At 40.3% G+C, this 57,671-nt stretch carries 62 protein-coding genes and 1 pseudogene (2 of these 63 running past the window's edge); 38 read left to right on the top strand and 25 right to left on the bottom strand.

Annotation, left to right across the window (positions count from 1 at the left end; translation table 11 throughout):
* Window positions 1-441 carry the beginning of a Dyp-type peroxidase gene (locus AC1EU0_RS04015; protein ID WP_480300641.1) on the bottom strand. It extends 501 nt beyond the left edge of the window, so the window shows 441 of its 942 coding nt (coding positions 1-441); its start codon is at window positions 439-441; its stop codon lies off the left edge, out of view.
* A 150-nt stretch (window positions 442-591) separates the two neighbouring features.
* On the opposite strand from AC1EU0_RS04015, the gene AC1EU0_RS04020 reads away from it, so the two are divergent.
* Both AC1EU0_RS04020 and AC1EU0_RS04025 read left to right on the top strand, forming a co-directional pair.
* Window positions 592-2,676: a M13 family metallopeptidase gene (locus AC1EU0_RS04020; protein ID WP_480300642.1), complete on the top strand. Its 2,085-nt coding sequence runs from the start codon at window positions 592-594 to the stop codon at window positions 2,674-2,676.
* Between the two features lie 163 nt (window positions 2,677-2,839).
* A complete protein-coding gene (locus AC1EU0_RS04025) occupies window positions 2,840-3,238 on the top strand; it encodes an SMI1/KNR4 family protein (protein ID WP_480300643.1) in 399 nt (132 codons plus the stop codon).
* Between the two features lie 268 nt (window positions 3,239-3,506).
* Here the strand turns inward: AC1EU0_RS04025 and AC1EU0_RS04030 are convergent, their stop codons facing one another.
* The 4 genes from AC1EU0_RS04030 to AC1EU0_RS04045 all read right to left on the bottom strand — a co-directional run bounded on the left by AC1EU0_RS04030 (window position 3,507) and on the right by AC1EU0_RS04045 (window position 8,125).
* Complete coding sequence (locus AC1EU0_RS04030) at window positions 3,507-3,935, bottom strand: hypothetical protein (RefSeq protein ID WP_480300644.1); 429 nt, start codon at window positions 3,933-3,935, stop codon at window positions 3,507-3,509.
* A 1-nt stretch (window position 3,936) separates the two neighbouring features.
* Window positions 3,937-4,602, bottom strand: coding sequence for a hypothetical protein (locus AC1EU0_RS04035; RefSeq protein ID WP_480300645.1), 666 nt, complete (start codon window positions 4,600-4,602; stop codon window positions 3,937-3,939).
* A 110-nt stretch (window positions 4,603-4,712) separates the two neighbouring features.
* The gene (locus AC1EU0_RS04040; protein WP_480300646.1) at window positions 4,713-6,533 is read right to left on the bottom strand and encodes an alkaline phosphatase family protein; all 1,821 of its coding nucleotides are present in this window, start codon (window positions 6,531-6,533) and stop codon (window positions 4,713-4,715) included.
* Window positions 6,534-6,547: 14 nt separating this feature from the next.
* Window positions 6,548-8,125 carry an alkaline phosphatase gene (locus AC1EU0_RS04045; RefSeq protein ID WP_480300647.1) on the bottom strand — a complete coding sequence of 526 codons (1,578 nt, stop codon included), beginning with the start codon at window positions 8,123-8,125 and terminating at the stop codon, window positions 6,548-6,550.
* Between the two features lie 224 nt (window positions 8,126-8,349).
* Between AC1EU0_RS04045 and AC1EU0_RS04050 the strand changes: the two genes are divergently transcribed.
* The gene (locus AC1EU0_RS04050; protein ID WP_480300648.1) at window positions 8,350-8,775 is read left to right on the top strand and encodes a hypothetical protein; all 426 of its coding nucleotides are present in this window, start codon (window positions 8,350-8,352) and stop codon (window positions 8,773-8,775) included.
* 87 nt (window positions 8,776-8,862) lie between these two features.
* On the top strand, window positions 8,863-9,363 hold the full coding sequence (locus AC1EU0_RS04055; protein WP_480300649.1) for a DUF4447 family protein: 501 nt from the start codon (window positions 8,863-8,865) through the stop codon (window positions 9,361-9,363).
* 26 nt (window positions 9,364-9,389) lie between these two features.
* Here the strand turns inward: AC1EU0_RS04055 and AC1EU0_RS04060 are convergent, their stop codons facing one another.
* Complete coding sequence (locus tag AC1EU0_RS04060) at window positions 9,390-10,016, bottom strand: glutathione S-transferase family protein (protein WP_480300650.1); 627 nt, start codon at window positions 10,014-10,016, stop codon at window positions 9,390-9,392.
* 10 nt (window positions 10,017-10,026) lie between these two features.
* On the opposite strand from AC1EU0_RS04060, the gene rsuA reads away from it, so the two are divergent.
* Entirely contained in the window at window positions 10,027-10,761 is a 735-nt protein-coding gene (gene rsuA / locus AC1EU0_RS04065) for a 16S rRNA pseudouridine(516) synthase RsuA (RefSeq protein ID WP_480300651.1), read from the top strand.
* 170 nt (window positions 10,762-10,931) lie between these two features.
* Here the strand turns inward: rsuA and AC1EU0_RS04070 are convergent, their stop codons facing one another.
* The 7 genes from AC1EU0_RS04070 to AC1EU0_RS04100 form a co-directional block, all read right to left on the bottom strand.
* Entirely contained in the window at window positions 10,932-11,876 is a 945-nt protein-coding gene (locus AC1EU0_RS04070; RefSeq protein WP_480300652.1) for a DUF4097 family beta strand repeat-containing protein, read from the bottom strand.
* A gap of 12 nt (window positions 11,877-11,888) precedes the next feature.
* Entirely contained in the window at window positions 11,889-12,407 is a 519-nt protein-coding gene (locus AC1EU0_RS04075; protein WP_480300653.1) for a hypothetical protein, read from the bottom strand.
* On the bottom strand, window positions 12,404-12,937 hold the full coding sequence (locus tag AC1EU0_RS04080) for an RNA polymerase sigma factor (protein WP_480300654.1): 534 nt from the start codon (window positions 12,935-12,937) through the stop codon (window positions 12,404-12,406). Before AC1EU0_RS04080 ends, AC1EU0_RS04075 begins: the two co-directional genes overlap by 4 nt.
* Window positions 12,938-12,997: 60 nt before the next feature.
* A complete protein-coding gene (gene lhpI / locus AC1EU0_RS04085) occupies window positions 12,998-13,939 on the bottom strand; it encodes a bifunctional Delta(1)-pyrroline-2-carboxylate/Delta(1)-piperideine-2-carboxylate reductase (protein ID WP_480300655.1) in 942 nt (313 codons plus the stop codon).
* A gap of 70 nt (window positions 13,940-14,009) precedes the next feature.
* Complete coding sequence (locus tag AC1EU0_RS04090) at window positions 14,010-14,228, bottom strand: YgjV family protein (protein ID WP_480300951.1); 219 nt, start codon at window positions 14,226-14,228, stop codon at window positions 14,010-14,012.
* A 98-nt stretch (window positions 14,229-14,326) separates the two neighbouring features.
* Window positions 14,327-14,929 carry a glutathione S-transferase family protein gene (locus tag AC1EU0_RS04095; protein WP_480300656.1) on the bottom strand — a complete coding sequence of 201 codons (603 nt, stop codon included), beginning with the start codon at window positions 14,927-14,929 and terminating at the stop codon, window positions 14,327-14,329.
* An 11-nt stretch (window positions 14,930-14,940) separates the two neighbouring features.
* Window positions 14,941-15,690: a ferredoxin--NADP reductase gene (locus tag AC1EU0_RS04100; RefSeq protein ID WP_480300657.1), complete on the bottom strand. Its 750-nt coding sequence runs from the start codon at window positions 15,688-15,690 to the stop codon at window positions 14,941-14,943.
* A 415-nt stretch (window positions 15,691-16,105) separates the two neighbouring features.
* Here AC1EU0_RS04100 and AC1EU0_RS04105 point away from each other — a divergent pair, with 415 nt between their 5' ends.
* The 9 genes from AC1EU0_RS04105 to AC1EU0_RS04145 all read left to right on the top strand — a co-directional run bounded on the left by AC1EU0_RS04105 (window position 16,106) and on the right by AC1EU0_RS04145 (window position 25,413).
* Entirely contained in the window at window positions 16,106-17,596 is a 1,491-nt protein-coding gene (locus AC1EU0_RS04105) for an FMN-binding glutamate synthase family protein (RefSeq protein ID WP_480300952.1), read from the top strand.
* 146 nt (window positions 17,597-17,742) lie between these two features.
* Window positions 17,743-17,982 carry a hypothetical protein gene (locus AC1EU0_RS04110; protein WP_480300658.1) on the top strand — a complete coding sequence of 80 codons (240 nt, stop codon included), beginning with the start codon at window positions 17,743-17,745 and terminating at the stop codon, window positions 17,980-17,982.
* Between the two features lie 218 nt (window positions 17,983-18,200).
* Entirely contained in the window at window positions 18,201-22,205 is a 4,005-nt protein-coding gene (locus AC1EU0_RS04115; RefSeq protein WP_480300659.1) for a hypothetical protein, read from the top strand.
* A 209-nt stretch (window positions 22,206-22,414) separates the two neighbouring features.
* Window positions 22,415-22,771, top strand: coding sequence for a hypothetical protein (locus AC1EU0_RS04120; RefSeq protein ID WP_480300660.1), 357 nt, complete (start codon window positions 22,415-22,417; stop codon window positions 22,769-22,771).
* Window positions 22,772-22,844: 73 nt separating this feature from the next.
* Window positions 22,845-23,030, top strand: a complete 186-nt coding sequence (locus AC1EU0_RS04125) for a hypothetical protein (RefSeq protein WP_480300661.1) — start codon at window positions 22,845-22,847, stop codon at window positions 23,028-23,030.
* 42 nt (window positions 23,031-23,072) lie between these two features.
* On the top strand, window positions 23,073-23,336 hold the full coding sequence (locus tag AC1EU0_RS04130; protein ID WP_480300662.1) for a hypothetical protein: 264 nt from the start codon (window positions 23,073-23,075) through the stop codon (window positions 23,334-23,336).
* Window positions 23,337-23,421: 85 nt separating this feature from the next.
* Complete coding sequence (locus tag AC1EU0_RS04135) at window positions 23,422-24,171, top strand: hypothetical protein (protein ID WP_480300663.1); 750 nt, start codon at window positions 23,422-23,424, stop codon at window positions 24,169-24,171.
* A gap of 275 nt (window positions 24,172-24,446) precedes the next feature.
* Entirely contained in the window at window positions 24,447-24,944 is a 498-nt protein-coding gene (locus tag AC1EU0_RS04140) for a hypothetical protein (RefSeq protein WP_480300664.1), read from the top strand.
* 52 nt (window positions 24,945-24,996) lie between these two features.
* Complete coding sequence (locus AC1EU0_RS04145; protein WP_480300665.1) at window positions 24,997-25,413, top strand: hypothetical protein; 417 nt, start codon at window positions 24,997-24,999, stop codon at window positions 25,411-25,413.
* A gap of 77 nt (window positions 25,414-25,490) precedes the next feature.
* Here AC1EU0_RS04145 and AC1EU0_RS04150 read toward each other — a convergent pair whose 3' ends face one another.
* From AC1EU0_RS04150 to AC1EU0_RS04165, 4 genes and pseudogenes are all read right to left on the bottom strand, one after another.
* Window positions 25,491-25,637, bottom strand: a complete 147-nt coding sequence (locus AC1EU0_RS04150) for a helix-turn-helix domain-containing protein (protein ID WP_480300954.1) — start codon at window positions 25,635-25,637, stop codon at window positions 25,491-25,493.
* A pseudogene (locus AC1EU0_RS04155) lies at window positions 25,635-25,841 on the bottom strand (recombinase family protein); the annotation flags it as partial. The pseudogene AC1EU0_RS04155 and the gene AC1EU0_RS04150, both read right to left, overlap by 3 nt.
* Before the next feature lie 284 nt (window positions 25,842-26,125).
* Window positions 26,126-26,344: a hypothetical protein gene (locus tag AC1EU0_RS04160; protein WP_480300666.1), complete on the bottom strand. Its 219-nt coding sequence runs from the start codon at window positions 26,342-26,344 to the stop codon at window positions 26,126-26,128.
* 127 nt (window positions 26,345-26,471) lie between these two features.
* Window positions 26,472-26,957, bottom strand: a complete 486-nt coding sequence (locus AC1EU0_RS04165) for a YajQ family cyclic di-GMP-binding protein (RefSeq protein WP_480300667.1) — start codon at window positions 26,955-26,957, stop codon at window positions 26,472-26,474.
* A gap of 182 nt (window positions 26,958-27,139) precedes the next feature.
* Between AC1EU0_RS04165 and AC1EU0_RS04170 the strand changes: the two genes are divergently transcribed.
* From AC1EU0_RS04170 to AC1EU0_RS04235, 14 genes are all read left to right on the top strand, one after another.
* Complete coding sequence (locus AC1EU0_RS04170) at window positions 27,140-27,499, top strand: VanZ family protein (RefSeq protein WP_480300668.1); 360 nt, start codon at window positions 27,140-27,142, stop codon at window positions 27,497-27,499.
* A 4-nt stretch (window positions 27,500-27,503) separates the two neighbouring features.
* Window positions 27,504-28,415 (top strand): ketopantoate reductase family protein, encoded by a 912-nt coding sequence (locus tag AC1EU0_RS04175; RefSeq protein ID WP_480300669.1) that lies wholly within the window; start codon window positions 27,504-27,506, stop codon window positions 28,413-28,415.
* Between the two features lie 101 nt (window positions 28,416-28,516).
* A complete protein-coding gene (hemA, locus tag AC1EU0_RS04180; RefSeq protein ID WP_480300670.1) occupies window positions 28,517-29,767 on the top strand; it encodes a glutamyl-tRNA reductase in 1,251 nt (416 codons plus the stop codon).
* A 14-nt stretch (window positions 29,768-29,781) separates the two neighbouring features.
* Window positions 29,782-30,864 carry a peptide chain release factor 1 gene (gene prfA / locus AC1EU0_RS04185; protein ID WP_480300671.1) on the top strand — a complete coding sequence of 361 codons (1,083 nt, stop codon included), beginning with the start codon at window positions 29,782-29,784 and terminating at the stop codon, window positions 30,862-30,864.
* Complete coding sequence (gene prmC, locus AC1EU0_RS04190; RefSeq protein WP_480300672.1) at window positions 30,864-31,700, top strand: peptide chain release factor N(5)-glutamine methyltransferase; 837 nt, start codon at window positions 30,864-30,866, stop codon at window positions 31,698-31,700. Before prfA ends, prmC begins: the two co-directional genes overlap by 1 nt.
* 97 nt (window positions 31,701-31,797) lie before the next feature.
* Window positions 31,798-32,781: a DUF2608 domain-containing protein gene (locus AC1EU0_RS04195; RefSeq protein WP_480300673.1), complete on the top strand. Its 984-nt coding sequence runs from the start codon at window positions 31,798-31,800 to the stop codon at window positions 32,779-32,781.
* A gap of 116 nt (window positions 32,782-32,897) precedes the next feature.
* Window positions 32,898-33,899: a hypothetical protein gene (locus tag AC1EU0_RS04200; protein WP_480300674.1), complete on the top strand. Its 1,002-nt coding sequence runs from the start codon at window positions 32,898-32,900 to the stop codon at window positions 33,897-33,899.
* 54 nt (window positions 33,900-33,953) lie between these two features.
* On the top strand, window positions 33,954-35,372 hold the full coding sequence (locus tag AC1EU0_RS04205; protein WP_480300675.1) for a hypothetical protein: 1,419 nt from the start codon (window positions 33,954-33,956) through the stop codon (window positions 35,370-35,372).
* Window positions 35,373-35,455: 83 nt separating this feature from the next.
* Window positions 35,456-35,854 carry a SirB2 family protein gene (locus AC1EU0_RS04210; RefSeq protein WP_480300676.1) on the top strand — a complete coding sequence of 133 codons (399 nt, stop codon included), beginning with the start codon at window positions 35,456-35,458 and terminating at the stop codon, window positions 35,852-35,854.
* Window positions 35,851-36,639, top strand: a complete 789-nt coding sequence (locus tag AC1EU0_RS04215; protein ID WP_480300677.1) for a transglutaminase family protein — start codon at window positions 35,851-35,853, stop codon at window positions 36,637-36,639. The genes AC1EU0_RS04210 and AC1EU0_RS04215 overlap by 4 nt, the downstream gene beginning before the upstream one ends.
* 35 nt (window positions 36,640-36,674) lie before the next feature.
* On the top strand, window positions 36,675-37,523 hold the full coding sequence (gene kdsA / locus AC1EU0_RS04220) for a 3-deoxy-8-phosphooctulonate synthase (protein ID WP_480300678.1): 849 nt from the start codon (window positions 36,675-36,677) through the stop codon (window positions 37,521-37,523).
* A gap of 68 nt (window positions 37,524-37,591) precedes the next feature.
* Window positions 37,592-38,227 (top strand): lipoprotein insertase outer membrane protein LolB, encoded by a 636-nt coding sequence (lolB, locus tag AC1EU0_RS04225; RefSeq protein ID WP_480300679.1) that lies wholly within the window; start codon window positions 37,592-37,594, stop codon window positions 38,225-38,227.
* Window positions 38,227-39,078 carry a 4-(cytidine 5'-diphospho)-2-C-methyl-D-erythritol kinase gene (ispE, locus tag AC1EU0_RS04230; RefSeq protein WP_480300680.1) on the top strand — a complete coding sequence of 284 codons (852 nt, stop codon included), beginning with the start codon at window positions 38,227-38,229 and terminating at the stop codon, window positions 39,076-39,078. The genes lolB and ispE overlap by 1 nt, the downstream gene beginning before the upstream one ends.
* Window positions 39,079-39,155: 77 nt before the next feature.
* Entirely contained in the window at window positions 39,156-40,103 is a 948-nt protein-coding gene (locus AC1EU0_RS04235) for a ribose-phosphate pyrophosphokinase (protein WP_480300681.1), read from the top strand.
* Window positions 40,104-40,139: 36 nt separating this feature from the next.
* Here the strand turns inward: AC1EU0_RS04235 and AC1EU0_RS04240 are convergent, their stop codons facing one another.
* The gene (locus AC1EU0_RS04240) at window positions 40,140-41,663 is read right to left on the bottom strand and encodes a hypothetical protein (RefSeq protein WP_480300682.1); all 1,524 of its coding nucleotides are present in this window, start codon (window positions 41,661-41,663) and stop codon (window positions 40,140-40,142) included.
* A 206-nt stretch (window positions 41,664-41,869) separates the two neighbouring features.
* Here AC1EU0_RS04240 and serA point away from each other — a divergent pair, with 206 nt between their 5' ends.
* From serA to panC, 7 genes are all read left to right on the top strand, one after another.
* The gene (gene serA / locus AC1EU0_RS04245; protein ID WP_480300683.1) at window positions 41,870-43,102 is read left to right on the top strand and encodes a phosphoglycerate dehydrogenase; all 1,233 of its coding nucleotides are present in this window, start codon (window positions 41,870-41,872) and stop codon (window positions 43,100-43,102) included.
* Window positions 43,103-43,265: 163 nt separating this feature from the next.
* The gene (locus AC1EU0_RS04250) at window positions 43,266-43,826 is read left to right on the top strand and encodes a hypothetical protein (protein ID WP_480300684.1); all 561 of its coding nucleotides are present in this window, start codon (window positions 43,266-43,268) and stop codon (window positions 43,824-43,826) included.
* 157 nt (window positions 43,827-43,983) lie between these two features.
* Window positions 43,984-44,691, top strand: coding sequence for a hypothetical protein (locus AC1EU0_RS04255; protein WP_480300685.1), 708 nt, complete (start codon window positions 43,984-43,986; stop codon window positions 44,689-44,691).
* A gap of 70 nt (window positions 44,692-44,761) precedes the next feature.
* The gene (gene pcnB / locus AC1EU0_RS04260; RefSeq protein WP_480300956.1) at window positions 44,762-46,219 is read left to right on the top strand and encodes a polynucleotide adenylyltransferase PcnB; all 1,458 of its coding nucleotides are present in this window, start codon (window positions 44,762-44,764) and stop codon (window positions 46,217-46,219) included.
* Window positions 46,212-46,700, top strand: a complete 489-nt coding sequence (gene folK, locus AC1EU0_RS04265) for a 2-amino-4-hydroxy-6-hydroxymethyldihydropteridine diphosphokinase (RefSeq protein WP_480300686.1) — start codon at window positions 46,212-46,214, stop codon at window positions 46,698-46,700. The genes pcnB and folK overlap by 8 nt, the downstream gene beginning before the upstream one ends.
* A gap of 69 nt (window positions 46,701-46,769) precedes the next feature.
* On the top strand, window positions 46,770-47,564 hold the full coding sequence (gene panB, locus AC1EU0_RS04270) for a 3-methyl-2-oxobutanoate hydroxymethyltransferase (protein ID WP_480300687.1): 795 nt from the start codon (window positions 46,770-46,772) through the stop codon (window positions 47,562-47,564).
* 14 nt (window positions 47,565-47,578) lie between these two features.
* Entirely contained in the window at window positions 47,579-48,436 is an 858-nt protein-coding gene (panC, locus tag AC1EU0_RS04275; protein ID WP_480300688.1) for a pantoate--beta-alanine ligase, read from the top strand.
* Between the two features lie 276 nt (window positions 48,437-48,712).
* On the opposite strand, the gene AC1EU0_RS04280 is transcribed toward panC, so the two are convergent.
* Window positions 48,713-49,132: a hypothetical protein gene (locus AC1EU0_RS04280; RefSeq protein ID WP_480300689.1), complete on the bottom strand. Its 420-nt coding sequence runs from the start codon at window positions 49,130-49,132 to the stop codon at window positions 48,713-48,715.
* A gap of 178 nt (window positions 49,133-49,310) precedes the next feature.
* Between AC1EU0_RS04280 and AC1EU0_RS04285 the strand changes: the two genes are divergently transcribed.
* Window positions 49,311-49,811 (top strand): DUF4124 domain-containing protein, encoded by a 501-nt coding sequence (locus AC1EU0_RS04285; RefSeq protein WP_480300690.1) that lies wholly within the window; start codon window positions 49,311-49,313, stop codon window positions 49,809-49,811.
* On the opposite strand, the gene AC1EU0_RS04290 is transcribed toward AC1EU0_RS04285, so the two are convergent.
* The 4 genes from AC1EU0_RS04290 to metJ form a co-directional block, all read right to left on the bottom strand.
* Entirely contained in the window at window positions 49,801-50,295 is a 495-nt protein-coding gene (locus AC1EU0_RS04290) for a DTW domain-containing protein (protein WP_480300691.1), read from the bottom strand. The two genes, AC1EU0_RS04285 and AC1EU0_RS04290, sit on opposite strands and share 11 nt — an antisense overlap.
* Window positions 50,296-50,364: 69 nt before the next feature.
* Complete coding sequence (locus AC1EU0_RS04295) at window positions 50,365-50,694, bottom strand: hypothetical protein (protein ID WP_480300692.1); 330 nt, start codon at window positions 50,692-50,694, stop codon at window positions 50,365-50,367.
* 99 nt (window positions 50,695-50,793) lie between these two features.
* Window positions 50,794-51,291: a SprT family zinc-dependent metalloprotease gene (locus AC1EU0_RS04300; RefSeq protein ID WP_480300693.1), complete on the bottom strand. Its 498-nt coding sequence runs from the start codon at window positions 51,289-51,291 to the stop codon at window positions 50,794-50,796.
* The gene (gene metJ / locus AC1EU0_RS04305) at window positions 51,284-51,598 is read right to left on the bottom strand and encodes a met regulon transcriptional regulator MetJ (protein ID WP_480300694.1); all 315 of its coding nucleotides are present in this window, start codon (window positions 51,596-51,598) and stop codon (window positions 51,284-51,286) included. Before metJ ends, AC1EU0_RS04300 begins: the two co-directional genes overlap by 8 nt.
* Before the next feature lie 279 nt (window positions 51,599-51,877).
* Here metJ and AC1EU0_RS04310 point away from each other — a divergent pair, with 279 nt between their 5' ends.
* On the top strand, window positions 51,878-53,134 hold the full coding sequence (locus tag AC1EU0_RS04310; RefSeq protein WP_480300695.1) for a sensor histidine kinase: 1,257 nt from the start codon (window positions 51,878-51,880) through the stop codon (window positions 53,132-53,134).
* Window positions 53,127-53,651 (top strand): response regulator transcription factor, encoded by a 525-nt coding sequence (locus tag AC1EU0_RS04315; protein WP_480300696.1) that lies wholly within the window; start codon window positions 53,127-53,129, stop codon window positions 53,649-53,651. Before AC1EU0_RS04310 ends, AC1EU0_RS04315 begins: the two co-directional genes overlap by 8 nt.
* Before the next feature lie 589 nt (window positions 53,652-54,240).
* On the opposite strand, the gene AC1EU0_RS04320 is transcribed toward AC1EU0_RS04315, so the two are convergent.
* Together AC1EU0_RS04320 and AC1EU0_RS04325 are read right to left on the bottom strand one after the other, a co-directional pair.
* Entirely contained in the window at window positions 54,241-56,295 is a 2,055-nt protein-coding gene (locus AC1EU0_RS04320) for a TonB-dependent receptor plug domain-containing protein (protein ID WP_480300697.1), read from the bottom strand.
* A 103-nt stretch (window positions 56,296-56,398) separates the two neighbouring features.
* Window positions 56,399-57,671 carry the final stretch of a hypothetical protein gene (locus AC1EU0_RS04325; RefSeq protein WP_480300698.1) on the bottom strand. 1,739 nt of this gene lie beyond the right edge of the window, so the window shows 1,273 of its 3,012 coding nt (coding positions 1,740-3,012); the start codon falls outside the window, past its right edge; it ends in the stop codon at window positions 56,399-56,401.

Below are 57,671 nucleotides of genomic sequence, written 5' to 3' on the forward strand. Positions count from 1 at the left end.
TGTTAAGTCGCGACTATCCATATAACGGAAACCACGCTCTTCATCCACCAGCTCAACTAACCCTTCTAGCATTTGATTAATTTCATTGGCCACCAAATGTAAGACATCATAACGGTCACAACGAATATGGAAAAATAAATCGAACTCAATAGCTGGAGCATAAAGATCATGGTGTTGAACAGCAGGGAAAGGACGTAAAAGTGCCGGTCTTTCATTTGGATAAAGCGTATCCCAATAATTTGCACCTATGGCTAAAAACCCATTAAAAGCACTATCGGCATATTGATCAGTAAGCTCATATAAATACTGGGCAACCGACGCTAGGCATGGTCTAAGTTGAGCTTCTACATTATCTTCAGCGTTATACATCAAATAAACGCTGTGCAGATTTCCTTCAGCACAAATACCTAGTTGCTCCCTTGGCATTATATCTATTTCCATTCGTTGCTCTCCGATTCAGTCATGGTAAACAAATCTTTAAACTAGTTCACGATTTATCTACAAAAAATAGAAATTTAGGATCATTGTATGTTGTTTAAAAATTCGCTAGCGTAGCGAGTGCAATTTTAACCAGCTCTTAGGGATCACTCAATGAATAATCTCCTTCTAAGCAGCATTACCCTTTCGATTATATTAGGCCTAACGGCTTGTTCAAATGATAAGACGATAAACACTCAATCACCGTCTCCGTCATCTAATAACTTGCTCAACAATAAACAAGCCTTGACTTCTGGAATTGATTTCAAAAACTTCGATCGTAATGTGCGTCCTCAAGATAACTTCTATCAATATGTCAATGGAACTTGGCTTAACAATGCCAAGATCCCAAGTGACCGAACCAGCATAGGCGCCTTTTATGATTTAAGAGAACATGCCAGAGATGATGTAAAAGCCATCATAGAAAATACAGCCGAGCAACCAAACCTCAAACCCGGCTCTGATGAGAAAAAAATGGCAGACTTATATCGCTCCTTTATGGATACTCAGCGACTAAACGCCCTTGGCCTCAGTCCCGTTTATCCTGAATTTCATAGCGCTAATGCCATTAAGAGTAAAAATCAATTAGTGAACTATTTTGCCCAAAGCCAAATCCATGGTGGCAATAGTCCTATGGCATTTTACATTGATGTCGATGCCAAAAATTCCAGTCGTTACGCCACGCACATTTGGCAATCAGGTCTGAGCCTTCCAAATAGAGACTATTATCTCGATAAAACCCAACGCTTTGTTGAGCTACGTCATGCCTACCTCAAACACATTCAAACCATGTTTGAGCTAGCTAAACTGCCGAATCCACGCCACAGTGCTCAAACGGTATTATCGCTAGAAACAGCCATCGCTAAGTTGCAGTGGGATAAGGTAAAAACTCGTGACAGCTCCAAAACCTACAACCTGTATCAAACTAAAAACTTAACTGAGCTTGCGCCACAAATTCCATGGAAGCGTTACCTCAAAACATTGGGCGCTGATAAGCAGAAAGACATCATTATCAATCAACCGAGCTTTATTTCAGGCCTTGGAAAATTAATCCAATCTCGAAGCCTCAGTGATTGGAAAACTTATTTAACTTGGCATAGCCTATCAGATTCAGCCAACCTGTTATCTGAACCGTTTGTAAAAGAAAACTTTAACTTTTTCTCTAAAACCTTAAACGGTCAAGAAGCTCAGGAACCTCGCTGGAAACGTGGTGTTTCAGTGGTAAATGGCCTGTTAGGAGAGGTAGTAGGCAAAGTCTACGTCAAGCAACACTTTAAGCCTGCAGCCAAGGCAAGAATGAAGCAGCTTGTTGAAAATCTGCGAGATGCTTACGGTAGCAGTATTGATGATCTTACTTGGATGAGTGCTGCCACCAAGGCCGCCGCTCGTGAAAAGTTAGCTAAATTCACCCCTAAAATTGGTTATCCGAATAAGTGGAAAGACTACAGCAAACTTGTTATTAAACCGGACGACTTGGTTGGCAATGTTCGACGTTCAGCGGTGCTCCGTCACCAAAAATCCCTCGCTAAATTAAACAAGCCCGTCGATCCTAGTGAGTGGTTTATGACACCACAAACCGTCAATGCTTACTACAATCCCACCATGAACGAAATCGTCTTCCCTGCCGCGATTCTGCAGCCACCTTTTTTCAATATGGCCGCTGACGATGCGGTAAATTATGGCGGCATCGGCGCGGTTATCGGTCATGAAATGGGGCATGGATTTGATGATCAAGGCTCTAAGTACGATGGCGACGGTAACTTGAAAAACTGGTGGACACCGAACGATTTGAGTGAGTTTAATAAGCGCACTAAGGAACTGGTTGATCAATATAATGGCTACTATGTCTTTAAAGACTTGCATGTGAACGGCAAATTAACCTTAGGAGAAAACATCGGAGATTTATCAGGCATTACCATCGCTTATAAAGCCTACAAAAAATCGTTGAATGGCATGCCTGCGCCTATCATTGATGGACTTACTGGAGATCAACGTTTCTTTATTGGATTTACCCAAATATGGCGAGCCAAGTTTAAAGAAAAAGCCGCACGAAATCGTGTTGCTACCGATCCTCATTCTCCACCAGAATTCCGTTCATTAGGAGCACTATCCAACTCCCCTGCTTTCTATAAAGCCTTTAACGTGAAGCCGGGTGATAAGATGTATCTTCCACCAAATAAACGCGTGAAGATCTGGTAGGTTTCTGTATCAAAGCCGCATATATTGCGGCTTTTTTTGCTAAATCACCATTAGAATGATAATTTCACTGCAATTTTTCAAAACGAAATCGTATTAAAGACTGTTGGTATTTGGTGTTTATTTTAACCTTGGAAGATCAACACGTCCTAGTATTAGTGATCTTATGAATGATATTTTAGAAAAGCTGCAACAACGTAATCAACAAACCACCTTCCCTCTTGAACTGCCAACCTTTGAGCAGTTAGTGGAAATTGAAGAACAAATTTTAATTCCTCTGCCTCAAGATTTAAAAACCTACTTGCTTGAAGGAAGTGATGTGTTATTTGGTCATCTAGAGCCAGTAACCGCCGCCGATCCGTCTACTCATACGTACTTGCCTGAAGTCACCAGCTATGCGTGGTCTATCGGGTTACCAAGAGAAATGATTGCCATTTGTCAGCAAGGGGACGATTTTCACTGTATCGACCAAATGGGGCAAGTCCACTTTTGGAAAGATGGAAGAATGACAGCTCAATGGGAAACGCTGTGGGACTGGATTGAAGAAGTCTGGTTAGAGGAATAACATCCTTAACCCTAAAAACATCAGTTGGGCACGTTCTCAGGCTTAGATAAAATTACCGACAAACAAAGCTGTCGTACTCTGTTTGTTGATAACAAGGCGAAACTTGTAGCAAGTAATTGTGCTACTTGCAAAAGCCTCAACGCCGTTAGAGGCAATTTTAGCAAGCCTGTGGGCGTGAAGCGATTCACCTAATGGGTGAAGCAACAAAAAAAGAAATTTCTTTATCTTTTATCAGGTTAATACCTAGCTTAGCGTTCAACTGATGTTTTTAGGTTAACCTTTGATAGGCACCAATAGCATAACCGGTGCCTATCAATAAACAGATACCGCTGCTTGTTAACCAGAACAACAAACTATTATCTGGAAAGTAAGGCATTAACCAAACAAAACCTATCCCTCTAGCAATAAGAATGACGGCAATACCCGTTAGCACTGTAGTTTGAAAAGGTAGAGGCCTAAGTTTCCCAACCGCCGAGAGCCCATATATCCCCCAAAACATCAATACTAAAGCAATCGCTATCGTCACTATGTTTGGATAAAATAAACCTTGCTCCACCATCTGAGCCATAGGCTCGCCAGCACCAAGAAAGCGATAGCCATCTGCCCCCCAGAAAATCACAATAATATGAGTTAATGCCGCCAATAACAAAGCTATAGCGGCAAAGTATAAGGCATTACTTTTTACATTAAGAGGCAAACTAAAACCCTTGATTGATCATCTTTGATAAAAACTCATCAGATTCATTATCACCAACATCAGCATAATCTGTGGTTTTAAACTTATCACGTTGCTTAAATCGTTTTGTTACTTGCTCAGCATCAGCAATTAACTTAATCAATTTCCACTCATAAGTATTACTTTTTTGCCCTAAGGTAAATGATTTAGGTAACTGATAGTGTTCTAACCACTCAACCTGCTTAACAGTGTTCGGAATTTGGTAATAACTGACTCGCATACAAGTGTTTTGTCTAGAGGTCGACTTTTGATATTTGGCCAATCGCTCTGGGGTAAACACATGGTACAAGCGTTGCCAGTGTTGCTGTTTGTTTTTAGTTCTTATCTCTTTGCTTTGGTACTCAATACCACGTTTAAAGCCATCGAAGTAGCGCGTCAATTGCAAAAACTCTTTTGAGGCATTGGGTGTCTTATACCAATACTCAGCAATTTGAGTTTGTGGGTATTCGTATAAGACAGCGTTGTTATTTCGCCATACATTCACTTTTTTAGAGATCGACTTGCCATTTCTAACTTCCGTAACTTGATATTTGGCTCCGACGATTTCTTTATTTCCGCATCGCTCCACAGCTTGAGCAGAACTCATTGAAACACACCCAAACAACAACAGTGCTTGTATCTTATTCATTGTTTTTCTTCCATAAAAACGCCCACTTTAGTTTAATGCTAATCGTTTAAGCGAGAGGCATTACACATATCGTGGGCGTTAACATACTACCTGTAATACAACTTATCAATTTAAGGTTTCAATTTGGTTTCAGCCTTATTGATAAGATCGATAGCATGTTCCATCACATGGAAAATGCTGCTTTGCTCATTAGTCCCAGATACCAACTGCGCAGACGGGCCTTGTGCATAAATACCTACATCTTCACCAGCATGGGTTTCGCTGCTTCTTGGTACAGCCACCTCTTGGTGGAAACCAGGCTTGGTGGTATCGATATCCGTTAAATCTGCACGGCCTGCATTTATGTCTTGATCATATCCAGCATCAGCATTAGTTTCATCGCCTAAGTCCATAAAGCCACGACCATTGGTATAGCCTAAAGTAGTGTATGGCTTGTCATCAGATGCTTTTGAAGGTTCAGTTTTACCAATAGCAACCACTTTTCCTAAAATTGGATTACCACGCTTAGGGTAACCAGCGATGGTAAATACATGACTGTGATCTGCGGTAACAATGATCAACGTCTCTTCAGGATTAGTCATACGCACCGCTTTTTCAATCGCTTCAGAAAACTCGATGGTATCTTCTAATGCATTGTAAGCATTACCTGCGTGATGACCATGGTCGATACGGCCTGATTCAACCACCAGCATATAACCTTTGTCATTGTTATCTAACAGCTTGATGGCTTTTTCTGTCATATCTGTTAATGAAGGCTCACCAGCAACATCGTTCGAGCGATCGGCTTCATATTGCATGTGGCTTTCGTTGAACAAACCGAAAATACGCTCCGCAGTTTCAGGATTGATAGCGCGGAAGCCATCTTCTTCAAACACATAATCACCGTTTGGATATTTGGCTTTCCATTCGTTGACTAGGTTACGACCATCAGTTCGATCACCCTCAATATCACTGCGAGCATCAGTTGAGTTCGCAGCTGCATCCTTCGGTAAAAAGTGACGACGACCACCGCCCATAACCACTTCTAAACCATCAACATCTAAACCGTCATAGCGGGCTTCTAGGTTAGCTTCAAAGTTAACTAACTGATCTGCAATATCTTTACAGCCAGCTGTTTTAGCAGCATCTGGCATATCAGAAACATCTTCCCAGTTACGGTCAGCCGATTTTGCATAAGTGGCGGCTGGCGTAGCATGAGTGATACGTGCCGTTGAGATAACACCAGTAGAAAGACCTGCAATTTCAGCCAATTCAATTGCAGACACTAACTCGTTCCCAGAGACGGTTGAACAGTTTCCACGCTCAATGTCTTCGTCTACCCCAAGCACACCCACATCCGTTTTCACGCCAGAAACCATAGCCGTCATTGTGCCCGCGGAATCCGGTGTTTGTGCATCTACATTGTAGGTTTTAGCCAAACCAGCGAATGGGAATTTGTCAAAACTCAGGTTATTTTCTTCGCCTTTCATTCCCTTGTTTTGACCATCACGAATACGCGCAGCCGTCACCGTAGATACGCCCATGCCATCACCAACAAATAAGATGACATTTTTTGCTCCACCACGTTCGTTATTAGCATTCAGTGCCATTTGTTTCGCGTCTTCTACACTTTTCGCACTTTGCACATACCAAGTGTTATTGGTGTTGGTTAACAAATCACTCTGATTTAATGCGGCTTTTGCAGGCTTACATTGATGAGTGGTAGAGGTAATTTCACCAGTATCTAATTTGCCATTGCCATCTTTATCCAAACCCGAATCGATTTGAATACCACCATTAGCACATACAGCATGTCCTGGTTGCACAACTGTTTGCAGTACAAATGAACTTTGACCATTGTTGCCATCGGTTCCATTTTGACCATCATCGCCATTACACGCAGCCAAGGCTACAGAGGTCGCAAGAATGGATATTTTCGTTAATAATTTCATCTTGATATCCTCGATTATTTATCTAAGCCAAGCGCTTTGTTGATGATGTGATATACATCGCTTTGTTCAACCACACCTTGTACTAGCTGAGCACCCGGGCCAGTGGCGTGCAGAGTGATGTCTTCACCCGCGTGAGTCTCGCTGCTCTTTGGCACTGTTGCTTCTTGGTGGAACCCCGGTGTCGTTGTATCAATGTTAGAAAGATCAACACGTCCATCTTTATGAATGTCTTGTCCATAACCAGCGTCGGCATTGGTTTCTGTACCTAAATCCATAAAGCCTCGACCGTTTGCGTAACCTAATGTTGTGTAAGGTTTACCATCTGCAGCTTTTGTAGGTTCAGTTTTACCAACTGCAACCACTTTTCCTAAAATCGGATTACCACGCTTTGGATAACCAGCAATAGTGAATACATGGCTGTGGTCTGCTGTAACTAAGATAAGCGTTTCTTCTGGGTTAGTGGTGTCTACGGCTTTTTGAACCGCTTTAGCAAACTCAACGGTATCTTTAAGTGCGTTGTAGGCGTTACCTGCATGGTGGCCATGATCGATGCGACCAGACTCAACGACTAATAAGAAACCGTCTTTATCTTTTTTGAGGAAGTTAACAGCCGTTTCTGTCATTTCAGATAATGAAGGCTCACCGGCTTTATCGTTCTTGCGATCCGCTTCGTATTGCATATGGCTTTCGTTGAATAAGCCGAATACTTTGCTGGCTTTAGCTACATCAATAGCATCAAACCCTTTCTGATCCATTACATAAGTGCCTTGTGGGTATTTCTCTTGCCATTCCGTCACTAAGTTACGGTTATCGGTACGGTCACCTTCTACTTCACTTCGGGCATCGGCTGAGTTCGCTGCAGCATCTTTTGGTAAGAAGTGACGACGACCACCACCCATTACAAAATCGATACCATCGACATCAACGCCTAGGTATCGTTTTTCTAAATTCTTTTCAAAGTTAACCAGCTGAGAAGCAATGTCTTCACATTTATCTTTTGCAGTCTCATCTTTAATATCAGAAACATCTTCCCAGTTACGATCAACAGACTTTGCGTAAGTTGCCGCAGGTGTTGCGTGAGTGATACGAGCAGTAGAAATCACCCCTGTTGATAAGCCTTTAATTTCAGCCAGCTCTACGGCTGTCGCTACTTGGTTGCCTTTAATAGTGTCACATTGGCCACGAACCACATCTTCGTCGACACCAATCACACCTGCATCAGTCTTTAAGCCTGAAATCATTGCCGTCATAGTGCCAGCTGAATCTGGTGTTTGTGCATCGACGTTATAAGTTTTTACAAGCGCCGTGTATGGAAATTTTTCAAAGCTTAAGTAACCTTCTTCACCCGGCTTGTCATTCATTTGTCCTTCAAAAATGCGAGCCGCAGTAAGTGTCGAGACTCCCATACCGTCACCAACAAACAAGATCACATTTTTCGCTTTTAATCCTGTTTTTAAGTTCAACTTTTTAACCAATTGGTCTTGTCCATCTTTGTACCAACTGTTTTCCATTTGATGCTTTGGCAACACAACAGAATGTGCTGAAGCCGCTAAAGCCAATGCTGCGGGAACCATTACCCATTTCGCATTCATAATTTCATCCTATTATTGGTGAGTTTTGTGACGCTCAATAAATTAAGGAGATTGTGTTGCAGTTATGAGTAATAAATATGAGGTTTTGATAACAGAAATATGTACGAGTGCTTACACAAAAATGACAAGGCCAGAAATTAAAGTTGATGAACAATTCTTAACTGGTCAGTGTTTTTATTACAGGAGTAAAATTTGCTGATATTTATCAATTGATAGAGCTTATTATGGCGGCCCAAACGATAAACAGCACTCGACCTGCTCTTGATAACTTCGATGTAGAAAGTCAACATTTGAGGCATAATCAAGGCGCCCCAAAAGCAAACTATCAAAGTACTAATGGCGATAGTTATAGTGCCGATAAAGCTGAATCTCAACGAGTACCAAGTGGATTTTTTCATCGCTCTTCATCAACCCAAACTCCTGCTGTTAGAACCACCAATCAAAAACGGGCGCTCTGTGGTTTTTCGATTTGTTCGTTGGTAACTGGTACAGCGATAGGTGCAGTGAGTGGTGTTTGTGTGCAAATTTTTGCGCCCAAATCAGGTCTTAGCCAAGAAAAAGCAGATACTGTTGCAGCGATTATTTTATTAGTTGGCTTTCTTGTTGGAGCATGTTTTGCCGTCATTCTTTGCAAGGCACGGAATAATTAATCGCACTGGTGCTCGGACGGGTTGATCTTTCGTGCTTATTTTTTGGTACGAGTATATAATGCCCCGTCTTTTTAAGGGGTTATACCAATGGCAACATTCGCTACGTTAAATGCAATCGAAGTCCAAACACTACGTCAATCTTTAGGCTTATCTCAGCAGCAAGTGGCAGATTTAACCAAACAGTCTCTTGAACAAGTACAAGTTTGGGAGTCAGGTGATTCTGCTATCGATTCCAAAGCGGAAAAAATCTTGTTGGATATTGATGATGTGATTGAAATGCAAGTACTTAACACTTGCGATGGTATTGAAGCATTATTTACAAAAGAGCCTAAACGACGATTAGCTTTTGTGGTTTATCCAAACCAAGCGGTATATACCCAATACAATCCAGAATTTTTAAGTTCTTTGCCACTGACAGAGCTATACAATACTGCAGCTTGGCGCATTAAAAAAGAATGTAAATTGGTACTTGAGGTTGATGTAGCCTTAATTCCATTAGATGCTGAAGCTTATAAAGCGTACCGTGCCGATAACGGTTTATCGGAAAGCCGAGAAAGCCGCGCGAAATGGGCGGCAACTCAGCTGTAATTGTTGCTTAAATATTTAAGCCGAAATCATGCAGGTATACTGGCTTTAGCTTTTTCAATCGCTGAAGCCAAGCTTGGACGTTGCTGTATTCGTTCATAATAGGCCATCAGCTTTGGCGGCAATGTTTGCTCAAAAACCTGCGCCCATAACAAGGTTTGCGCCAGTAAAATATCGGCCACTGTTAATTCATCACCCAATAAATACATGCTATCTGATAGCTTATTTTCAGCAAGTTTGGCTGCTTTATTAAATTCCCAAACGGCCGTACTTTGCATTTCAGCAATTCGAACTTCTTCTGGCAAAGCAAAACGATGTTTACCCATACTCCATAATGGCTGTTCTAATTCGGTAATAATAAAGCTTACCCATTCGTGATGCTTAGCTGACTCCATGGTACCTAGTTTGGGCAAAAACTTGCCGTTGCCATACTTTTCAGCAAGATACATACAAATAGCCGCTGACTCAGTTACCACCAGATCTCCATCTTGCAGGACGGGCATTTTGCCACTTGGATTTAGCGCAAGAAATTCAGGAGAACGATTTGCTCCCTTTGAAAAGTCTAAATATGAAAACGTCCAATCAAGGTTTAATTCTTCAAGCAACCAAGAAACCCGTAACGCACGACTTTTTGGTGTTCCGTGTAATGTAATCAAAGCCAGCTCCATGTTAAAATGTGATAAATTCAGCCTACCTTATCGAATTACTGTGCGATTAGACAAATTTATCTGTGAAGCCACTGACCTTACACGCAGCCAAGCCAAGAAAGCCTTGAAGACGGGCGATATTACCGTTGACGATATGGTGGTAAAAGATCCAAGCTTTAAAGTCACTGAAGATATGGAGGTGTGCTTTGATGACAATCCTCTGACAGTGGTTGCCGTCCGTTATATCATGATGAACAAGCCAATGGACACGCTTTGCTCCAATGTTGATGAAGTATATCCGTCTGTATTAAATTACCTTGATGTACCAAAAATCGACAAACTGCATATCGCTGGTCGATTGGACGCCGACACCACAGGCTTAATTTTGGTCACCGACGATGGCCAGTGGTCTCATAAAATCACTTCACCTAAAAAAGACTGTGGCAAGCGCTATTGGGTAGAAGTCACCGACCCTTTATCCGAAAACTTAGTCAATACCTTTGCCAAAGGCGTAGAACTCAGAAACGAAGATGGGCTGACGAAACCTGCTCAGTTAGAAATTTTGGATGAAACGACCTGCTTACTGACGATCACCGAAGGTAAATATCATCAAGTAAAACGTATGTTTGCTGCGGTGGGTAATAAAGTCATAGCCCTGCACCGTGAAGCCATTGGACATATTGAATTAGATGAAGCATTAGAAGTCGGTGAATGGCGCTATTTGTCAGATGAAGAAATTGCTTCTGTGGTGTAATAATTCTTAATCAGTACAACTTTTTTATCTGAGTGCTTGAAGCTGTGTTCATTCTGCCAGAGACAATAGTGCAACCGCCAACAGAAGCGCACATCCTTGTGCTGACGACCGTGACATCCTGTCACGGACGGTTGTCTTATTGCACTATTGTCCCTATTTCTGCATCGACCTCATTTCTCACTCAGGCTCAAATCGCCACTGATAGTACTCATTCTCACACTGCCATCACCGCTTCCAGTGACGAATTCAATGGACTCAGAGTTGGTGTAACGACTGCGCTTTGGCTTATCATCGGTAAGGTGATTATAAATATTACCGCCAGGCCCACCATTAATGGAAAAGCTCAAGTTAGGCATAGCACCAAAATGCAAATCTATATCGCCACTTACGCTTTTTCCTCTTACTTTTTCTACCTTACCTGACAGATGGATGCTCGCATCACCACTAACCGTTTTTATGTCTAATTTGGTTACTTTAGGGAAATTGGCATCAATATCACCTGATACGGTTTGCACCTCAATCGCTTGACCTTGACTGTGCGCTTTTAAATTACCACTCACAAGGTTGTAAATAGTTTTAGCTTTGCTATCGGTATCTTTAATATCCCCTGATACTGAGTTTACCTTAGCTTTGCCTTGCAATCCCTTTAACTTCATCCCACCAGAGACACTGTTAATTTCAATGTCTCCCATTAATTTACTCGCATCAATATTGCCACTGACACTGCCAACACTAATGTCACCTTGCAAGCCGGTTACTTGATAATCTGCGCTAACACCTTCAGCATCTAGAGTTAATTTTGTAGGAACCATGATCACTAGCTGACTGCCATCTTTATCGCGTCCATTTAAGCGATCTGGGATCATGTCTTCTATCTGAATATGCTTACCATCTCGCTTAAAAATTAAGCCTTCACTTTTTTCATCCAGTGTTCCTTTCACCCTCACTTGGTTTTTATTCCAAGTATTAATTTCTACATTCCCTCGCTTCACATTGATATCAATATGAGGGCTAGCTGAGGTGTCCAAGGTTTTATTCACGACTTGTCCAGCAACAGCCGACAGCGGTGCTAAAATGGTCGTTAAGGTTAATATCCCTGCTTTTATCAGTTTCATAATTACAAATCCTTATATTGATTCAATCTGTTGTACTCGTTGCTCCTGACCGAGCAAATTTAATTCCTGCTGTTGCATCCATAACCATAAGTCCCACAGCTGCTTATCTTGTGGTTGCAACTTTAATTGGTTAATTACTTCTTTCATGGCTTGCCTTAATTCCCTTAAGCCTTTTTTGAAAGGTGAAAACTCAGGTGTTAGCTGCCATGTCACCGGCTTAATGGTTTGCTGTAATTGACTCACCTGTTGTTCATGGTTTTGTTCAACATTGTCAATCAAAGCAAGCATCGCAGTATTCGTGTTATGTTCTGGAACTGAAAGCAATGATTGATGATCAAATAACTTCCAGCTCAATACCGCCGTAAGTAACAAGCTGGCTACCAGTGTCAGTGGTACCCATTTTGATTTATTTGGCTTAGGTTGATGACTGATCTCACCTTGTAGTCTTTGCCATACATTCGGACTTACCGACATTTCTTCAGGTAAGCCGTTAATCAACTCATCTAATTGCTTGTCTGTCAGTTGGCTCATGCGAGTTTTTCCTTCAATAGTGCTCTGGCTCTGTGGTATTGCGCCTTGCTGGTTCCCTCAGAAATTTTCAACATTTCGGCAATTTCGTTATGTTGATAGCCCTCTACCGCATGCAGAACAAACACCCACCTTGCTCGTTCAGGTAAGGTTAAAATCACTTTATCTAGAGCTTGGTATTCATCAAAATAGCCTTGTTCAGGAGCCGACTCGATATTAAAAAATCGTGCCCATAAACTCTTTTGTGCTTTAAGCATATTTAAAGCTTGATTGACACAGAGTCGGTGCAGCCAAGTCGAAAACTGGCTATCACCTTTAAAGCTGGGCAACTTATGCCATAAACGCACAAAGCACTCTTGTGTGATCTCTTCCGCTTGACGAAGATCGCCAGAAAGTCGCACTGCCAGTGCCATGATTTTTTGATGATGGATCAAATACAATTGATGGAACGCCTGTTGATCACCCCGCTGTGCTAGGGCTATCCACTGGTTTTCTTTATCCAATAATTCGATGTCTTCTGGCAGTGCAAGCACTGGCGTTCCTTGAATGTGAGTTAATTTTGATAATTAGACAGGTACGAAACCATAAAAGGTTTAAATGGTTTTAAAATTTTTATAAATAAGATGAGCACAACTTAAATCGGCAATGGCAGTGCCAACTGATTTAAACATTGTGATGGCCGAGTCTGAAGTTCTGCCTTTTATTTCTTTTGTGCACAATTGGCTTAGCTCTCCTTTAACCTTTTTTAGATCAAACTTACCTTCGGCTACGGGCAACAGCAACTCCCCAGCTTCAGCAAAAGTGTTGATTTTAGCATCCACATAAACTTCAGAGCGAACAACACTTTCAGTGTCACACTCTCGTGCGGTTTTAAGATGATTCCCCACTAAATCGACATGCGTACCAGCACTGATCCAACTGCCATCAAAAAGTGGCTTAGGTGAGCGAGTGGCACAACTGATCACATCGGCCCAGCCGATAGAATTTTGGGTTAGATCTGAAACAGCAGATAGGGTTAAATCAGGTCGTTCCAATTGTATTTGATCGATGACTGATTGGATCTTATTAAAGTTTCGTCCCCATACTCTGACTTCTTTTATCGGGCGAACGCTAGCATGTGCCAATGCCATATAAGCCGCTAAATTTCCGGTGCCACATAACAAGAGTCGCTCAGCTTTGATTGGCGCTAAATAGTCAGCCGCCAGCGCTGACACCGCCGCGGTGCGCCAATAGGTGGCCTCAGTACCATCGACTACCGCCAGCGGCTCGCCCGTTGTTCGAGAAAACAATAAAATTTGTGCATAAATAGATTTCAAATGAGCAGGATTATCAGGCAAATAAGTAAATGACTTTACCCCCATCACTTCTTCATTCCATGCTGGCAGCACAGCAAAGGCGTCATGATTTTTATCAGATAACTCAAATACTTGTCGTTGCGGCATACCAAAGGAAGAAGAAAAGGTTTGTCTAAGCGCGCCAACGAGTTCAGGGAAAGTTAGCGCTTGTTTTACTTGAGAGGAATTGATGAGCTTCATTTGATGGCCTATTGGTTAATCTTTAGCCTTAGGTTAACCAGATAAACTCAAATTGTATACAATTAACCTATTAAGCTTCTTTATATAGCTTCACTAAATGATAGACATTAATGCAGCATACAAAAGCATTCATACCAGCCACTGGCCAAGCTTGAATTTCAATGCCGTAAATGACAAACAAAAGACACCCAATAAAATTTAAAATCCTCAGCCAGACAATGTTTTTCATCATCAGCGATACCGCCACCATGACTGAAGCAGAATAACCAATAAACTCAACTAATGACATTGAAGTGAGCAACTCCACATTTACCCCCTACGACAAATAAGATACGCAAACCATCACCCTCATCTATATTCAAAGAGTAGTTCAATGGTTCTTAATTTCTAACAAGGACGAGTTAGTTCAAAGCAAGCGAGATTTCGAATCGATTTAAACCATTTATCTAATTTTGGGCAATGGCTGACCCAATCTAAATCAGGAAAGCGGAATTCAATATAGTCTAGTGCAGTAATCAGTAATATTTGCTGAATGGTTAAGCTGTTACTTTGAGTAATAATCATGGATTCTTTTTCAATATAACTGGTTGTACGTAAGATGGCTTTTTCGAACCGTTCGGTCCAAAATGGAGAACGAACACCTTCATCTTCTCGCATCTGCTCTTGTCTTAGACCAACTGTACTGTCGATTAAGCCTTTAAGCATCGAAACCTGAGTATGTTGAGACCAATCACTCAATTGAGAAAATAACTGTTTGCCCCCATAAGTCGCATCCAAATAACGACAAATGACTTCACTGTCATAAATCCCCGTTTCGTCATCAAACACTAAACATGGGATCTTAGCCAAGGGATTGGCACAAATTAAAATATCTTGGTTCTCAAATGGATTAGAAATAACCGCTTGAATATCGGTAATATCAAAATGATTCAATAAAATTCGAGGTAAACGTGCATAAGGTGAAGCATTAGAGTACAAAAGAGTTGCCATGATTGTCTCCTCTACCAGTATTTTTCTACGGTAATATTCCCCGGTGCCCTACGCAAGTTCTTTTTTAAGCCTTTATCAAACAAATATTGCTGGGCATCTTTCACCATATCAGGGTTACCGCAAATCATCACTTGAGAATCTTGGGAAGAAAATTCAATTCCTGCTAATTGTTCTAACTCACCAGAAACAATCGCTTGAGGTATACGGCTCGAAATCGCACCGGCATATGTCTCACGCGTAACCGATAAAATGAGTTTGAATTGATCTGGGTATTTTGTTTGAAGCGATTTAAGTTGTTCTAAATAAGCCAAGTCTTCAACAGCTCTCACCCCATAAACGAGTACGACTTTTTCAAATCTCTGCCAAGGTTCATCTGTTTCCATCATAGAAATAAATGGCCCAACAGCGGTGCCCGTCGCTAAAAACCAAAGGTGTTTGCCTTGCAGTTCATCACTTGGGATTTCATTTAACACCATAAAGCCAGCAGCGGTAGCTGAAACTTCAATATCATCGCCCACTTTAAGGCTTTGCAATACTGGTGACAGCTGCCCTTCTTCCACCTCAACCGCTAACACTTCTAAGTAACGACCTTGAGGAGGATTGACCAAAGAGTAAGCTCTTGCTACTCGTTTTCCATCATGTATTTCACTTAGCTTAATAAATTGTCCTGCTGTGAATGGTGCCAGCTCTGCGTCAATTTTTAACGAGAACAACTTACTGTTCCAATCAGTTCTCTCAACCACCTTACCTGTTATCCACATAGGCTTCTCCTTATATACTCGTGATACTTGAAGATGCAACTTTCAGGGCTTATTCAGCGTTGCATTATTCGAGGCGTGAAAGTGCAAAACTAGTGAGCTAATTTAAGCTTTAACAACAAAGAAGAATCAACGCTGAAAAGCCCACGCAGTGCGAGTTTAATTGCCATTTATACTGCGTTACTTACCCTTGTAATAGAATAACTATTACTACAAGTAAGTGCCTTGTCTAAATGGCAATTAATTCTCGCTGAAATCCTGCATCTTCAGGTATCACGAGTATATCAGTAATACATAAAATAAAGTAAATAGTGCGAAAAATACACAAACTTCATTCCAAGGATTATAGTTAATGGATATTCTTTGACTCGAACTACCTCGAACTCATTCCAATATCTGCATTTTGGAGGCAAATATGATGGAACATGTTGATTGGATAACCCGTGGACTGGACTTTTTAGGAAGCTTGTTTTTACTCGCTGTCGGCCTAGGGGTTCTCGTTATTATTTACATGTACATTGTCGATAAAACTCAAACCACACACGCCATTCGCCGTAACTACCCTGTCATAGGTCGCTTTCGTTATCTTTTCGAGCGCCAAGGGGAGTTTTTCAGGCAATACTTTTTCTCCCAAGATCGTGAAGAAATGCCTTTTAATCGTGCTGAGCGCAGTTGGGTATATCGTGCCGCCAAAAAAGTGGATCGTTCATTGGCCTTTGGTTCTACAAGATTATTAGAATCCGAAGGCAGCATCATGTTCATGAACACGGCTTTTCCCACTTTGGAATCTGACTTAGCCACCAGCCAGCCCTTAACCATAGGTGAAGGATGCAGGCACCCATATACCACAGCTAAAATTTGCCACATATCAGGAATGAGTTTTGGTGCGTTATCTAAGCCAGCAGTATTAGCCCTTTCGAATGGTGCTGCGAAAGCTGGATGTTGGATGAATACAGGCGAAGGCGGTTTGTCGGATTATCACCTCGACGGAGGTTGCGACGTTGTCTTTCAAATTGGTACGGCCAAATATGGCGTGAGAAATATCGAAGGACACCTCGATGATGAGAAATTAGCAGGTGTTGCTGCTCACCATGAAGTAAAAATGTTTGAGATCAAACTTAGCCAAGGAGCTAAACCCGGCAAAGGCGGTATTTTACCCGGAAAAAAAGTAACTGAAGAAATTGCTCGCATTCGCGGTATCAAGGTCGGTGAAGATTCGATTAGCCCCAACGGCCACATAGAGTTTAAAAATGTGGGTGATATTTTAGATATGATCCAACATGTTCGAGAAGTTACTGGTAAACCTACAGGCGTAAAAGCAGTGATAGGTGATGTTAATTGGCTTACCGACTTTTGTGAAGAAATCATGCGTCGAGGCATTGATAGTGCTCCTGATTTTTTCACTGTGGATAGTGCCGATGGCGGAACAGGTGCAGCACCGCAACCTTTGATTGATTATGTGGGATTACCATTGAAAGAAGGGCTACCGATTTTGGTGGATACCCTCGATGAATATCAACTTCGTCCTCGTATAAAAGTGATTGCATCAGGTAAATTAATTATCCCATCAAAAGTGGCTTGGGCACTGGCCATAGGTGCGGATTTCATCGCTTCAGCTCGAGGGAATATGTTTGCCCTCGGTTGTATTCAAGCTTTGCACTGTAACAAAGATACATGCCCAACGGGGATCACCACTCACAACCCGAAACTTCAAGCTGGCCTTGATCCCAAAAATAAAGCTGAGCGAGTGGCTAATTACAATGACAACTTACACCATGACATCGAACTGATTGCACACTCCTGCGGAGTCTCAAGTCCAAGAGAGTTAAATAGAAAACACGTACGGGTTGTGATGGAAAACGGTTTATCGGTTCAACTGGATAAATACTATGCTGGTTTAAACCGCTAATATTTGAGACAACCTATAAATATTTAGTGAATCAACTTCATATCACCAACGCCTGATTTTTATAAGCAACTGAAAATCAGGCGTTTTTATTTTGGTATTAATATTGCTATGTTACTCGATGTATAAATCACTTATAAGGGAATATTATGGATATTAGCGAAATCAGTAACATTGTAATCATTGCCATCATCTTCTTCTCCATCTTTGGCGCAGATTTTTTTAAGTACCGTTTACGTATGAAACAACTCGAAGCCAAAATTGAAGCTAGCGATAAAATGAAATTGATAGACGAAGTGGAAAGCATTAAACACCGCTTAGTTGTGCTAGAGAAAATCATTACGGACAAAGGCTACGAAGTTAATGAAGAAATTGAAAAGCTAAAATAATATCGAATCAATGTATTGTAATGATAGGAGAGTGATAAAGCTTACTCTCCATCAACGCAATCATCATTAAATCTCATTTACTCTGTTAATGGCTATTACACTGGCCTTTAACCAACGTAACAATCTTGCAACATGTGAGAATAATGAAAAAATCTTAACTAATCTCTTGATATTTAATTGCTAAAATTCGATTCATTTAGAACCATTGAGATATTCAAATGGCTATACCACGGGGCGATAGGCAGACTTTAGAAACATTTAGAGATCAACTTTCAGCATGTAACATTCCTCAGGAAAAGAAAGGTTACCGAGCTCATCCCAAAAGAATTTTATGTGATCTAAAGCTAAATCAGCTATTAAGCCATCAATATACTATCGAAGTAAAACCTGATGGCATCTTACAAGTAGAGAGAACTTGCCATAACCCTTTACAATCAAGAAGAACCATTTCAGTAAATCTCGAACGGTGGAATGTTTGTACCGACGATAGTTTGTGTCATTTATTTACCACGCTACTTTCTGAATATTTACCAAGCCAAACAGTAGCGGCAAATCTGTTGTCAGCGCCAGCCAATGCGTACAAAATATTTCGTTCTCTTTCTCAGCAAACAAGGCTTAAAACTTTAGAGCACCTTGCTTCTCCCTTTGGTGTTGAGCTTTTAACGAAAATACCATTAGGTAATGCACGGTCACTAATTCAACTACTTAGTGATATAAATAGGCAGAAGTTGCTACAAATCATGTCTACTGAACAAAAAGAGCGCTACTGCCCCAATTACGCTCAATTTATGTTATTAGAAGTGGGATTCCCTCCTCAGTACAGCATGCATAGGGCTGCTGACCAAGACAGTCTTGAACATATCGAAGCCGATATACCTGAACAGCCACAAGCTAAAGTTCAACCTACTCAGTCTCCAGTGATTGAACTTTTAGCAGATATTAAATCCAAAGAATGTCAACCCGAAGCGGCTCAAGCGGTAAGAGCACACATAAAATCAATTGGTGTATCAACTGTCGCTCAATGGCTGTCAGCCGATTTAAGCAATGAGAGCATAAAAGTATTAGAAGCATTAGATGTACAAACGCGTACAGACGTTATGCTTCAACTCGAAAACCAAGAGGCCAATTATCTATTTCAAAAGCTCAAACCCCAAAAAGGGCTTAAGTGGCTTGCTGAAGATACAAGATGTGAAAGCCTAAAGCTATTCAATAGACTTAATGAAGACTTACAATTCTCATTGCTTGTGGGGTTGCAACCAGATAGAGCATACGAATTTCTAACGCTTGATCAGACGTATCCAGAACCCAAGGCGCTGAGATTTATTAAAAAACACAAAGATAATCCGAAAGCTTGGGAATTAATATGCAAAATAGAATTTTACAATCCAGATACGTTAATTGAGGTAATGGCAAGTTTACCCGGTTATCAACGTGTCCAAGCATTATCAGTTTTTCCGAAACAAACACAAAAGCGATTAATTAAAGCTGATGAAACACAGATGTTTTTTGAGAGCTCATTTGAAATTGTTGCTCAGCATCTAGATGCATTATCTGAAGAAAAGCTTGCTAGAGGTCTACTGTATCTCCACAAGACAAAGGGGAAAAGTGAGCAAATAAAGGTTTTAGTACTTCACATAACCTCACTTTCATCTTTTTCAATATCGAAAATTTTGAAATATAACACTGGTGATAATACATCCTTATTTTCATATATAATACGTGCTAAATCTTCTGATATTCCATTATTTAGAATCCTGCTTTCACTTCTATCAGAGTATGACCTCCGAGACCTACTAAGAGATGCTAAGGTTCACGTGAAAGCGCAAAAATCAGATATTTTAAAAGATTGTGCCTGGACAGATGCAATGGAAAAGGGAGTCATCCCCAAATTGCTTATGTTGCTATTAAATGAGGCCGATGCTGGTTTTTGGTTAGATGAAATTTTTACCTCATGGGATACCCGTTTATTGCAAAAATTCGTATTATTGCCAGTCGCTGACATTGAATCTATATTCACAACACAACATAGAACGAAAGTAACTGTCAGTATTGAACAGCAAATGACCGTTCTGAGATGTATGTCTGTGCATGCACCGCATTCTCTTCAGGAGTTATGGTTAAGGCTAATAAAACCCAACTCACCTCTGTATTTAAGACTGCTTAACCAACCAGCTTCAACCTTCAGCGATATAATTTTTAAATTGGATAGTGATACAGCAGTAACGTTTCTATCAGGCCTTAAGAAAATGCAGTGCAGCCAGCTACTCAACCGTTCTATAGTTACGCCTTCAGTTGCTATGATCGCCCATAAACTGGTGGTTTCTCAAGGTTTCGATGAACTCTTAGTACAATCGCTGGATGCTAATTTCCATAAAAATGTGCTTTTATCGCTGCCTGAACCTCAACTACAATCTGAATATTTCGCTAAGATCATAAAAACTAACCCAGAACTTGAACATCACCTTCTCGCTCAAGCCGAAGATCCAACAGAAAAATGTCAATTAATGCCTTTAGTTTCACAAGATTGTGCTAGTGCTGTAATAGCGACTTTACCTCTCGATCATCAAGCTCAAATACTAACGCATTGTATTGAAAATCATCATGATATTCTTTTTAAACAGTTACTGAGCGCAGTAGGAATTGACTCAATACAAGGTTTATTTTTGTCTTCTGATCAGGCGTTCCAAGTTGCATGGTTACCTATTCTTTGTAAAGCCGACGAAATATCATCGTCTCAATTTATTGCACAATATGTAGCTCCAAGTTCGTTCCCTATTCTACTCCAATTGATGAATAAAAATGGGGCTGAAGTAGTCACTTCATATTTGGTGAACCACAACACCGAATTTGAACAAAATGTGTTCAACGAATTGCCCTCTCAACAACTTGTTACTATTTTGAGAAGATTAAGTGCAGTTAAACAACTCGAAATCTTAAGTTCATTCACTGAAGCAAGAAGAAAAGAGGTGTTAAAGCTTTTTACACCAAACATGATCATAGAATGTGAGTTAGCAGCACTTAATCAACAAAGATCTCCGAAACTGCTGAATGAGATAGAGCTTGCTCAACAAAAAGCATTCATGTCGCACTTACTTTCTCAGTACAATGCCGCAACAGCACAAAGACTTTTAAATCGATATTGCCGTTTGGAATCACTCCACTTTATTGGATTAATACAAGAAGATACCAAGCTCCTTGCGAAAGCTTGTGCGCTTTACCCTGCTAGGGACACGTTACCAATACTCAAGCTTTTAGGTTTTGAAAGAATTGAAGATATTCAACATATTTTAATGCACTTCCCAGTCGATAAAGCTTTTGAAACGGTGTCTCTAGACACAAAACCTTTTACAAATACATTTGTTTTCTCATTAACAGAGCAAATACTCCAAACAAATACTTCTGTATTGAGTTGTGCAGAGTTACTCACCACAACTCTGCAACGTTTACCGGATAGTTTAAGAATAGAAGTCGTTATGCAATTTCAAGCTGAACCTTGGTTTAAAGTGTTACTCTCCAGCCTTTCGTATGAAGCGTTTATCGATCTATTTCCAAAAAAAGATTTTGAACATTTATTCGACCTGATTTGCAAAATTTGGTTTATAAGTGCTTATTATTTAGAGATATCCCCTAACGATGTTCCAGATAATTTCCATGACATTGCAAGCAAACCTAATTTTTTAACAGAATCAAGTATTAGCGACTATGACCGCCACCAATACCATAAAGCAGCATCAGACGGAGCTTGTCTTTTTCATGCATTAGCGGCATTTAAATCTCGAGAAAAAAGATTGCTTTCATGCCCTAAAACGGAACTGCCATTTATTTTGGATGCACTCGGTTGGAAGAAAAAAATCATAGCGTCTATAACGATTGGAGCCTGTCGTGCAGAAATTGCTGGTTTAGATATTGCCACTTTAAAAGGTGTGGCCAGATATAGCCATAAATCAGTCGGAGAGTACCTTTACGGAAAATGCATAGAAAGTGGAAAATTTGATTTATATCAAGGAAAAGGGCTGGCACCTGACGATGATATCTATCAACAGCATAAACAAGATTACGATAGACTTGCAGAATATATTGGCCACACATTGGTTGCAATGTTTCAAGAAGAAATGGGTTCTGGCAAGGAACAAGGCTACCTAGTGAAAGTCGGGGAAGAACACTTTAATTTACTTGCCCCTACAGATCACTTAAGCCACTTCTCGGGTTTATTGTTCTGGTAAATTTCAAGTAATTTTCTGAGTGGATAAACACAGATAAGGTATTTTAATTTTGAGTACGCTAAGGGGCGTTCTCAATTAAAGGCTATTTGAAATTATTAACAAAAAACGATACTTTAAATGTGTTTTCAAAATAAAAGCCATTGATTTCATTTACTGGTAGGAAACATACTTGAAGCAATTGCCACATTCCTGAAAGGAGTCTATAACAGGTGTTTGATAACTTAATGGATTTTTCTTTCAAGCGCAGTCCCGTTCAAGCTCTTGGATTTTTTCTTGCCTTTTTTGTTTTGGCTCTGCTTATGGGCGGTTTATTCGGTGGCATCGCGGGTATCTTTTCACAAGAAGGCTCTTACGAAGCAGGAAGCAAAGTAGGCATGATGTTTAGCGCTATTTATTGCCCATTCCTAAGTGGTTTTATCGCCTATAAGAAACAAAATCTAGCCTCATTCAAAAACATCGTATTAATGGTTGTCAGCGGCTTACTGGCTTTACTACTAGGCGCACTTGCTGGCCTAATTCCAGCAGCTTATATGAGCACTCAACCAAACGTTAACATCAAGGACTAAAGGGAAAATAGAAAATTACTGATCCAGTGTTTTATGAAATAAAGTGTTAAATCGTTTTATAAAGGAGTTTGAAATGTTTGCACAATTATCAATCATCGTTTTGGGTCTACTCTCCATTTTTATGGGAGTTAAAGATGGCGATTATGTAGCCGTATTACTTGGGCTCTTGGTGTTATCATCTGCCAGTATTATTCTTTATCAGCTTACTACAGGCAAAGCGAACATTAGCAATAAAATCCTCAATAAATTATTCATTTAATGAATAAAAACTGCTAACAATCAATTAAAAAGGAATATTTGAATGAAGCTAGTGGCATTATTCGTACAAGCACTTTTATGGCTATCAGTGGCCCTCTCACCGACACTATTGGGCGCGATCACAGGCCTTGTTTTAATGCTGAATTTAACAACACAATTCAGTGAATTCGCAGTTCCAGTATGCACTTCAATCGGTTTTATTCTGGGTGGACTTTGGGCTGAGCATATTCGTAAAACCATAGGACTATCGGCATTTTTAGGTCGCTTAATTGGACACCGTGATATTGATGGTTTGCCTAAAACCTAAAGTCAAAATGAATCTCGATTAACAATGCTTTTTATTTGAACATTAATTTGTTCAAATACAATTCCCAAAACTTATCGCATCAAATATGCAAGCATTAGTATCAAGATTTCCTCCGCCTTTTTTTGAAGATGCAGCCTTGTATCAACAACCTCTTACTCTTGTTGCTGGAGAGTATTACTATCAACTGAATAATGTAATGGTTCTTCCTCAATTAGAGAGCGATATATCCAGCTTTCATCAGCAGCCTCAATTCAACTCAACCATACCACTTCACCATTGTAACGAACCGTATTTGGGTTTTGCCTCCCAAACAGCAGAAACTGAGATTCCAGTTGCAATCAGCAGCGAACCGTATTTGGGTTTTGACTCCCAAACATTAGAAGCAGAAGCTGAGATTCCAGTTGCGATCAGCGACGAACAAGTATTAGCAGCAAAGCAGGCCTCCAGAAAGTTCAGGAACTTCTCAAGGACTCAGCAAGTTGTATTTATCTCTATTTTAGGCAAAAAACCCGACCAAAACATTGCTAGCGAATATAATATCAGTGATACAACCGTTGCCAATATTCGAACTACCCTTAATATCCCTGCCTATAAAAAACAAGGCAAAAAATTCAAAAGGGATCGTCAGTTGACCACCAAAGACAAAAGTGAGATTCAGGCACGCCTTGGCCAAGAGTCAGACCAAACCATTGCAAAAGACTATCATGTGGATAGGTCAACCATATCCACATTCAGACGAAGTATTGAACAAGAGTCATTCAGAACTTTAAAGAAGCGTTCAAAATGCTCAAATGAAATGAAATTGAAACACTTAAAGGCAGATTTTAATCTTTGAAGTTATTCAACTCGCGCATAGGTGATAACAAAATGGATATACCTATTCCATATCAATAGAACTAGGCATTTTGAGAATTGAGTGTCAAAAGTAAAAACCACCCTATTGACATGCAATTTAGGTGGTTTCGAAATGTGTCACAAGGGTATAGTCTTTTAACAATCAGACTCTTACTGGAATTCTGAATACTTTTTACTATCTGTGAAATACATCAATTACCTACCTTCAATAACCATTTATAATTCTCCAGTCTTTTAATCATTCTATCTCAAAAAATGCCTCTGAAAAAAATTACAAAATCATTTACCTACAAAACATCAATTCCGCCCCTCCCTGAATTACAAGATTTATATAGTGCAAAGTTTCTAACTTTAAAATGCGACTTACATATAAATACCGATTCAATAGCTTCTATCATTGAATTTGGACAGCTTATACAAACAGTTATGCGAGAATATTTATCTACAAGAATAAATAAAATCTACAGAGATGACCAAGAAATGATCTGTATACCTGCTAATCGTCATCAATTTAAAATGCTCTGCTCAAAGTGGGTTGAGTACGATACCAATCCTGATAAATTCAATGAGAATATAACAGAAGCTATTAATTACCTTGTAAGCATTGAAGAAGATGAGACCGTTATTGTTCATTTACGATACTGCGAAAGTCAACTGAAAATGAATTATGAAGATAACAAAGACTTTTTAGTTAGCCTTACAAATGGAGAGCAATTCATTTTGAGTGAAACAATAACTAGCCAACTTCTATAATCTCTCGCATTAATTGATAAACCACTATTTTTTAGTCTATAAAGAGTTACACATGAAAATAATTTTATTAGCACTGTCGTTATTATTATCCTTACCTGCATTTGCGGATGCTCCTTTCCAATTTAAATGGGGCGAACCATTAAAAGAGGTAAAGGTTTTAGGTAGTCACAAAGTGAAGGGGGCAAGAAAATTTTTTAACAGTCTGAGATTGGAACCAATTGAGGGGAAACTAGAAAGTATTCATGCCATTAGTGGACAAGGAATCTCCCTCAGATTGGCTCAAATGATTACAATGAATTTAACTAATCACCTACTTTCAAATGGTTACAAAAAAACAGCGACATACGGTGAATTTATAGTATTAGATGATAACGATGGAAGAGCAGTAATCGAGCTACAATGTATGGGAAACAGAGGCTGTTGGGTAAAAGCTGTTTTTGGTTCTAAGAAGTACATTAAATCACTTTAGCTTAAAGGATAACTACCCTATAGTTTTTAAAAAATTATAGGGTTTAAGTTTCTAACCTGTATTAGTTCAGACACAGTTTATCTACAAATTCTGTAAACACTCGAAAGACTGATATTCAATTTTTCAGCTATTTGCTTTTTTGAAAAGCCATCAGTACTCATAGATATTGCCTGTTCTTTCAATAGCACTGCTGTAGGCTTTCTCCCTTTGTACTTCCCTTTCAATTTAGCCTGAGCTATGCCCTCAGCCTGACGTTCCAGCAATAGTTCACGCTCAAAAGCTGCCACGGCACCGATCATGGTTAACATCAACCTCCCTGTTGGTGATGCGGTATCAATGCCAAGATTTAGCACCTGCAATGAAACCTTTTTGCTATCTAGCAACTCGACCACCTCAAGTAAATTCTTAGTGTTCTGAGCCAATCGACACTGTTTAGTAACCTACACAGTATCGCAACAATGAGAAGTCCAAACTTTAACCTAAAAACATCAGTTGAACGCTCAATAAGTTAATATCTATTTGAGTTAGCAATAATTTCAATGTCTTAATCATTCACCGAATGGATGAAACGCTCAACGCCCGCAAGCTTGCTAAAATGCCCGCTAGCTGTGTTGTAACTTTTGCAAGTAGAGCAACTACTTGCTGCAAGCTACGCCTTGCTAGCAATCATTTTTTCTACGCTTGAGAACGTAGCCAACTGATGTTTTTAGGTTTAACGCAACATCATTTTGGTCAACACAATACAGTAATTGATTCGATGCCCTTTAAGGCTACGATTCCCCTTGGCAAAGTTGTTATTCGATGTTGATGAAAAATACCGTAAGCGCAGCATGGACGCTGCGCTAGCTTTCGAGCTACATGGATGTAGCATCGAAAGCGTTAGGTATTTTTTATCATAAGGCGGATAACGTTTTACTTTGCGGGGCGGCATGGGTGATCCAAGAGGGGATTTGCTGCTGAATCCCCTTTTGGTCGGGTTTGGGGCGAAGCCCCAAGGTTTTATAAGTTTCGAAGAAACTCATTGGAAAGTGAAGAATGCCTTCGCCAGACAGCAGATATCAATCTCTAAAATTATTAAACTGAAACGGTTGCCCTAAATCAGACTCTTTTGCTAAACGCATAACCGCTTGTAAGTCATCGCGTTTTTTACCTGTCACTCGAAGGCTATCGCCTTGTATTTGCGCTTGAACTTTCAACTTAGAGGCTTTAATCAATTTCACTAATTTTTTAGCGATATCGGTTTCAATGCCCTCTTTAAAGCGCGCCTTTAATGAAAAGGTCTTACCCGAATGAACGGCGGTCTCATCAACATCCATAGCTGCTGGATCTAGATTGCGCTTACTCATTTGCATACGAAAAATATCGACCAATTGCCTGCATTGAAAGTCATCTTCTGCTGTCAAAGTCACGACAAAGTCATTCAATTCAATATTGGCTTCTTTGCCACGAAAATCAAAACGACTTGATAGCTCACGTTTAGCATTATCGACCGCATTACGAAGTTCTACTTTATCTACTTCCGATACAATATCCATTGATGGCATAATGGTTTCTCACTAAGAATATAATTGTTGAAAAGTATAAAAGCTTGCTGCTTGAGAATCGAGTATTTCCATTAAACAATCGTAATTTTGAAAGGATTTATTCACAATAAAAATCAATTCATTGCCTTTTGGCCGCTGCAAAATATAATGAATGCCGACACTTTCCTATATGAGAAACTTAGTTGAAGTATTCACTGATTTTTAAATGCTTACTTGTTATCTGTTTTGTGGTGATTAGCTATTTAGTTTTTTCGCGTCCAACATACAGTCAAAGCAGTTTTGAGCACATGGATAAAGTTGGACATTTCGGTAGCTTCTTTGCTTTAGCTTGGTTAGCCTATGGTGCATTTAAGCCAAAATGGTATTGGCTTGCCTCTGCATTGACCGCCTATGCTTTATTGATTGAAGTGATCCAAGGCTTTCTTCCCTACCGTAGCGCATCTTTTGCCGATTTCATTGCTGATTTAGCAGGTGTTGCCGCTTTTTATTTAGCGTTAATGAGTTACCATAAACTAAAATCTCAACTTGCTAGACAAGGCTGAACAGGTGACAGGAAGAAAACCAAAACTTGGTATTGTTGGAGCGGGTAATATTGGTCAGCTACTAACCTTTCAGCTAGTTGAAAAATTTGATATTTACTTGATCAGTCATCGTCACAGTGCACCTACAGAAATACAGATGTTACTCACCGGTCTGTCACAAGACATCCGCGAACAGACGTTTAAGATCCTACCATCAAATCATGCCGCAATATCGGAGTTAGATATAGTATTGGTTTGCGTAAAAGCTTACCAAGTTATCGAGGCGGTTGAGCCACTACTTCTGCACTTACCATTACATGCTCATTTGATTTTGATACACAATGGCATGGGACCTTATTTATCCATTATTCCTCGTTTAAAAGTAACTCAAGGTTTATCTTTAGCCACAACATCGCAAGGCGCATATCGCAACAGTCAATGGCATGTTACCCATTCAGGCAATGGGCTAACACAGATGGGTCATATAGATGGAACACCATTGCCTCCCCAAGCTAAACATCTGATTCTTCAATCCATTCCAAACAGTGAATGGATTGAAGAAATTTTACCTGCGCTCTGGCAAAAGTTAGCTGTTAATGCCGTTATAAACCCTCTCACCGCTTTGCATCAGTGTCTCAACGGTGACATAGCTTTACCCAAGTTTCAGCTCAAGGTTCAAGCCATTCTTACCGAGCTTTTTGATGTGGCTAAGGCCGAGGGAATTATACTCGACCAGACAGAAACCGAACGAAGAGTCTCCGAGGTGATAACGTTAACGGCAAGCAACCGCTCTTCAATGCTGCAAGATGTCAGTTCAGGACGTCAAACCGAGATTGAATATATTAACGGCTTTATTGAGAAACAAGCGAAAAAACATGGTATTGACTGCCCAGTAAACCATAGCTTGTGTGCCGAAATTACGGCTTTACATCAATAAAGGCACATAAAAAGTCGGGAATTCTGTTTTTAAGTACTATTTTTCAGTAGAATAGCGCTCCACAAATGAAACAACTTAATGATTATTTAGTACGAGTGTAGATGAGTCTTGTAGCCATAGGGATCAACCATAAAACCGCCTCAGTAGATTTGCGCGAGAAAGTCGCCTTTTCCCCTGATGTGATCCATACCGCCATGCAAGAGTTGGCTCAATGCGCTCCCGCTGGCGAAGCAGTGATCCTGTCAACGTGCAATAGAACCGAACTTTACTGTAATCATATCAGTGCAGAAGTTGCAATTGCTTGGTTACATCGCTTCCATGACATTCCTGAAGCGCAATTAACTGAACACAGTTACGCACTAGAGAACCAAGAAGCCATTAATCATTTAATGCGCGTATCAGCAGGCTTAGACTCGTTAGTTCTTGGTGAGCCACAAATCCTTGGGCAAGTAAAACAGTCATTTACCAAAGCCAAAGAAGCAGGAACGGTTGGCGCAACACTTGACCGTCTGTTTCAGACCACGTTTTCAGTAGCTAAACGCATTCGTACAGAAACTGAAATCGGCAGTGCTGCCGTTTCAGTGGCCTTTGCTGCCGTGAGTATGGCAAAGCACATTTTCTCATCCTTGAGTAATACCAATGTGTTGCTAATAGGCGCAGGTGAAACCATCGAATTAGTGGCCAGACACCTTAAAGATAATGGCGTAAAGTCAATTACTGTTGCCAATCGCACTCTGACACGTGCAGAATCCATGTGCGAAGAATTTGATGCTAAGGCTGTAACCTTAGAGCACATACCTGAGCACTTGCCCCATGCTGACATTGTGATTTCTTCTACCGCTAGCCCGTTACCGATTTTGGGTAAAGGTCTTGTGGAAACTGCGCTCAAACAACGTCGTCATCAACCTATGCTGTTGGTTGATATTGCCGTACCTCGTGATATTGAAGCCGAAGTAGGCGAGCTTGACGATGCGTTTTTGTATACAGTGGATGATCTGCAAAATATTATTGAGCAGAACATGGCCTCTCGCCAGCAGGCTGCCGAGCAAGCCGAGTTGATCGCCAATGAAGAGTCAGCTCAATTCAGCGCATTGTTGCGTTCTTTACGTAATGTCGATAGCATTCGCCAATATCGTGAGCAAAGCCTTGCCGTTAAAGATGAGCTGGTAGCGAAAGCGCTCAATAAAATGGAACAAGGCGGCGATCAACAACAAATTATTCTAGAATTAGCCAATAAGTTAACCAATCGGCTGATTCATGCCCCAACTCAAGCCTTAACGAGAGCCAGTCGTCAAGGCGATGTAAATACATTAGAAACGTTAAAGTCCATACTTGGGCTCGACAAACACTAAGGTCTACCATTCCCATGAAGGATTCCGTGATCCGCAAGCTTGAAGGCTTGCTAGAACGTAATGATGAAGTTACCGCGCTGTTAGGCGATCCCGACACCATCTCAGATCAAGACAAGTTTCGTGCACTTTCAAAAGAATTTGCGCAATTAGAAGAAGTGGTAAAAACCTTTAAAGCTTACCAGCAAGCACAAGGTGATCTCGAAACTGCCCAAGAAATGATGCAAGAAGATGATCCTGAGCTTAAAGAGATGGCTCAAGAAGAATTTTCAGCGGCCAAAGAGGCGATTGAAACCTTAGAGCACGATTTACAAATTCTACTGCTACCGAAAGATCCTAACGACGATACCAACGCCTTTGTTGAGATCCGTGCGGGTGCTGGTGGTGATGAAGCCGCCATTTTTGCTGGTGACTTGTTCCGTATGTACAGCCGCTTTGCAGAAGCCAATAAATGGCAAGTGGAAATTATGAGCCAGAACGAAGGTGAACACGGCGGCTTTAAAGAAATCATTTTGAAAATGAGCGGCGAAAGTGTTTACGGAAAAATGAAGTTTGAGTCAGGCGGTCACCGAGTTCAACGTGTACCTGAAACCGAATCTCAAGGTCGTGTTCATACCTCTGCGGTAACGGTTGTTGTTATGCACGAGGTGCCTGAAGCTGAAGCCATTGAAATCAATTCAGCCGATTTAAAAGTGGATACTTTCCGTGCCTCTGGTGCGGGTGGTCAGCACGTGAACAAAACCGATTCAGCGATTCGTATTACCCACATTCCGACTGGCTTAGTGGTTGAATGCCAAGACCAGCGCTCACAGCACAAAAACCGTGCCCAAGCCATGAGTGTTCTTTCTGCTCGTTTGCAATCGATGGAAGATGAAAAACGTCGCAGCGAAGAAGAGTCAACGCGTCGTAGCCTAGTAGCCAGTGGCGATCGCTCAGAACGTATTCGTACTTACAACTTCCCTCAAGGTCGTGTCAGTGATCATCGTATCAACCTGACGCTATATCGTTTGGGCGAAGTGATGGAAGGCGACTTAAATGCCATCCTAGATCCAATCATGCAAGAGTACCAAGCCGACCAACTGGCGGCCCTTGGCGAATAATGCTAACCATCGAACAAGCACTATCATGGGCAAGTCAGCAGCTTGCCCATTCTTCTGAGTCAGCATCACTGGATGCCGAAGTGTGCTTACAGCATGTTCTCAATAAAAATCGCACTTACATCTACACTTGGCCAGATAAAACACTAACAGCTCAAGAGCATGACAGCTTTTGTGAAATGATAGCCAAACGGCTGCAAGGCCACCCTGTTGCTCATATTGTTGGTGAGCGCGAATTTTGGTCATTGCCTTTATTGGTTAATGCCACCACGCTGATCCCAAGACCAGATACTGAAGTCCTTGTAGAAACAGCGCTTAATTTAACTTTACCCGAAAATGCCCAAGTACTCGATTTAGGCACAGGAACAGGCGCGATTGCACTCGCATTAGCCTCAGAAAAGCCACACTGGCAATTAACAGCGGTTGATAAAGTTGAACATGCCGTGCAACTCGCCAAAGAAAACCAAGCTCGTTTACAGCTGGATAATGTTTCCATTATGCAAAGTGATTGGTTTTCAGCAGTAGAAGATCAAAAATATGATCTAATCGTTTCCAACCCACCTTACATTGACGAAAAAGATGAACACCTAGACCAAGGTGACGTTCGTTTTGAACCTTTAAGTGCATTAACCGCACCTAATGAAGGGTTTGCCGACTTGTTTCATATTGCCGATATGGCGCGAAAGCACCTTAAACCTAACGGGTATTTATTGATGGAACATGGATATCAACAAGGTCTGAACCTTCGTCAGCAATTGACCACATTAGGCTACTCCCAAGTATCCACAATTAGAGACTTCGGTAGTAATGAGCGTTGCACGTTAGGAAAACGTATTTAATCGCTAAGATGTATTATAGCTAAATCAATATCCGTACAGCAAAGCTCAAGCCATAACACCGTATACTGCTGAAATACTTAATTAAACACAAATACTTATGGCTTCCGCTTGCTCTCAAACAGACACTATTCTCGTTCATGTGTCACGTATTGCTGGTTCAAAACTTTATTTTGAAGTCGCTCAAACACCTAACGACATTAGCAAGTGCAGGCCAGAATCCAGTATTCGAGTTGAATTCAGTTGTGATGACAGTGATAAAGATTACATTACCAAACAACTGCCATCGAACTTAAGGTTGGTGAACTTTTTACGCCTTAATAATGAACTAGTATTTAAGAATAAAGAAAAGCGTCAATCAACCCAAAAGAAACAACACGCCAAACAAGTCATTTTTCTTTGCCAAAGTCACTTTAAGACCAAAATGACACCTGCGCTTACCAATCCGCCAAGTGAAATTTCAGGACAAATTTGGACATTTGATCAACTACACAGCTTAGTTCGCAAACATAGTGGTGAGACAAATTTGTATGTAGCCATTGATTTTAGCGATGTAATAGCAGCCCCGAAGTTTCAAAGACAAACTCCAGAGTTTCCATCTTGGCAGCTTATTGAAAATAAGCTCGAAGCGTTTATCACTCTCGTAAAGAAAATCGTTTCTCATCACAAAATCATCCTTCTCACGTATAGCTCGAAAGCTCACCTTGCTGACACTTTACAAAAATTACGATCAGATCAATTTCAGCCATCATGGTTTGATGGAATAAAATATGTTGATGAAACTCAATCCAAAGGCGCTGCATTAAAAGAGTTTGTAGCACAGCAAGACACTCCTCCCTCACATATTATTTTTATTGATGATACAACCGAGAATCTTGTAAGCGTAAAGCAAACCTTTCCAAGTAACTCGACCAATATTCAGTTCATGCAAGGCATAGAAGGAGACTTAAATTATTGGGCAAAACGCTCTGAATGCAGTTCATTGTATGAATTTATTGATAACCCGAACGACTCAACAGCAAAAAAACACCACCAAGTATTACTAAAGTACCTACAAAAAAAACCTGTAACTACAGAGGTATAAACATACTGAACAATGGTATATTTGAAATAGAAATCAATTTCTGTAAAGACAGCTACTATCAAGGTATATGGAACTAAAATAACCCTTTAATTTTATTGATAGATTGTTGAAATCAAATGGCAGCAGCTACCTCTGTTTCACTTGTTGTTGAGCTCAATTTTACTAGGGGAATCACAAGTCCCCCTAATTGTCGTCTGTTATATGCCCCAGATATTACCGGCTCAACAAGTAAGACTCTTATTATTCCTGTTTGCTTTAGAGATTCACAAAATCACGCCGTTTATAACTCAGTTTTTTGTTCTCAAGATCTCAAAATAGAAGCTTTTTTTAATGCTCAGGGGAAAGTTAAAATAACCTCTGCAAACCCTCAAGATAATCAATACGCCACAACTCAAAAAACCATCACTCTATTTCAAAAATTTCTAGATATTACGTTTACTGAACTCAATTCAACAGCCGAACAACAAGGATATTCGTCACCTGTAGGGGTCGATATTCAAATAGAAGATTTCAAAGAGTTATATTGTTTTATTAAATCAAAGTCTGCCAATAAAGAGTTTCATTTTATCTGTGAGATTGATTACGTGATTTCATCTCCTGCATGCAATTCGAAAGAAGATGGTGCACCTAGCTGTAAACCAATACCCAACCACTTGAATGAGTTAATTTCTTTCACTAAAACTTTGCTTCCGAACTGCAAATTTTTGTTACTCACCCACACCCCAACTCAAATGCTTGAAGCAAAAAAACAAGCTTTACACCAAGCAGGTATCGATATTTCGTGGGTTCACCATATTGTCACAGCACATCAGGACAACAATAATCCCCCGAAAGGTTGTATGTTAGACGTTTATTACGAGCAACAAACAGCGTTTCCTCGACCATGTCATATGGTGATGATCGATACTGACTCAAAAAGTTTACAAAGTATCAAGGCACACTTTGGCAGCACAGTCACCACGGTTCAATTTATGGCAGGTATTGAGTACATGTCCAAACCTACAGACAGTCGATCACATAAAGTAATAACAAAACGGGAAAACAAAGATACTGAGCAGCAACTAGCTGAATACCATAGTTTTAAAGCCTATCGACATAAGAGGAGTACTACAGTCTAGGGCATTAATCTTATTTTTAATTTATTTCGATGAACAAAAAGGTAGGGCTAATTATTGGCGGTATCAGCATCTAAAGCGGTTGTAATTGAACTGGACATCCTTCTTCAAGAAGCGCGTAAACCCACATATAAACTAATATCCGTGCCAAATGATCTCGAGCTTGAGCAGCAATCTCACTACATTCCCGTTCAGTTTCAATTCACTGCTAATTATCGGTGTCATGTAGCACCTTTTCTACCATCGAACTTTCGAATAAAGGTATTCATGGAAAAAGACCAAGTGCAACTCACTCCCCTTTACCAGAAAAAAGAGCAATGGTTAGTGGTAGAGAAATCTGTAAAGCTATTTAAAAAGCACTTAGAAGCAGAAAAAACGCAAAAAGAAGCCTTAGCCAGAGCACAAGCCTCTGACTCTGTCTTAATTTACCTTGAAATAGATTTACTGGCTGAAGAAAAAACTCAATGCACGTTATTATATGCGCCAGATGAAGTCACGAATGATGATCAACCTAAATTTATTTCAGTTGAATTCATCAACGAGAAAAAAAATAGCTTACTTGCCAAAACTTTTCACCCTCCTCTTTTTAGGATAAAGGTCACCAATAATAATGGCTTATATACTCTTGAATCAGAATATAAAAGTGCCCTAAATTGGCCTGTTAGTATGCAGGTGATTAAGCTATTTAAAAATCATCTAGACATTAAAAGAGCGGAAAGACAAGCCCAAGCCAGAATTGAAGCTAAAGCACTTCTTGACTCACATCAGCTTCCTCGAGGTGTTGACCTTCAGGTTTCTGATTTACTCGAAGTCGTAGAATTATTAAAAAGAAATATGATGGTAGAACCTAAACTACTATTGCTTATTGATATTGATGATGTAATTGTTACCCCTGTATATGACCCACAACAGCCAAATAGGCCAAAGCTCAAACTCATAAATAACCACTTGCCCGAGCTGTTCAAATTCGTTTCAGACAATATTTTCAATGCTGAAATTCATTTGCTCACTCACATACCTACTGAAACGATAAAACAGAAACTTGAACACATGAAACAAGTCGGATTTAGTGTGGGCAAACTCAAAGTTAGTGCCATCACGGTTTCAAAAAATGCTAAGTTTCCGCCAAAAGGAAACATACTTAGAGATCACTTAAACCAAAACCCAGAAATACAGCCTCCCTCTCACATTGTTATGATAGATAATAACTCTGCAAATCTTGCCAGTATTAAACAGATATTCGGTTCAAAATCCACTTGTGTTCATTTTATGAAAGGAGTTATTGAGGGTATGGAATACTTCGCCTTCTATCACGGTTACCATTCATTAGATGAGTACCTTGAGCAAAAAGCCCCTGATGACTCAAAAAGGCAGGTTGATGAATACCGACGGTATGAGCAGTACCAAAAAGCAAAACGATTACTCGCTGATGATGAATTATCCTTAACAAATCTGTGTTTGTCACATCAAACTTAATCTTGAAAAACGCTTACACATACCATTCTGTTTTCGCTTGCGGTAAAATGCACCTCCTTATTGATTAACTTTAAAAACATACGATGGAATTTTTGCAAAGCATCTACCCAGCCGTTAAGCACCTTCACCTAACATTGATCGCTTTAAGTGTCAGTTTTTTTACTTTTCGCTTTGTCATGCACTTACGTGAATCAGCCATCTTAGAAAAGAAGTTTTTGAAAATCGCACCTCATGTCATTGACACTTTCTTGCTTCTGTCAGGTCTAACACTGTGCTTTATCATCAAACAGTATCCATTTGAGGCTCAATGGTTAACTGAAAAGCTGGCAGCCGTAGTGGCTTATATCATTTTAGGCGTCATCGCCATGAAAGCACCACGCGGTAAACTTTTTAAAATCTTTGCGTATGTTGGCGCGATTAGCTGGTTAGTGTATGCCGCTCGCATCGCCATGGTGAAACATTCTGTAGCGTTATTTTCATGAGCAATTTTTGTGTAACTGATGAAATCACCTTGCCGGGCTCACTACTGCGTTTAAGTGAGCACTTAGGTTCTAGCTCTTACCAAACCAGTCATTGGGCTTGGCTGGAGCTATCGGGTGGTGTAATGGGCCATTATTTAATGGATCAACAACACCGCTTCGATTCTCTACTGTCATGGTTTTACAATGACTTAGGATTTTGTCAGCGTCAAAATTACTTTGGTGCCGAAGCATCTGATCTAGCTTTAACTCTTACCTCCAAACAAGGTAACTCCACAACGCTGGGGTGTTTGTTAATGTTGTTGTGTCAGAAACTGGATCTCGATGCCTCTTTACTGTTTCTTCCCGGTAACGCTATTTTACGAGTCAAATTGAATAATAAAGTGCACTTTATTAATCCACTCTCGGGAAAAACAGTTGACCGAAAGTATATGCACTCGCTAGTGAGAGGTGAGTTAGGCAACCATGCTAAATTAAGTGCTAAATATTTTAAACCTGTCAAAGCAAAAGACCTCATGTCGCGACAACTCCATGAGTTAAAAGCAGGAAGCATCGTTTCTCAAAAGTTTGAGCAAGCCCTAGAATGCTGCAATTTATTGTTGAAATGGCATCCCGATGATGTTCAATTAAATCGAGAACGCGCTTTTGTCGCAGAGCAATTAGGTTGCATCAAAATGGCTGCAGAAGATTTACAGCACTTTGTTGAAAATAGCCCACACGATCCCTTGATCGAATTGGTAAAAATTCAAATAAAAGAGCTGAATCAACACGCCGAGACTTATCATTAGTTTTCCTTACGGATGAAATAAAAGAGGCTTTGATCATGGATCAAAAAACCATTCAAATCGGCGATATTTCTGTCGCTAACGACAAACCATTTGTGCTTTTTGGTGGCATGAATGTCTTAGAATCTCGTGACTTAGCTATGCAGATAGCCGAGCATTATGTAGAAGTCACATCTAAGCTCGGCATTCCTTATGTATTCAAAGCATCTTTTGATAAAGCCAACCGCAGTTCGGTTCATTCATTCCGCGGTCCAGGTATGGAAGAAGGCCTAAAGATTTTTGAAGAAATAAAATCAACATTTAATGTTCCGCTGATCACTGATGTTCATGAACCACACCAATGTCAGCCTGTCGCTGATGTGGTTGATGTGATCCAATTGCCAGCTTTCCTAGCCCGACAAACCGATCTTGTCGTTGCCATGGCTCAAACGGGTGCCATTATCAACGTGAAAAAACCGCAGTTTTTAGCACCACACGAAATGCGCCATATCATTAAAAAATTTAATGAAGCTGGTAACGATAACATCATGCTGTGTGAACGTGGCAGCAGCTTCGGTTACAACAACCTTGTGGTGGACATGCTTGGTATGGACGAGATGAAGCAATCTGGTTACCCAGTTATATTTGATGCGACTCACGCCCTGCAACGTCCGGGTGGTCGTGCCGATTCCGCTGGCGGTCGTCGCGCTCAAGCAACTGAACTAGCCCGAAGCGGTATGGCATTAGGATTAGGCGGTTTGTTTATTGAAGCCCACCCAGATCCGGATAACGCCAAATGTGATGGCCCATGCGCACTCCCATTGCATCAGCTTGAAGGCTATCTATCACAAATGAAAGCGTTGGATGATTTAGTAAAATCATTTCCTGCATTAGATACCAGTAAGTAATCTTTAGTAGTAAAAGATATCGAAGGGCACACTGTTGCCCTTTTTTAATGCCCTTAGCATTTGCTATCATGTCCAACAAATCCATGTTTAACGGTATCACCTTGAAAGCATTTAATATCTTCTTTTGCTGTTGCGCTTTATTGTTTCTTACCGCATGTCAAAACTTGCCGAAAACCGACTTAATTCCTGTTCAGGTCAATCAGATCTCTGAGGCAAAAGCCTGGGAGTTACGTGGCAAGATTCTGATCAAAACACCTGAAGATAAAAACTCCACTAATCTTTATTGGCGTCATACTACAACAGGCGATCAACTGGCACTGACGACCATGCTGGGTACATCAGTACTCAACCTTGAAAGCACACCTTTTGGTGCCAAATTAACAATGGATGGCAAAGATTATCAAAGCACTAATCCTGAGGCTTTATTACTAAGAATGACTGGCTGGAGCGTACCGGTTTCTTTTTTGCCTAAATGGATCACTGGACAAATTCCGCCGTCTGCAAACTTAATTCGTGATTCACAGGGAAGACCAAAGCAGTTTACTAGCGTTATTGATGGCGTAAAATGGCAGTTAACATATTCTCGTTGGCAAACGTTGAACGGTATCGAATTGCCTAAGTTATTAACGTTAAGCCGCCCTAACCTATCGTTAAAAATTCAGTTAAACCAATGGCAAGCTCTCGATTTACAAGGTTCTAAATAATGCAGTTCCCAACTCGCTGGCCTGCGCCAGCAAAGCTTAATCTATTTCTTCATATTAATGGTCGTCGCGCTGATGGCTATCACGAATTACAAACGCTATTTCAATTTATTGATGCTTGTGATTATTTAACCTTTGAACTCACTGACGATCCAAACTTGGTTTTACATTCGGAGCTTAATTCTGTTGTCGATCCTAGCGATAACTTAATTCTAAAAGCTGCAAAATTGTTAAAACAACATGCTTATTATTCAGGTGGCGCTGAAATTTCTTTAGAAAAAAATCTCCCTATGGGCGGTGGAATTGGCGGCGGCTCTTCAAACGCAGCAACGACATTAGTCGCATTAAATGCACTGTGGAAAACTGAATTATCAATCGATGAGTTAGCTGAACTCGGTGTGCAGCTAGGTGCTGATGTCCCTGTATTCATTAGGGGTTTTGCGGCATTTGCGGAAGGTGTTGGTGAAAAACTCACCCCCGTAGATTTACCCGAAAATTACTATTTAGTGCTTACCCCCAATGTGCATGTTTCGACCGCAAAAGTGTTTTCAGATCCTGATTTACCTCGAAATACCCCTAAGCTTACGCTAGCAACATTAATGCAAAATACGTGGCAAAATGACTGCCAAACCATGGTTACCAAGCAACACCCTCAAGTTGCCAAGGCATTGGACTGGCTGGTAGAATATGCGCCGTCCAGAATGACCGGAACAGGCGCGTGCGTGTTTGGGGAATTCGAAGATAAGCAGCAAGCTCTCAAGGTGTTATCTCAGTTACCTACTGATTTATCTGGTTTTGTCGCTAAAGGACTGAACCAATCGCCATTGATTGAGCTAATTGCAAAACAAAATTAATTTCATGCTGAGTTTATTGTCCTCAAAATCCGATAAACTTAGATCACACTCTAAAGCCAACGCCTGAGGTTCATACAGTGCCCGACATCAAGCTTTTTGCTGGGAACGCCACTCCCAGTCTTGCTGAGAAGATTGCCGACCGTCTATTCTGTAAACTTGGAGATGCTGAAGTAGGTCGTTTTAGTGACGGCGAAATCAGCGTTCAAATCAACGAAAACGTACGTGGTGCCGATGTATTCATCATCCAATCTACTTGCGCTCCAACCAATGATAACTTAATGGAATTAATCGTAATGGTAGATGCGCTTCGTCGTGCTTCTGCTGGTCGTATTACTGCCGTTATTCCTTACTTTGGTTATGCTCGCCAAGACCGTCGTGTTCGTAGTGCTCGTGTACCTATCACGGCAAAAGTTGTTGCAGACTTCTTATCAAGCGTTGGTGTAGACCGCGTCTTGACTTGTGACTTACACGCTGAGCAAATTCAAGGGTTCTTTGATGTACCTGTTGATAACGTTTTCGGTAGCCCAGTGTTGCTTGAAGATATGGTTGCGAAGGAACTTGATAACCCAGTTGTGGTTTCTCCTGACATCGGCGGTGTTGTACGCGCTCGTGCCGTTGCCAAGCTACTTAATGATTCAGATCTAGCCATCATCGACAAGCGTCGTCCTAAAGCGAACGTTTCTCAAGTGATGCACATCATTGGTGACGTAGAAGGCCGTGACTGTATCATCGTGGATGACATGATTGATACTGGTGGTACTTTATGCAAAGCCGCTGAAGCACTTAAGCAAAGTGGAGCCAACCGTGTATTTGCTTATGCGACTCACCCTGTATTCTCAGGTGACGCTGCCAAAAACATTGCGAATTCAATGATTGATGAAGTGATTGTGACAGATACCGTGCCACTAAGCACTGAAATGAAAAAAGTAAGCAATGTTAGCCAGCTAACCATGTCTGGTGTGTTAGCAGAAGCGATTCGTCGCGTTAGCAACGAAGAGTCAATCTCAGCGATGTTTAAACACTAATACCCAATTAGTGCTGATTGAGATAGAAAGGTGAAGTCATTGGCTTCGCCTTTTTTGATCTTTTATAAAGGACTGCAATTGATCTCGAGTGTTTTGGGCAACTTTTGATAATACCAGTTGATCCGATGTAAAAACCACCAGCTCGAAGTCGTCCACCACTTCTACTGTAGTGACATGCTCATATTCTTTATCTTGCACTTCAAAGGTTTCAATATCTATATCAGTAAGGAGCTTTGAGTAATCACCGTTTTGAGCACGATATATCCACCTTCCAATAACGTTGAACACTTTTGTTAGCTTTATATCCTCTTCTGATGATACTGTCGATAATTTAGAGATTATGGTGTCACTCACTTCAGCGATACGATTGATACCTTGCTCAGAAAGAGCCAAATCCTCAACAAGCAATTGCAATTTTTCATCTGACAGTACAACCAACAATTCAACTACATTTGCTATTTTCACACTAGGGTCGGCGATAGCATTAGCTAAGCTATTATGCATAAATTCGAAATCACAAAGCATTTCGATGTAAGGAAAGTAGTTTTTATCTTGCAATGCCAAAATTAGCATCGCTTCATATTTTTTGGGGTTACGATACCGAAAATATTCAATGAAAGTTTTAAATTTAAACTCAATTATTCGAGGGGTTAATTTGAGTAACTGTAATTGTTGTTTAATTGCAGCTTTTTGCTCACAAATCTCCTGTGAAACCTTTTGCAAAATCCCTTGCGCCTCCTCATTTGAAATGCCATTTGATATTTCCTTATTTTTAAATCTGCTTGAAGTAGAGTCATGTTCTTTCAAGCGAAATAAAAGCTTTATAGGTTCGGTAGCCGTTCTTTTAGCTTCTCGTATTTGCCTCAAGCGGGCTCTAAAACTTGTTTCCTCGTTGTAGCTAAGATCTTGTTCAGAATTTTTCGCTGCAGCTATTGCTTTTCTGTATTCTTTTTGTAATTCCTCTTCTTGTCTTTTAGCATTCTCTTCGGCTTCTTCACGTGCCTGCTTTTTAGATTCAACATGAAAAACGCACCACTCACGCTCTATTTTTGCCCAGTCTTGACTTACTTTATAAATATCTCCCTTTTCGGTATCTATCACTCTCAGCGCCTTATGTTCAGCTTTTTTGAGAGTTTGTATTGTCAGCATTTCAATCACAGTTGTAATCATCAAACTTTCAGGTAATTGACAGACAAATGTTAAGGCGTTTTCAGGCGGCATGGTCAATAGATCAACAGCACGATTTCTTGATGGGAACCTTGAATCTTGAATAACAACGGTATAAAACCTATGCACACTGTTTTTATCGTCTCCCTCCCATTCTGGAATAATGTCCTCCATAGAATCAACGGAATCAGTCAAAAATTGCAAATGAACACGCTGAATAGACGTCTTAAGACTAGGAGAAGATTCAACTCGATATATTTCTTCACTCATTACTCCTTTAAGCGTAACAAACATTCTTTTCGCTGCATTACGCGAACATCCGTCAGGCGTCTTGAACATAGCAAGCACATCTTCTAAGTCAGGAGTCAGTCGGAGAGTTTGTGAAATAAACATTTAAGGTTGATAAATAATGGAATATATAACCTATGTTATAGCTAAACTCGCTGATATTACACGTAATCTAAAGCAACATTAATTTAGCGATCACCTCTAGATTGAGTTACGAAATCACTTTTCTGTCAATCACCGTTTGTCATCGCTTAAAAAATTGATATAACAGTAAAATTATTGAACACTGCTGCATAACAATCGAGGTTTCCATGTCTGCCAAGCATTCGCTTGATAAAAACAAAATTAACATCTTACTTCTTGAGGGACTTCACCCTTCTGCGGAAGAAGTTCTAAGGCAAGAAGGCTATACCAACATTCAGTCTTATAAGTCGTCCTTGGTAGGTGATGATCTTGAAAAAGCGATAAAAGATGCTCACTTTATTGGTATCCGTTCTCGTACTCAGTTAACCCAACAAGTAATCGACAAAGCCAATAAACTGGCTGCGATTGGTTGTTTTTGTATCGGTACTAATCAAGTAGATTTAGACGCAGCGGCCGCGGCGGGTATTCCTGTATTTAATGCCCCTTTTTCTAACACTCGCAGTGTCGCAGAGCTAGTGCTTGGCGAAATCATCATGTTGATGCGTGGGATCCCTGAAAAAAATGCCAAGGCTCACCGTGGACAATGGCTAAAGTCGGCGACGGGTAGTCATGAAGTACGTGGAAAAACCTTGGGCATCGTTGGTTATGGTCACATTGGTACTCAGTTAGGCATTCTGGCTGAAACCCTTGGCATGCAGGTCATATTCTATGATATTGAGAAAAAACTCCCTCTAGGGAATGCCAAGCAAGTTACCACTTTGAATAAATTACTGGCTCAAGCTGATGTGGTGAGCTTGCATGTGCCACAAACCAACACCACTAAAAACATGATAGGCTCTGCTCAACTTGAGAAAATGAAAGCAGGAAGCCATCTGATCAATGCTTCACGTGGCACAGTGGTCGATATTGATGCATTAGCTTTAGCTGTAAGTGCGGGTCATATCGCGGGTGCCGCTGTCGATGTATTTCCAGTTGAGCCTAAGTCTAATCAAGATGAATTTAACAGCCCACTTCGTGGCTTAGACAACGTCATATTAACCCCTCACGTAGGTGGCAGCACTGCAGAGGCACAAGCCAATATTGGTATTGAGGTTGCCGGTAAGTTAGCTAAATATTCTGATAATGGTTCGACCGTCAGTGCGGTCAACTTCCCAGAGGTATCACTTTCATCTCATGAGGGGCGCTCTCGCTTACTGCATATTCACCAAAACAAACCTGGTGTATTGATCCAAATTAACCAAGCTTTTTCAGAAAAAGGCATCAACATTTCTGCACAACACCTCCAAACTAAAGGTGATATTGGCTATGTTGTTATGGAGGTTGAATCAAAACAAGCTGAATCAGCACTTGCTGAATTAAATACGATTAAAGAAACCATTAGAGTGCGAGTATTGTTTTAAAAAACTTGAGGTAACGATTGAGAGCTACAGCTCTCAATCGTCATCAAAGAACATATTCTTTCAATTTATAAATTATTGTTCTAATAACTAGCACTCTTTTTTTGCTTTTCGTAACACAATTGTGATTAATGTACTTTGCTTTAAAATATTTTATGAGGCAAAGATGTCCTCTGCTTTGCAAAGTGTACGCATTAACCCTGTCTATACACGTGGGAGTACTCCTGATTCTTATAATGTTCAAAGCATATCAGCGGAAGAATTGAGGGGACTCCAAAGCGATATCAAAAAGGTAATGATACGTCTGCCTAATACAGATGATAGATACGAAGAGTATGAAGTTAAATTATCTGCTTATAGAAAAGCATTCTCTACTGACAAAGTTAATTGTACATTTCATGCTAGCAGTGACAGCCAAACCACACTTAAAGGCAACCAAACACTGACCGAACCACTGTTGACAAAAATAAGTACACGAGCAAACAATACGATAAATCATAATGCTCGACTTAGAGCAGCTCTATTAAAGCGGTGCACATCTTGGGAAGTTTTTGCCCCTGAAGAGCAACAGAGAGCCATTCCCGCGCCGATAAATGCAGCAGGCACTAGCATACAATACTTAGGTGAGAAGACACCTTTACGCATACACAGTGAGGGGTATCAACCCCAACAACCTCAAGGTTGCTTTCGTCAATTTATTAAGAAGCTTTGTAAATGTTTTTACTAGCTCTAAATCACTCAACTAAGAATATCTCTATTGTGCGATAAAACTAAATCATACAATTGAGATGTTTTTAATCTAATAAAAGCATTTTTGTTCATTGCTTTTAGTATCGAAATCATGATTAATTATAATCAGTTACCTTCAATTTTACGGGGAAATAATGGCAGCACCTCAATCATGCACTGTTATTCGCCCCACCTATGAACCAAATAATGATGGCGATTGCCGTGCCACAAAGATATCCGTGGCTGATTTGTGTAATCTTGAAAGTGATACAAAAACGGTAGACATTACGCAACCAGATTCCACAATAAAGCAATACAATGTCGCTCTCGCATTTCAAGGGCATAGAAATAAAAAAATCATCTGTCAATTTTTTGAAATTCGAAGTGAAACAGAGGCACCATCTCTCACCGCAACTACTCGACAGTCAGAGTTGTTAATTCGTTCTTTGAATGAACAAGCGACTTTTACCATCAATAACAACTCTCAACTGAAAAGCAAGCTGATCAATCAATTAAAGCAGAAATCACCACGCACCAGTTCCTTGAGTAGGACTCCAGTTCAGCTGAGTCCTGCACGTCCACAAATTAATGGCTTTGAACCCCCATCTTCTGTTATCTCTTCCGAAATACTTGCTCAGAATCAAGTAACAAATAAGGCACAGGCAAAACCGAAATCATCGGGTAGAAGCTACACCTCGAATGCTTCAAGTTCCTCTAAATCATCATGGTTCAGTAGGGGTTGGTTTAGCCAATATTTCTTGAAACGCGTAGTGTATGCTGCAGGAACAGCATTTGAGGTTTTAGTCTTTTCGAGCTCGCAAGAACCGATGGGGTATTTTTGTAAAAAGAGCGATAAGTTCTAGCTGACTCATTAAAATATAATCAACAACTCAATTTAATGCTTAGTACTTGGGACTTGGCAAGTTATGAGATATTATAGCCGCCAAATTTCAGGTACTTTCATATTCAACGAGGTGTCCCATTTTTCGCAGGATCAGTCAGTTTTGTAAGCAGCTATTTGAGCAACAAAATACCATTCAAGGCCAAACGGTAAACAATGACAATGGTTTAGACTTACAAGTCATCCCAAGAAAATCTCATAGTATTTCCCGTAGACAAATCAGCGAAAACGCGCTGAAAGTGCTGTATCGTCTGCATAAATCTGGATTTGATGCCTATTTAGTTGGCGGTGGCGTTCGCGATATTCTTTTAGGGTTAGAGCCAAAAGATTTTGATGTCGTCACCAATGCTAAACCTGAAGAAATCCGCAAGTTATTTAGAAACTGTCGCTTAGTGGGTCGTCGTTTTCGTCTTGCTCATATTGTGTTTGGTCGTGACGTGATTGAAGTGGCTACTCTTCGTGGTCACCACAAGCAAAATAATGACAATATATCTAAATCTAATGCCGAAGGGCGCTTACTGAGAGATAACGTTTACGGAACCATCGACGAAGATGCAGAGCGTCGTGATTTCACCGTAAATGCGCTTTACTACGACATTAGTGACTTTTCAATACACAGCTATGGTGGCGGTATTCAAGATATCGAGCAAGGCATGATCCGCATGATCGGCGATCCTGAAACTCGCTATCGTGAAGATCCTGTTCGCATGATACGTGCCGTGCGTTTTGCCACAAAACTGGATATGAAAATTGCGCCAGAAACGGCAGCACCAATAAAAACGTTAGCATCACTGCTGGGTGACATTCCGGCGGCTCGTATGTTTGAAGAAGTTTCTAAATTGTTCTTCAATGGTAAAGCCGTACAGAACTATCACTTATTATACGATTTCGGCTTATTCCAACCACTATTTCCACAAATTGTTCATGGAATGGATGACGAATCTGATCCTACGCTCAGAAAAATGGTGGAATTAATTTTCAGGAATACTGACCGCCGCATAGAGAAAGGAAAAACGGTCACTCCAGCCTATTTTTATGCCGCAATACTTTGGTATCCATTGCAGCAAAAAGCACTCGATATCATGACTGAAGGTGGCTTATCCCATTATGATGCCTTTGTTGCTGCCATGGGAGATGTTATGGAGCAGCAATGTCGAAGCATTGGTATCCCACGTCGTTTCAGCACAGTTTCAAAAGAAATTTGGCAGCTGCAATTAAGACTAGAAAAAAACCAAGGCACTCGTGCATTTAAATTAATAGAGCATCCAAAATTCCGAGCGGCTTACGATTTATTATTGATGCGTGGAGAAGTGGAATCAGGCAAAGTTAACCAGTTAGCTAAATGGTGGCGCTCATTTGTAGACGCGTCAGAAGAAGAGCGTACTGATATTGCTCGCCAAGCGAATAATGCCTACAATCGTAATAAAAATGGCTCTAAACGCCGCCGTCGTGCTCCTCGCAAGCCTAAGAATGAACAACAGAATGGCTAAAGCTTATATCGCCTTAGGCGCTAATTTAGAGCAACCCAAGGCGCAACTCGATGCAGCCTGCGTTGCACTAAAAGCATTAGCTGAAACCGAAAGCTTTCACATCTCTCCCTATTATGCTTCAGTGCCTATGGGAGGGATTGAACAGCCTGACTATATCAATGCCGTTGCTCGCATTGAAACTCAACGCTCTCCCCTTGAGCTATTAGATGCATTACAAGTTATTGAGCAACAGCAAGGTCGAGTCAGGCTCCAACATTGGGGACCTAGAACCCTAGATCTTGATCTTTTGTTATACGATAACCTTATTATGACTTCTGAGCGTTTAACCATCCCCCATTACGGTATGAAACAACGCTCTTTTGTATTGGTTCCCTTGTTTAATCTCTCACCAGAGCTAATCTTGCCTTGTGAAACCCCGCTTAAGAGTCTGATTTCTGCTAAGTTACGATCTGAATTGCAAGAGCTAGATTCAGATCATTGACAAGTGCTTACAAAATCTTCAGGATTCAAATCTGCGTTCCATTAACACTGTTTACCTTAAGTAGAATCTATGGCTAAAGTTACCACTTCAAGCTTGCTTAACCTCAAGCAAGATAGAACAAAATTTACAGCGCTAACCGCCTATGACGCTAGTTTTGCTGGTGCATTTGACGAAGAAGGCATTGATGTATTATTAGTCGGTGATTCTCTTGGAATGGTGATCCAAGGTGGTAAAGATACCTGTGCGGTTACCATGGAAGAAGTTGCCTACCATACTCGCTGTGTAGCGAATGTTGTTAAACGTGCACTGGTCATCGCTGATATGCCGTTTATGAGTTACGCCACACCAGAGCAAACCATGGAAAATGCGGCTCAGCTAATGCGAGCTGGCGCTAGTATGGTTAAATTAGAAGGCGGACATTGGCTCCTAGAAACCATCACTATGCTTACAGAGCGTGGTGTTCCAGTCTGTGCTCATTTAGGTTTAACACCGCAGTCTGTGCATGTATTTGGTGGTTTTAAAATTCAAGGGCGAGGCGATGAAAACGCTCAACGCATTCTTGACGAAGCTATAGCTATTGAGCAAGCAGGCGCTCAATTATTAGTGCTTGAATGTATTCCGGCTCAATTAGCACAAACGATTTCAGAAACGTTAACCATTCCTGTCATTGGTATCGGTGCAGGTAAAAATACCGATGGTCAGATCTTAGTAATGCACGACATTCTGGGGATTTCCAGCGGTTATATTCCAAAGTTCTCAAAAAACTACCTTGCTCAAACGGGTGATATTCGCCTTGCCGTAAAAGCCTTTATTCAAGAAGTCGCTGACGGAGTATTTCCAGCCGAAGAACACACGTTTAATTAAGTGGTTAATGAGCAATGAAAGTAACAGCAGAATTAGCCGAACTACGTAGCCAAATTAAAGCGTGGAAAGCCAAAGGTGAAACCGTCGCTTTTGTTCCAACAATGGGAAACTTACATCAAGGTCATATTTCTTTAGTAACAACAGCACTAAAGCACGCTGATCATGTTGTCGCTTCAATCTATGTTAACCCATTACAGTTTGCAGCACATGAAGACCTAGACAGCTACCCTAAAACTTTAAACGCTGACTTAGAGGCACTAAAGGAAGTAGGAACAGCTCTGGTATTCACTCCAACAACAGATTTGATATATCCCAAAGGACCTGAAAACAGCACTAAAGTGATTGTACCTGAAGACGTAATTGGCAACTGTGGCGAAAGTGAAAGTCGCCCTCACTTCTTCATTGGTGTTGCGACTGTGGTGCTAAAGCTATTCAACATGGTGCAGCCAGATGTTGCCGTTTTCGGTCAAAAAGACTATCAACAACTGGCAATCATTAAGAGCATGGTTAAAGATTTGGATCTTCCCATTCACATAATTGGGGTTGATACCTATCGTGAAAGCAATGGTCTTGCGATGAGTTCTCGCAATAATTATCTCACAACCAAACAAAGAGAAACGGCGGCTGCAATCAAGCAAACCTTAGATTGGTTTGTTGAGAAAGTGCAAAACGGCCTTATTATCGATACTGCGATAGAACATGCAAAAGCATCCCTTATCGAGGCGGGTTTAACGCCTGATTACTTGATCGTTCGTCATGCCGACACTCTGCAAAAAATCACTCCTGAAGATGAATCATTAGTGATATTAGTGGCCGCTTGGCTGGGTAAAGCAAGGCTAATAGATAACGAGTGTTTTCAAAGAAGCAAATAGACCAAATATAAAATGGCACACCAAAGGGTGTGCCATTTCTTTATAGATGTTGTTTCTGACTAATTTGAGCTGTGGTTAACTAACCTCAGCTCTGTATAACGAAATCAATAACATTCTGATTTACAATACAAACCTTAAACTTTTATCTACAGTGCTGCTAATTTTGTGTAGTTCGAGGCAGAACAGTTCGTAATAGCCGGTCTATTACGGGCTGTTCTAACACTGAAATACGCATAAGTAGCTGTGCTGTAGAGGTTGGCTTATGCAGAGCTGAGGTTAACTAAGTTGCTTCCAATCAATCTGAATCGCTTGATTGACCAAATCCATTCTTGCGTTAACGACGCCATCCAACTCACGAAGATCAAGCTTTGAAACCTTTTTGATCACATTAGAGTTTTTCTGACAGTGATAATCCAATTGGTGTTTAAGGTTGTCCAAATCCGTTATCGCTGTCATGGTGTTCGGAATTGCAGCAATAAAACTATCATCTGGCGTTTCATTATTTTTCTCTAATATATCGACGTGTTGAAACAATGATAGTAATCGACTTTCGGTGTCTTTTAAGAATTGGTCGATACGGAAAATATGACCTTGAACGGCAAGTTGGTTAGTGGTTAATTTTTTGTCGTCAGCGCGATCTTGCTGGCGAGATAGGATTTGTTGAATATTCGATGGTTTAATTGATCCGACGCTCATCATACTTCCTTGTACTTCATTTTGCGGATAACAAAATTTGAGTATAGTCAAAAAATCAACATTTTCTGTAATCTGTCAATTTTTTGTATTATGCTTGAACTAGTTAACAAATACTTGAGCAGTATTAGGGCAAATGACGGCTCTAAATAAAGGATAAACATGAAAGGAATCACTCCCAATGGCTAGGTTTGTCGTCACTCTGCTTATGCTGTTACTTTGTCCCTTAGCTCACGCCAACAGCTTCTTAAAATGTACGCTGGGTGAAAAAGTGGTTTATACCCAAACGACTTGCCCGAATGGTTACAAGCGACAACAAATCGAGTATCAATCTGGCGTCATCAATCAAATCGACCTAGATAAAGAGTCAAGTAAAGAAGACCCTTTAAAAATGTTATTAGAGAAGGGGACGGTAAGCCGTGACAAGTTATTAAAACTCATCCGCAGTGAGATCATTCGTCTTAAGCGTGAAATCAGTTTTAATAAGGTGGTTAAAGGCGGTGAACTACAAGAGATTGAACGTAACCGATACTGGCAAGATATTCCTGCTGACAACCCTAAATATTTAGACAAAATTAAACAAATCCACCAGCACTTTGATTCCTTAAATGCCATTAATCAGGCCAAAATCAAAGCGCTGTCTAAACATTATTTACAGATTGATGAAGACGCTAAGAATTAGAAACAAAATCGGCTAACCTGGCCTGTAACTTTTCTGCTGCCATAACGCTTCCCTTTGCTTTCAATAGCTCTGCAACACATTCTGCCGTACATAATCCATTGGGCTTTTGATTACGCCTTAGTTGGTATATTGACGTACTTGATGGTTCGATTTTCACTTTAGGCAATTCTTTAAGGTAAGGGCTTTTATTGTAAATTTTGCGTGCTTCCTGCCAAGTACCGTCGATCACAATGTAACTATCAAAGTCATAACTTACTGACACAGATGTACTTTCATCTGTTGGATACAGCAATGCTACCTTGCCTTTTTCTATTGCAGTCAATATATCAGGGGATGGATTTGTTCTTTCCCAAATAATGACTTTTGCACTTTCTTCTAATACATCTGTCACCAATGCACCCGTATTGGTCTTTTTTGATAACTCTCGTTGATGAGTTAACAGAATGATGTTCATAAATGTCCGTTTTACAATAGTTCGCTTCACTCTGATGATATTACACTTAAAATCTTATCTGTCAGATAATCTATAATACTATTAACTGGTTAATTTTAATCAAGAAAAGCTAAAAAAATTTGCGAGTTTTTTGGGTACTTCACGAACTGGATTTGAGAAAAACAATATTACTGCTTCACTATAATTTTTGGGTTCAGGAATACCTTTTGTGTCTTCAATATAATGATAAAGCGGCGTGAAAAATACCGGAATAGTCATTGAAATGACTCCAATGGAAGGGTTCGTAATAGAACCGACCACAACGGCATATGCAAGCAAATTCAAAGCTAGTTCCTTCCTGTTACCGTGGATCTTCTGCCTTTGAGCATCGTTTTGTATGTCATCGTCTGTCATATATGGAGATAGTGGTGAATATGGTGATACTGCCATAGATATTATGCTATTAGTTAAGCCAAGATAATGTATTCTTTCAGAATGTTGCTTAACCCTCACTGAATTTCTCTATCATCTACATTCAAATTTATGCAGCTATATACTCATCAAGATTTGCAAACAATTTTTACAACGGTATGACGCTTGATTTCGTGCCACCTTATTATGTCGTCGAATGGTCAATTTCACTACACCACAATTACACCGATAATCCACCGTTTGTTGAGGTCGATACACAACATCAAAGCTATGTGTAGTCTTTGGCTGTTGTTGATACAAACTCAACATCAAGCTTTGCCATTCTTTACCATGAGGCTTTACTCGCCCATAGAGATGATGACAAAGCAAATGGCAGACTTCATGGGGAACAACTTCATTGATAAATGCAGCGCCATTATCTCGCAACATCTGTTGGTTAAAGCGGAGTTTATTGAGATGAAGATGTGCCATTCCAGCACTGCGGCCTCTAAGCTTAAAACATACCTCAGGACGAGGAAATGAACGCCGCATCACTTGCTCTGCGTGTTGATAGCATAACTCAACTTGATGCAGCGTTTGTTCAAACAAAGATTCTAATGGTAATGGGTTACTCAAGATCTTCCCACTCAATCCCCATTTCATCCATCATTTTTTTAGCTTCAGCTGGAATACTGTCTGGCTGGCTTTTGGCTAAATCTTCATCTGATGGAAGTGGTTGACCAGTATAAGCATGCAAAAATGCTTCACAAAGCAGCTCACTGTTCGTAGCATGACGTAAGTTGCCAACCTGACGACGTGTACGTTCATCGGTTAACACTTTTAACACTTTTAGTGGAATCGATACGGTAACCTTCTTGACCTGCTCACTTTTCTTTCCATGTTCTGCGTATGGACTAATATAGTCTCCGTTCCACTTGGCCATTTTTTCACCTATTTAACTAAATAATTAAAGGAAGATTTTATACCCTTACTATTTGTAGTCAATTATAAAGCGGTTTTTGCCATTAAAAATCGCTATTTTTAATAGCAATGCTAAGTGCACCTTCGACTTCGAGCAAAAATCCGTTTACTGAAATTTGCATTTTTTTAACCAAAGTTTGTCTTAACACATCATTTATCACTGAGTTACTGTTATCATTTAATTCCTAGTTTTTCATCAACATCAATTAACTTTAAAAACAAACATTTAAATAAGACTTAAATGCAAATGAATCCCCTAAATATCAATAAACTTGAGCAGATATTAACCTTTTCTCGCTATCTGGGCTGGGGATTTCGCCTTGTTCTCAGTTATGGGTTAAGTGACTGGTTTGGTTTAACTAATCAATCTGCAATTCTGATTTACCTGTTCTCAATTGAGCTTGGGTATTTATTATTCAGCCATAAAAAAATCAATAACCTTAAAGAATTTGGGACACTGCATCTATTTATCTTACTGATCGATAATAGTTTTTGGTTAGCCTGGCTTTATCTCACCGGCGGTGCATCTAATGCCTTTATTTCATTTTTACTCGTACCTATTGCCATCTCAAGCATCACCATGTCCCCTCGTAAATCGTGGCTCTTTAGTGGAATGAACTGTGTTGTTTATAGCGTTATGCTGTATTTCGATCCTCATATGAAGCACATGGCGCAAATGGGCATGAGTTCTCATTACATAGGTATGTGGCTGAACTTTATTTTATCTGTGGTAGTACTCAATACTGGGTTAGTGCTGTTTTCAGCAAAATTAAAGCAAAGAGATTCGCAGGTCAGTGCCATGCGCGAAGCACAACTTAAGCAAGAGCAACTGGTTGCCTTAGGGGCTTCATCAGCGCAAATGGCGCATCAACTCGCGACCCCATTATGCTCAATGCGGTTATGGCTAGACGAATTAAAGCAATCTCCATCACAAGAAGCCTTTAAGGAACTCAATAATAACCTGTCTCGATGTGAGTCCAGCTTACAAGAATTACGACTGGCTACCGATGCCATACGAGATGGAAAAAAACGTGAAATTAAACTCAGTGACTTGTTACAAGATGCGAAGAAAAAGGCGCAATTACTGTTACCTCAATGTCTGATTGATTGGAAAATAATACAGCAACCATCACCAGTACTGTGTATCGATCATGGCATTTTACCCGCCCTTTTAACCCTAATCGATAATGCAGGTAAAGCATCAAATGCCGCAATATCACAATCTAAAATTGAGATATCGACTCAATATAATCAACAAGGCGAATGCCAAATCTTAATTCGTGATTTTGGTAATGGCATTGACGAAAGCATACGCCCCTATTTGGGGAAACAATTTATCCCCAGTAAAAAAGGACTTGGAGTAGCTTTAATGCTTACTCATGCAAGCTTAGAACGAAACCTTGGGTCTTTGAGCTTAACTGAACACCCAACACAAGGCTGCATTGCTACGATAACCTTACCTACAACCACAGAAACCGAAGATTCAAACTATGAATAAGTTACTTATTATCGAAGATGACGCCAGCTTAGCGTTAATTTTACAAAGACGATTAAGTAATCATGGTTTTGAAGTAGAAGCCTGTCACAACAGAACGCAAGCATTATTGCTGGCAAGACAACACCAGCCGAGTCATATTTTACTGGATATGAAACTAGAAGAAGAAAACGGCTTAAATTTAATACAACCACTCAGAGCCCTATTACCCAAAGCCAAAATCATATTACTAACCGGCTTTGCCAGCATCGCTACCGCTGTTGAAGCCATTCGCTTAGGGGCGGACAATTATCTCACCAAACCTGCTGATACCCAAACCTTACTACTGGCCTTAAACGAGCAAAAAGTTGAAGTTAACCAACTTGTAGACGAAGATGAAGTGATGAACCCAAAGCGTTTAGAATGGGAACACATTCAGCAAGTACTTAATGCTAATGAAGGCAATGTTTCAGCGACTGCAAGACAATTGGGGATGCATCGCCGTACTCTTCAAAGAAAGCTCGCCAAAAAACCGGTTTGAGTTGATGTTATTCAAACTGAGTTAAGCATGGGCGAATTACCATATTAGGATGTTAACCCTAAACTTGGCAATAAATGATTGAGCCCCAGCATCACAGCATTTCTTATTCGATTCAAGATACATTTTCTTTAGATTTTAAGCATGACTGGATTACTTCTGTATTGATAAATTTGACTGGCGAAGCGAAATCTGGCGCCAAAGGGGTGAGATCAATTTGTTACACGATCACAAGAATATCATCTTCTGATCAATTAATTTTATCGTATCATCAGCATGATCAAATATCTTCTGTTTCTTGCACAGTCAATTCCTGTAAACATGACATAAAAATTCCATTAACAGAATTATCAAAAGCAGATCGAGCAATTTGTCTCTACTTCGCTAGCTTTACACCCATATCGGTAATTAAATTACCTTTAAGGGTAATCAGAAATTACACTTACCTTGATCGTGAAAAAAGCTCAGAAATTCAAAACAAGTCAACAATTACGCCTAAAAAGCGCCATCTATCTAAACAGCTAACAAATAGATATACACGCGTAATCGTTATTAAACTGCAAGCAACAACTGAGCACAGAAATATTATGTTCTAAAAGCTGTAAAGAATCGAAGCCCAAACTTGACGACCATAGCCGGGTAAACGCTCGCCAGTAGCAATATCACTTCCCATTACTCGATTATAACCGGCTAAATGATCTTGGTATTCTTTATCAAATACATTGCTTACTCCAACTTTCAGCAACCATTGGTCAGTTTCGTAAGCGGTTAACAGGTTCATTACGCCATAACCTGATGTGCTTTGCTCGCTTTGAATACTTGATACTTTATCCTGACTCGCTGCACCACGCCATATCACCTGAGTACGCCAGTTATGCTGCTGATAACTTAACGACACAGAGCCTGATAATGGTGCTAAACGGTATAAGTTATCATCAATATCAGTTCGCTTACCACGAGTGTAACTGCTGATCATATTCAGCTGCCAATTCTCATTAATTTGATATTGAGCCTCAATATCAAAACCGTATAGCTCGGCATCAGTATTGGCAAACTGTAATGGGGCTTTATCCCCCATCATCATTGCCACCATTTTTACTTGCGGATCAGTAACGGCTACCCCTTGTACATAATTGTCAATTTGCTGCCAAAACACTCTAGGTGCAACGCTAAAGCCCTTAGCGTTTAGATCTAATCCAAATTCAAATTGATGAGCCGTTTCCAGTTTCAAATCTGTTTGTCCAATATAGGTACGGCCATCAGCCAGCCCACCTGTCGCTTGCATTGGCACCCATAAATAGCGCTGTTGATAACTCGGGTTCGATTGTTTACGTGCAGCACTCACTCGCCAGCTTATTTCATCATTCGCTTGATATAACCATTGCGCCACAAGGTCAACACCAACTTCATTCTGATTACGTTTAGATTGGTTGAATTTATCACGCAAGGCTTTAATGTTCGGATTCATCATTGCCATAGAATGAGCAACGTCACCAGCATCACTTCGGTATTGCTTTACACGCCCCCCTAGTTGCCAATGATGCTTTCCTACTTTTTGATTCCATTCACCAAAAGCGCTTAAAGTTTGCTCTTCGACATCATTAAAATTATGCACTCTCATCATGGCATTATTAGGATTAGTGATCATCGAATCATGAACACTCTGCTGATAGTCCAAGCCGAATTGCCACTGCGCTAAAGTAAATGAAATATTGCCATCAATACCCGTGCTATCGGCACGGTTGTAACGAGCCATCATCGGACTTTTTACTGGGCGAAGCAGATTATTAGCCATCCCATGACGGGCATTTTGCCACCCAATATGCCACTCTATTTGCCCCCAATCCAGTTCAGAGAATCCAGAAAGTTTGTAGCGATCCGTATCGATAAAATCTATGTCCATCGGTAACGCCGGCGTTGCTGAGTCACCTGTGTTTACGCCAGAATAGTTAAACATCAGTTGATGATTAGGGCTAACTTCGAACAAATATTTTGCCCCAATTTGAGATTTATAATAAACACCAGGTAATATTCGACGACCAGCACCGTCTTTAGCGGCTTTATTACCCTTTGCTTGTTCAATATGCAGCAATAAAGCTTGCTGTCCCCAGCTTACGTTACCTAATGCACCTAAATGGGACTGCTGACCATTATCCGTATACTGTCCTAATGTGTGTAACCATTGTCCACCAACTTCAGGGTTAACAGTATTCACGGTTAAGCTGCCGCCAAGTGTATCCACTCCGCTACTCACTGGCGCGATACCACGAACCATTTCAATGGACTCTGTCAGTAACACACTAGCGTAACTCATTGGCGCATCCATACTATTTGGCCCCGCTCCCGCTAAGGTCAGGCCATCAACTTTAGTCGCAATGTGATCGCCATAAAGGCCACGATATTGCGCAATTTTACTGATAGGGCCGTTGCCATTAACATTGGCTCCTGGTAACGAGGTTAATAAATCGGCTAAATCACTGGTTGGAATGGCATACTCTGGATCGGTAACTAAATCTTCAGTGGGTTGTTGCTTATAAACATGGCCACGCACTTCAATGACTTCGTAAACAGAAGTGGATTCCGCCCAAGCGGAATGAGAAAGAAGGTAGATTGATGCTAGAGCAAAGCTGAGAGAGTTTAGTCGCATATTAATAATCCATTACTTATTTGTGACTAAATTTTGATTAAAACCATAAGTTTTATCAATCAATTAACAACAAACTGCGACACTATGACGCACTAATTATTGTTTAACGTGATGCAGCTTTTCGTTCCTGAATTACCGCAAGTAATGTTTTCCCCTTTTGCTCGAATGCTTCTAGTGCATATTTGAATCTTTGGCTGTTTGGTTCACTGTAGCATTGTGTTAGTTTTTCATAGAACGCTGAAGATAAGGTGTATTTATCAAGTAAATTAAAAAAAGCTTTTCTATCTACAAGGAACAGAAGTTCTCTAAGTTGCCCTGTATTTTGTTCAAGTACAAACAGAATAAAAAAATTGTTCTCTCTAGCATTTAGAGACATCAAGCCCAACTTCATCCATTGGTTTAAAGTATCAATCTGAAAATTCTTTGGCATATGCATCAATAGTTGAGCCGGTAATTTGTTTTGCGGTGATTTATGGACGTCAACATCTCCAAAGACTTGCTTAAAGATCGCCTGTTTTTTCTTTCCATCTAACGAGATGAACAAATTGATTCGAGACCCTAACGGTGTGAAAGGACGGGTAAAGATAAGTAATAAAGCATTACTAGAGAGTTGTGCAATAACACTTGTGTACTTATTTAGTACAGATGGTTCCCCTTCAACTAAGCTTAAAATATCAATTTTCCCAAATTCAGTTAATATTTTGATGGCTTGCTTAGCTGTTGCACAGCGCAAAAATGCTGACAACCTAAAATCTCTACTATTGGCTCTCATCCAATCAACAACAGTATCATGATGAACATGTTCAAAGAACAGATGTTTTTGCACAGGCTCTAACTGATTTAATGCATCCAAAAAGCCAGGTAAATTGCACCCCGTCATATCAGAAAAAATGTCGTTTATTCTTTGCCCTTTTTTGGGGTTTAACAACACCGCTAAACAGTCTGACGTAGGTTTTGACTTTATCTTCTTCGCAACTAACTTTGCAGGAAAGCTATGTAATAAACGCTTGTAAAGAATAGGATTGACGTCAAAAAACGCCTCTTGAAAAGGGTTTACTTCTTCACATTCCAATAACCTCACAATTTCGGCATTTGAAAGTATGGTCATTAGTTCACACAGTTGTGAAACCGTTAAATTCTGAGCTAGTTTTTGCAAGCTTCTATCATCAAGCTTTCTAAATAGCAAAATACAGCGAGGCGAATCTTTGCTAGCTAACAAATGCCTTATCATTGAAGCCAATATTTCTGTTGGAAAGGCGTTAATATCAACCTTCTCCTTGCCTGAAAAGACCAGCTGACTTAAATGCTCATCAGACATTTCATTGAAAAACCACACAGATTTAGCATTAGGGTTAGCCAATAAAGACGTTTTGATT

It is taken from the genome of Parashewanella sp. 2210YD4-3 (assembly GCF_056591735.1).

Bases quoted from the DNA above. Each gene is read 5' to 3' on its own strand.
- AC1EU0_RS04280 (WP_480300689.1), bottom strand. From the start codon at position 49,132: ATGAGCGTCGGATCAATTAAACCATCGAATATTCAACAAATCCTATCT.
- AC1EU0_RS04105 (WP_480300952.1), top strand. From the start codon at position 16,106: ATGGAACATGTTGATTGGATAACCCGTGGACTGGACTTTTTAGGAAGC.
- AC1EU0_RS04255 (WP_480300685.1), top strand. From the start codon at position 43,984: ATGGCAGCACCTCAATCATGCACTGTTATTCGCCCCACCTATGAACCA.
- AC1EU0_RS04195 (WP_480300673.1), top strand. From the start codon at position 31,798: ATGGCTTCCGCTTGCTCTCAAACAGACACTATTCTCGTTCATGTGTCA.
- serA (WP_480300683.1), top strand. From the start codon at position 41,870: ATGTCTGCCAAGCATTCGCTTGATAAAAACAAAATTAACATCTTACTT.
- AC1EU0_RS04250 (WP_480300684.1), top strand. From the start codon at position 43,266: ATGTCCTCTGCTTTGCAAAGTGTACGCATTAACCCTGTCTATACACGT.
- rsuA (WP_480300651.1), top strand. From the start codon at position 10,027: ATGTTAAAATGTGATAAATTCAGCCTACCTTATCGAATTACTGTGCGA.
- AC1EU0_RS04070 (WP_480300652.1), bottom strand. From the start codon at position 11,876: ATGAAACTGATAAAAGCAGGGATATTAACCTTAACGACCATTTTAGCA.
- hemA (WP_480300670.1), top strand. From the start codon at position 28,517: ATGAGTCTTGTAGCCATAGGGATCAACCATAAAACCGCCTCAGTAGAT.
- AC1EU0_RS04210 (WP_480300676.1), top strand. From the start codon at position 35,456: ATGGAATTTTTGCAAAGCATCTACCCAGCCGTTAAGCACCTTCACCTA.
- AC1EU0_RS04320 (WP_480300697.1), bottom strand. From the start codon at position 56,295: ATGCGACTAAACTCTCTCAGCTTTGCTCTAGCATCAATCTACCTTCTT.
- panB (WP_480300687.1), top strand. From the start codon at position 46,770: ATGGCTAAAGTTACCACTTCAAGCTTGCTTAACCTCAAGCAAGATAGA.
- AC1EU0_RS04095 (WP_480300656.1), bottom strand. From the start codon at position 14,929: ATGGCAACTCTTTTGTACTCTAATGCTTCACCTTATGCACGTTTACCT.
- metJ (WP_480300694.1), bottom strand. From the start codon at position 51,598: ATGGCCAAGTGGAACGGAGACTATATTAGTCCATACGCAGAACATGGA.
- AC1EU0_RS04315 (WP_480300696.1), top strand. From the start codon at position 53,127: ATGAATAAGTTACTTATTATCGAAGATGACGCCAGCTTAGCGTTAATT.
- AC1EU0_RS04285 (WP_480300690.1), top strand. From the start codon at position 49,311: ATGGCTAGGTTTGTCGTCACTCTGCTTATGCTGTTACTTTGTCCCTTA.
- AC1EU0_RS04295 (WP_480300692.1), bottom strand. From the start codon at position 50,694: ATGGCAGTATCACCATATTCACCACTATCTCCATATATGACAGACGAT.
- AC1EU0_RS04100 (WP_480300657.1), bottom strand. From the start codon at position 15,690: ATGTGGATAACAGGTAAGGTGGTTGAGAGAACTGATTGGAACAGTAAG.
- AC1EU0_RS04165 (WP_480300667.1), bottom strand. From the start codon at position 26,957: ATGCCATCAATGGATATTGTATCGGAAGTAGATAAAGTAGAACTTCGT.
- AC1EU0_RS04025 (WP_480300643.1), top strand. From the start codon at position 2,840: ATGAATGATATTTTAGAAAAGCTGCAACAACGTAATCAACAAACCACC.
- AC1EU0_RS04090 (WP_480300951.1), bottom strand. From the start codon at position 14,228: ATGTCATTAGTTGAGTTTATTGGTTATTCTGCTTCAGTCATGGTGGCG.
- AC1EU0_RS04215 (WP_480300677.1), top strand. From the start codon at position 35,851: ATGAGCAATTTTTGTGTAACTGATGAAATCACCTTGCCGGGCTCACTA.
- AC1EU0_RS04140 (WP_480300664.1), top strand. From the start codon at position 24,447: ATGCCTCTGAAAAAAATTACAAAATCATTTACCTACAAAACATCAATT.
- AC1EU0_RS04020 (WP_480300642.1), top strand. From the start codon at position 592: ATGAATAATCTCCTTCTAAGCAGCATTACCCTTTCGATTATATTAGGC.
- folK (WP_480300686.1), top strand. From the start codon at position 46,212: ATGGCTAAAGCTTATATCGCCTTAGGCGCTAATTTAGAGCAACCCAAG.
- AC1EU0_RS04055 (WP_480300649.1), top strand. From the start codon at position 8,863: ATGGCAACATTCGCTACGTTAAATGCAATCGAAGTCCAAACACTACGT.
- lhpI (WP_480300655.1), bottom strand. From the start codon at position 13,939: ATGAAGCTCATCAATTCCTCTCAAGTAAAACAAGCGCTAACTTTCCCT.
- AC1EU0_RS04035 (WP_480300645.1), bottom strand. From the start codon at position 4,602: ATGAATAAGATACAAGCACTGTTGTTGTTTGGGTGTGTTTCAATGAGT.
- ispE (WP_480300680.1), top strand. From the start codon at position 38,227: ATGCAGTTCCCAACTCGCTGGCCTGCGCCAGCAAAGCTTAATCTATTT.
- AC1EU0_RS04240 (WP_480300682.1), bottom strand. From the start codon at position 41,663: ATGTTTATTTCACAAACTCTCCGACTGACTCCTGACTTAGAAGATGTG.
- AC1EU0_RS04045 (WP_480300647.1), bottom strand. From the start codon at position 8,125: ATGAATGCGAAATGGGTAATGGTTCCCGCAGCATTGGCTTTAGCGGCT.
- AC1EU0_RS04040 (WP_480300646.1), bottom strand. From the start codon at position 6,533: ATGAAATTATTAACGAAAATATCCATTCTTGCGACCTCTGTAGCCTTG.
- AC1EU0_RS04075 (WP_480300653.1), bottom strand. From the start codon at position 12,407: ATGAGCCAACTGACAGACAAGCAATTAGATGAGTTGATTAACGGCTTA.
- kdsA (WP_480300678.1), top strand. From the start codon at position 36,675: ATGGATCAAAAAACCATTCAAATCGGCGATATTTCTGTCGCTAACGAC.
- AC1EU0_RS04200 (WP_480300674.1), top strand. From the start codon at position 32,898: ATGGCAGCAGCTACCTCTGTTTCACTTGTTGTTGAGCTCAATTTTACT.
- panC (WP_480300688.1), top strand. From the start codon at position 47,579: ATGAAAGTAACAGCAGAATTAGCCGAACTACGTAGCCAAATTAAAGCG.
- lolB (WP_480300679.1), top strand. From the start codon at position 37,592: ATGTCCAACAAATCCATGTTTAACGGTATCACCTTGAAAGCATTTAAT.
- AC1EU0_RS04125 (WP_480300661.1), top strand. From the start codon at position 22,845: ATGTTTGCACAATTATCAATCATCGTTTTGGGTCTACTCTCCATTTTT.
- prmC (WP_480300672.1), top strand. From the start codon at position 30,864: ATGCTAACCATCGAACAAGCACTATCATGGGCAAGTCAGCAGCTTGCC.
- prfA (WP_480300671.1), top strand. From the start codon at position 29,782: ATGAAGGATTCCGTGATCCGCAAGCTTGAAGGCTTGCTAGAACGTAAT.
- AC1EU0_RS04145 (WP_480300665.1), top strand. From the start codon at position 24,997: ATGAAAATAATTTTATTAGCACTGTCGTTATTATTATCCTTACCTGCA.
- AC1EU0_RS04310 (WP_480300695.1), top strand. From the start codon at position 51,878: ATGCAAATGAATCCCCTAAATATCAATAAACTTGAGCAGATATTAACC.
- AC1EU0_RS04050 (WP_480300648.1), top strand. From the start codon at position 8,350: ATGGCGGCCCAAACGATAAACAGCACTCGACCTGCTCTTGATAACTTC.
- AC1EU0_RS04115 (WP_480300659.1), top strand. From the start codon at position 18,201: ATGGCTATACCACGGGGCGATAGGCAGACTTTAGAAACATTTAGAGAT.
- AC1EU0_RS04135 (WP_480300663.1), top strand. From the start codon at position 23,422: ATGCAAGCATTAGTATCAAGATTTCCTCCGCCTTTTTTTGAAGATGCA.
- AC1EU0_RS04130 (WP_480300662.1), top strand. From the start codon at position 23,073: ATGAAGCTAGTGGCATTATTCGTACAAGCACTTTTATGGCTATCAGTG.
- AC1EU0_RS04160 (WP_480300666.1), bottom strand. From the start codon at position 26,344: ATGCCGCCCCGCAAAGTAAAACGTTATCCGCCTTATGATAAAAAATAC.
- AC1EU0_RS04110 (WP_480300658.1), top strand. From the start codon at position 17,743: ATGGATATTAGCGAAATCAGTAACATTGTAATCATTGCCATCATCTTC.